Origin of the sequence: Neorhizobium sp. 2083 (genome assembly GCF_031455615.1) — a bacterium.
GTDB lineage: Bacteria > Pseudomonadota > Alphaproteobacteria > Rhizobiales > Rhizobiaceae > Neorhizobium.
The window spans coordinates 115,344-173,014 of the sequence record NZ_JAVDTC010000006.1; the positions used below are offsets into that span (position 1 = coordinate 115,344).

Here is a 57,671-nt window from a genome sequence, read left to right on the forward strand (position 1 = left end):
TCTGGCGGGCGATGACGGCGAGCGGAATGGTCGCCAGCACGATCGAGGGCAATGCCAGATGGCTGATCGCCGAGGCAAAGGCGCCCTTCTGGCCTGACAGCAGCGAGTCGATCAGCATGAAGCCGGTGACCTGCGGGAAGAAGAACATCAGCGAGATGCGGCCCGAAACCGGGAACCATTGCAGGATGCCGGAGAAGAGGATGATCAGCAGCAGGCCCCACCAGAAGATCGGCATCGAATAACCGACGAGCGCGATGCCCATCAGGCCCTGGTCGAAGATCGAGCCGCGCTTGATGGCGGCGATCACGCCGGCCGGAATGCCGAGTGCGATGGCGATGACGATGGCGCAGAAGGACAGTTCGACGGTGGCCGGAAAGAGCGCCCAGAACTGGTCGAGGATCGGCTTCTTGGAGACGATCGAGGTGCCGAAATCGCCGGTCAGCACGCCGCCGAGATAATCGAAATACTGGATGGCCAGCGGCCGGTCGAAGCCGAGATCGTGGCTGATCTGGGCGTGGCGCTCCGGCGACATGACGCGTTCGCCCGAAAGAAGTGCGACCGGATCACCCGGCAGAAGTCGGATAAATGAAAATGCAATGATCGAGACCCCGATGAAAGTCGGGATCAGCACGGCTAGACGCCGCAAAAGGAAGCCAAACATTCGAAACCTTCAGTGGTTTTTGGTTCGTGGCCGGTTCGCAGCTTTGTCAAGCCATGAATGCGGCAATCTTGGCGTCTGCGCCAAATTTTGTCGTCTCATAAGAAAATGCCGCGGGAAACGCAACGCGTCCCGCGGCAAAATCGTCGTGGAGCGGCAATTACTGGGCGATATCGACAGCTTCGAAGGTGAAGTCGCCGAGCGGGCTCTGGGTAAAGCCGGTCACGCCCTTGCGCATCGGAACCACCGACAGGGAGTGGTCGATGGTTGCCCAGGGAGCGTCCTTCTTGAAGATCGCCTGAGCCTGTTCGTAGAGCTTGGTGCGCTCGCCCTGGTCGGACACGACCTTGGCCTTCTTCACCAGTTCGTCGAACTCCTTGTTGCACCACTGAGCGCGGTTGTTGCCGCCGACGGCGTCGCAGCCGAGCAGCGTGTCAAGGAAGTTGTCCGGATCGCCGTTGTCGCCGGTCCAGCCCATGATGGCGGCGCCGTCACGGTTCTTGTCCTTCGAACGCTGCAGGTATTCAGCCCATTCGAAGGAAACGATCTCGACCTTGACGCCGATCTTGGCGAAATCGTCCTGGATGATTTCGGCCGCGCGGCGGGCGTTCAGCATGTAGGGACGCGAAACCGGCATCGCCCAGACCTTCATGGAGAGGTCCTTGACGCCTGCGTCGGCGAGCATCTTCTTGGCCGCGTCGAGGTCGTAGGTGTCGTCCTGGGTGGCCTTGCTGTAGGACCACATGGTCGGCGGGATCGGGTTGACGGCCGGCGTCGCCATGCCCTGGAAGACGGCGTCGACGATCGCCTTCTTGTTGATCGCCTTGTTCAGCGCCTTGCGGACTTCCAGCTTGTCGAACGGAGCCTTGGTGGTGTTGTAGGCGAGGTAGGCGACGTTCAGGCCTTCCTGCTCCAGAACCTGGAGGTTCGGGTCAGCCTTCATGGCCTTCACGTCGGCGGCGTTCGGATAGGGCATCAGGTGGCATTCGCCGGCCTTGAGCTTCTGGTAACGAACGGCGGCGTCGGTGGTGATCGCGAAGACGAGGTCGTCGATCTTCGGAGCGGTGCCCCAGAAATCGGCGTTCTTCTTGTAGCGGATGACGGCGTCCTGCTGGTAACCGACGAAGGTGAACGGACCGGTGCCGACCGGCATCTGGTTCAGCTGTTCCTTCTTGCCGGCCTTGTCGAGGCTGTCGGCATATTCCTTCGAGACGATCGACGCGAAAGGCATCGCGATATTGGCGAGGAACGGTGCTTCCGGACGGTTGAGCGTGACCTTGACGGTCAGGTCATCGACCTTCTCGATCGACTTGATGAGCTTCGGAAAGCCCATGCCTTCCGCATATTCCCACGAAGCGCCGGAAATATACTTGTGCCAGGCGTTCTTCTCGTCGATCTGGCGGCCGATCGAGAAGACGACGTCGTCGGCGTTCAGGTTGCGGGTCGGCTTGAAGTAGTCGGTCGTCTGCCACTTGACGTTCGGGCGCAGCTTGAAGGTGTAGACCGTGCCGTCGGCGGAAATGTCCCAGCTCTGGGCAAGGGCTGCTTCCGGCTGGGTCGTGCCCGGCTTGAACTCGAGCAGGCGGTTGTAGATCGGATGCGCCGAAGCGTCGAAGGTCGTGCCGGCGGTATAGATGCCGGGATCGAAGCCTTCCGGAGAACCTTCCGAGCAATATACGAAGGTCTTGGCGCTGGCCGTGCTTGCAAAGAACGTTGCCGACAGCAGCGCTGCGGCAAGGGCGAGTTTGTATTTCATATGGATCTCCCAATGACCTGTGGCCGGCTTATGTGCCGTGCCCGGTTGATGTCTTCAGTTGGAATGGAACGCCTTGGCGCCCAACGACTGGTATTCCTGTGTCCACCTCCTGGCCGGCGATATTTCGCTGCGGCCGGCCTTCAAAATGCGTTTCTCCTGGCGGGTCCGCTCCGGCGATGAGCCGCGCATGTCCCTATTGTTGTTTGATTCCGATCACCGGCCTCCCGCCGTATCGGATTTCACGCCCGCTTTATTTCTTAGAAATTTTTCCACAAAATTGGCAAAATCCCGATGCGTTTTTATTGTTTTCGGCTCCTGCCTTAGATTTGCCTGCGGGCCGTGGTGCGCGAGCATAGCGATTATGATCCCGTTGTCGAGATGGTAACATTCGCGCTCTGGTCACATCCTCGTCCTTTTCGCCCAATCTCTCCGCAGTGCCGATTTCTGCGGCAATGCCGCATTGCCATCGGCTGAGAATTGGCTACGGTTCGCCCTTCCGACCAGCATAAATGTATCGAGGCAACGGTTTCATGACGACAGGCAACTCCAACCTCCCCCTCGTTTGGGATTTCATCGACCGCAAGAAAGAGGTCTTCACGGAACTCGCGGACCGCGTTTGGGAGACGCCGGAAACCTGCTACATGGAGACGCTTTCCGCCGCCGCCCATCGCGAAATGCTGGAGGCGCAGGGCTTCAGGATCACCGAAAACGTCGCCGGCATTCCGACCGCGCTGATCGGCGAGGCGGGCGAGGGCGGTCCGGTGATCGCCTTCCTCGGCGAATATGATGCGCTGGCGGGCCTCAGCCAGAAGGCCGGCCTCACCCAGCATGACCCGATGACACCCGGCGCCAACGGCCATGGCTGCGGCCACAATCTTCTCGGCTCGGCGTCGCTTCTGGCTGCCACGGCGCTGAAAGACTGGCTCGAAAAGACCGGCACGCCCGGCCGCGTGCGCTATTACGGCTGCCCGGCGGAAGAGGGTGGGGCCGCGAAGGCGTTCATGGTGCGGGCCGGCGCTTTCGAGGATGTCGACATCGCGATCAGCTGGCATCCGAGCAATTTCGCCGGCGTGCAGCGGGAGACTTCGCTTGCCAATTGCCGCATCGACTTCACCTTCACGGGCCGCGCCGCCCACGCCTCGGCGGTGCCGGAACTTGGCCGCAGCGCGCTCGATGCCGTCGAGCTGATGAGCGTCGGTGTCAATTACATGCGGGAGCACATGCCGTCCGAGAGCCGGATCCACTATGCGGTCCTGGATACGGGCGGCATCTCGCCGAACGTGGTGCAGGCGCATGCCAAGGTGCGCTATGTCGTCCGCTCCGCCGACCTGCCTGGACTTTTTGCCCTGATCGAACGGGTCAAGAAGGTTGCCGAAGGGGCTGCGCTGATGACCGAGACCAAGGTCGAAAGCACGATCCTGGCGGGCGTCTCCAATCTTGTCGTCAACACGCCGCTGATGGACGCAATGCAGGATGTCTGGGACAGCATGGGTCCGCCGCCCTTCGACGCGGCCGACATCGCTTTTGCGGAAAAGATCCGCGCCACGCTGACGCCGGAAGACATCGCGGCGAGCTGGAACCAGGAGCGGCTGGAACAGCGGGACGTCCCGCTTGCCGACTTCATCCTGCCGCCGCACACCGAAAACCGCCAGATGGGCGGTTCGACCGATGTCGGCGACGTGAGCTGGGTGGTGCCGACCGTGCAGGCCTATGGCGCGACGCTTGCCGTCGGCACCCAGCTTCACACCTGGCAGGTGGTGGCGCAGGGCAAGAGCCCGCTCGCCCACAAGGGCATGGTTTCCGCCGCCAAGGCGATGGCCGCGACCGGGCTTGCGGCGATGACAAGCGATCAGCTGCGCGAGGCGGCCTGGGCCGATCTCAAGAAGCGGCGCAGGGGGCAGGACTACAAGAGCCCCATTCCTGACGGCGCCGAACCTCCGGTGGCGGCGATGACGCTGAAATGACCAAATAAACTGATCGACGCGTCAACTATTTTGAACGGTTGATGCCGATGAAAACGGCGTTTTGGGGTGTCCAATATCGCCGTTTCCGCCTATGGAATTCATAGGCCGTTGCGTGTCTTACAGGAGATCCCTTCGTGACTATCCAGCCCAATTCCATCGAAGCCCGGGACAAGGCTTACCAGCTCCACTCCTACACCAATGCGCGCGCGCTGGAGCGCGACGGTTCGCTGGTGATCGATCGCGGCGAGGGCATCTATGTCTATGACGTGAACGGCAACAAATATATCGAAGGCATGGCCGGGCTCTGGAGCGTCGGCGTCGGGTTCGGCGAGAGCCGGCTCGTCGAGGCCGCCGCGAAGCAGATGGCGAAGCTCCCCTACTACCATACCTTTACCCTGCGCAGCCACGGCCCCTCGATCGATCTCGCCGAGAAGCTGATCCAGATGGCCCCGGTGCCGATGTCGAAGGCCTATTTCACCAATTCCGGTTCCGAGGCCAACGACACCGCCATCAAGATGGTCTGGTACCGTTCGAACGCGCTCGGCAAGCCGGAAAAGAAGAAGATCATTTCGCGCATCAAGGGCTATCACGGCGTGACGATCGCCAGCGCCAGCCTGACCGGCCTGCCGAACAACCACCGCTCCTTCGACCTGCCGCTGGCCGGCATCTTCCACACGACCTGCCCGCACTACCGCGCCTTCAAACAGGAAAACGAGACGGAGGCGGCGTTTGTCGAGCGCTGCGCCAGGGATCTCGAGGATCTGATCCTCAAGGAAGGCCCGGAAACGGTTGCCGCCTTCATCGGCGAGCCGGTCATGGGGGCGGGCGGCGTCATCGTGCCGCCTGCCGGTTATTGGGATGCTATCCAGAAGGTGCTCAGGAAATACGACATCCTGCTGATCGCCGACGAGGTGATCTGCGGTTTCGGGCGTACCGGCGAGATGTTCGGCACCACGACCTATTCGCTGCAGCCGGATATCATGACGCTGTCGAAGCAGATTTCGTCGTCCTACCAGCCGATCTCGGCGCTGCTGATCAACGACAACGTCTACGGCCCGCTTGCCGATGAATCGGCGAAGATCGGCACGTTCGGCCATGGCGTGACCGCTGCCGGTCATCCGGTCGCCGCAGCGGTGGCGCTGGAAAACCTGGCGATCATCGAAGAACGCGACCTCGTCGGTAACGTGCGGGCGCTGGCGCCGAAGTTCCAGAGCCGGCTGAAGGCGCTGGAAAGCCATCCGCTGGCGATCGAAGCGCGCGGAGTCGGGCTGATCGGCGCTCTGGAGCTCAAGCCGCGCGACGGTTTCGCGGCCGGCCAGCTCGGTCCCAAGCTGCTGGCGATCATGCTCGAAAAGGGCCTGATCTCGCGGGCGATCGGCGACTCGCTGGCGCTCTGCCCACCGATGATCATCAACGAGCAGCAGGTCGATACGATCTTCGACACGTTCGAAGCGTCGCTGGAAGCCTTCGGCAGGCAGCTCGCGGCCTGACCACTTCCGGAGCCGCGCTAACCTATTGGTGCGGCTCCCGATTGCGAACGGCGAGCGCGCGCCTATATTGCTCGCCATGCTGGATCTCATCGAACCCTATTGGCCGCATATCCTCTTCGTTTTGTCGGTCCTGATGGGGGCTGCCGCTGCGATCCACGCGGCCATGACCAAGGAAGAGGTCCGCTCCGCGATCGGCTGGGTGGGCGTCATCGTTCTGTCGCCGATCATCGGCGCGCTGCTTTACCTCGTGGCGGGGGTAAACCGCATCCGCCGCGCCGTCATCAGCGACCGGCGGGCGCTGCTGCAGGGAGAAATCCGTGCGCATGTCGTGTCCTACGATGCGACCAACGATCTGATCATCGAGGAATTCGGGCATCGCTTCCGGGCAATGAAGACGCTCGGCGACCGGGTGACGCGGCATCGGCTGACGACCGGCAATACGATCGTGGCGCTCGATACCGGCGACGAGGCCTATGGCGCGATGCTGAAGGCGATCGGAAAAGCCAAGCGCAGCATCATCCTTGAAACCTATATCTTCGATCGGGACCGGATCGGCATCCGGTTTGCGGATGCGCTGATCGCGGCGGTCAAGCGCGGTGTCGAAGTGCGCGTGCTGATCGATGCGGTCGGCGCCCGGTATTCGGTGCCGAGCGTACTGGGGATGCTCAGGGACGGCGGCGTCACGGTCGATGTCTTCAACGGCAACGTCATCATGGGCCTGCGCCTGCCTTACGCGAACCTGCGCACCCACCGGAAGATCCTGGTCATCGACGGCCGCGTCGCCTTCACCGGCGGCATGAATATCCGGGAAGGATTTTCGAGCGAGATCAGCGGCAGCAAATGTTCGTTCGATACCCACTTCAAGGTAACAGGCCCCGTCATCGCCGACCTGTTTGCAATTGCCGCTGCCGACTGGCGATACGCGGCCGACGAGGCGCTGGACGGCGAGGCCTGGGCGCTGCAGGCGCCGGAGACGGAGCCCGGATCGCCGGTCATCATTCGCGCCGTTTCTTCCGGCCCCGACCGCAGCGTCGAGACCAACCACAAGATGCTGATGGGCGCGTTTTCCGTGGCCCGGTCGTCTATCCGCATCGTCTCCCCCTACTTCCTGCCGGACCGCGAACTGATCACGGCACTCGTCACCGCCGCCCGGCGCGGAGTGGAGGTCGACATCGTCGTGCCGACCGCCAACAACCTGGTGCTGGTCGATGGGGCGATGACGGCGCAGTTCGACCAGATGCTGAAGAACTACTGCCGCATCTGGCGGGCGTCCGGTCCGTTCAACCATTCCAAGCTTCTGGTGATCGACGGGCGCTGGGCCTATGTCGGTTCCTCCAATCTCGACCCGCGTTCGCTGCGGCTGAATTTCGAGGTGGATCTCGAGGTTCTGGATTGCCCATTCGCGGAAGCTCTGGAACGGAGAATAGATCTGGCCATTTCCTCCGCAACCGAAGTGACGCTCGAGGGGTTGATGGCAAGGCCCTTTCTGGTGCGCCTCATCGAGCGCGTGCTTTGGCTGGGCTCGCCCTATCTCTAGTTTGTGGATAGACGGATGCGCTGCCCTATAATTTTGTCGATCGGCGAATAGTCAAAAGAACCATGCGGGAAAAACGCCCAAATCTTCCGAAAAGCATTCTCGCTTCGATCCGGGCTCGAAGGAACCGCGGCGCCGGAACGCATGAGGGGCGCGAACGTGGCGACGGGATGCTGATCGCCTCCTACAACGTGCACAAATGCGTCGGCATCGACGGCAAGTTCGATCCCGGCCGCACCAGCCACGTGATCCGCGAGATCGGCGCCGATGTCATCGCGCTGCAGGAGGCCGACACCCGCTTCGGAGAGCGGCGCGGTCTGCTCGACCTTGCCTGGATGGAAAGGGAGACGGGACTTTTCCCGGTGCCCGTGTCCGGTGTCGCCAGGGCGCATGGCTGGCACGGCAACGTGGTCTTTTTCCGCGAAGGCCTGGTGCGGGACGTCCATCAGGTCAAGCTGCCGGGGCTCGAACCGCGAGGCGCCTTGATCACCGAACTGGAACTCAAGGACGGCAGCGCCTTTCGCATCATCGCCGCCCATCTCGGCCTGCTCAACCGCTCGCGGCAGCAGCAGGCGCGGATGATCCTCGACATTCTGCGGTCGCGCGACGAGCAGCCGACCGTGCTGATGGGCGATCTCAACGAATGGCGGCTCGGCGACCGGTCTTCGCTGAACACGCTCGCGACCGTTTTCGGTCTGCCGGCGGCGGTGCCGAGTTTTCCGTCGCGGCTGCCTGTGCTCGCGCTCGACCGCATCATGGCGAACCGTCCCGGGCTGATCGACGCCGTGGAAACCCATGACAGCCCGCTTGCACGGCTCGCTTCCGACCATCTGCCGATCAAGGCTGTGGTGAAGCTCGGCTCGATGCCGATCCCTGAGAAGGCGGAAGCCGGCTGAGCCTGTCCTCTCCCGGCCTTTACCGGAGCGGAAAGCGTCGATAGGCTTGCGGCCTCGCCGCCTCGTCATTTCCGAATGGATCCCCCCGCATGACCGATATCGCCATGATCGAAGCCGCCCGTGACCGTCTTGCCGGCCACGTACGGCGCACCCCGCTTCTGTCCTCGCCTTTCCTCGACGACATCGCCGGGCGGCGCCTCTTCGTGAAGCCGGAATGCCTGCAGCATACGGGTTCCTTCAAGTTTCGCGGTGCCTGGTCGGCAATCTCGGCGCTGTCGCCCGAGGTCCGGGCCAAGGGCGTGATCGCTTTTTCCTCGGGCAACCACGCGCAAGGCGTGGCGCTGGCGGCGAAGATGCATGGCATTCCGAGCGTGATCATCATGCCGTCCGATGCGCCGCGCATCAAGATCGAGAACACCCGCGCCTATGGCGCCGAGGTCGTGCTTTACGACCGCCTCAAGGAGGATCGCGATGCGATCGGCGCGCGGCTATCCGGGGAGCGGGGGCTGACGCTGATCAAGCCGTTCGACGAACCGCTGGTGATCGCCGGCCAAGGCACGACCGGGCTCGAAATCGCCGAACAGGCGAGCGAAGAGGGCATCGAGAAGGCCGACGTGCTGGTGCCGACGGGTGGCGGCGGCTTCATTTCCGGCGTCGCGCTCGCCCTGAACGCCAGGGCGCCCGGTCTTGTCGTGCACCCTTGCGAGCCGCAGGGCTTCGACGACGTGACGCGTTCGCTGGCGTCGGGAAAGATCGAGCGCAATGCGACGCAGGGCGGTTCGCTCTGCGATGCGATCGTCACGCCGCAGCCCGGCAACATCACCTTCCCGATCATGTCGAAGCTCTGCGGCGCGGGTCTCGTGGTGACCGACGAAGAAGCGTTGCAGGCGGTGGCGCTCGCCTTCAGCCGGCTGAAGATCGTCGTCGAACCCGGCGGCGCGGTGGCATTGGCGGCCGCACTTTTCCATGGCGAAACGCTCGGCGAGACTGTGATTGCCGTCTGCTCGGGCGGCAATATCGACCCGGATATCTTCCGCCTGGCGCTGGACCGTTTTGGCGCTTGAGGCGCTCACAAGGCGCCTGAGCATAATAAACCGTTAATCGCGGCGATGGGTCATTAAGAAAAAAGGATTTTCTACGGAACGGGCAGGTGCTTGGAACATTATCTCTATCGGCTTGGTAGAGATAAGCTAGCATAAGGCCAACGCTCGAAAAGGGCGAAGGCAGAACCCGGGAGATATCCATGCGTCACATCGAGCATCAGACACGGTCTTTCCCAGCCCGCGGTGCCGCGGGCAAATGGCAATGGGCAGCCAATGCGGCCCTGGTAACGGCAGCCTTCATCTTCGTCGGCGCCGTGACGCTGGGCCTTTTCCCCTGAGGCCTTCAGGCTTCGTCTTTTCCGGTTCGGGCTTGGTCCTCCCAAGACCGAAGGCACCTCCCGCGCTTCGCCGCCCGGGAGGTGTTTTTCTTTGAGGACCTATCGTGTCGGGAGAAACGCTTCGGCGAGCTCCACCCAGAAGCTCGTTCCGATCGGCAGCGCGTCGTCGTTGAAGTCGAAACGGGGGTGGTGCAGCGGCGGGTCGTTGTCGGTGCGTTTGGTGCCGAGCAGGAAATAGGTGCCCGGCCGCTCCGCCAGCATGTAGGCAAAGTCCTCGGCGCCCATCGACGGGCGGGGCAGGTCGATGACCTTGTCCTCGCCGACGACGCGGCGGGCGAGATCGCGGACGAAATCCGTCTCGGCCTTGTGATTGATGGTCGCCTCGTAACCCCGCTTGTAGTCGAGCGTGACGCTCATGCCATAGCTCGCCGCCTGGCCCTCGGCGACCATCCGGATACGCCGCTCCAGCTCGTTGCGGACGTTCGGGTCGAAGGAGCGGATGGTGAGCAGCATTTCGGCGCGTTCGGGAATGACGTTGCTCGCCATGCCGGCATGGAAGGCGCCGACGGTGATGACCATCTGGTCGAGCGGGTGGATGTTGCGCGAGGCGATGGTCTGCAGCGCCATGATGATGCTCGCGCCGCAGACGATCGGGTCGGACGTATCCTGCGGTTCGGCGCCATGGCCGCCGCGGCCGTTGACCGTGATGCGGCATTCGTCGACGGCGGCCATCATCGGACCTTCCTTGACGCCGATCTGACCGAAGGGCAGGCCGGGGTCGTTGTGCAGGCCGAAGACGGCGCTGCACGGGAAGCGCTTGAAGAGGCCGTCCTCGATCATCAGCTTGGCGCCACCGAAATTCTCCTCCGCCGGCTGGAAGATCAGGTGGATCGTGCCGTCGAAATTTTTCCTCCGGGCCAGGATCCTGGCGGCGCCCAGCAGCATGGCGGTGTGGCCGTCATGGCCGCAGGCATGCATCAGCCCTTTGTTCCTGCTGGCGTATTCCGCGCCGGTTTCCTCCTCGATCGGCAGCGCGTCCATATCGGCCCGGATGCCGATCGAGCGGCTGCTGGTGCCGTTCTTCAGAGTGGCGACCACGCCGGTCTGGCCGAGGCCCCGGGTGACCTCGTATCCGAGGTCGGCAAGCTGCCTGGCGACGAAATCGGACGTGTTGAATTCCGAGAGGCCAAGCTCCGGATATTGATGCAGGTAGCGGCGGGTCGCCACTACTTCGGCCATGTCATTGGAAAACTGGATCGTCATCGCTCAAAACACCGAAAGTTCGATTGGATCGGTCGCGGGCAGGACGAGATCGGCCTCGCGTCTCCAATGAATAGCAGCGCGGCTTTGCGAAGGTAACCCTTGCCGATTAAATTTCGCCTCTCCGGGGCGCCCTGCGTTCCATCGCAGCCATTTCGCGCGTTCGAAAATCCGACGTATTTTCAACGGCCTGCTTCCGTTCAGGTTTTATTCAGGCTGGGCTCGCTAGAGCCGGAATACGTGTCAATCCGCAGGAAGTGAGCAATAGATTTTCCCCAGTCGTTTGCAATATCCGGACTGCCCTCTATTTCCCACCCTCGCAGGTTTGCATCCGGCCGGTCACCATAATCCAAATGATGACTGGCGCTTCCGATGCAGGCCGAGTAAGGCGAGGCCGACAAACCCTTAGAGTTTTCACCAGAAGCCCGTATCCATGTCATTTCACACTACGCCGTCAGCTTCCTCGCGCGAAACCGAAGCCAAGCAGATCGATCACAACGACTCGATCCGCTCGACCTATTTCAACATCGATGCATTGAGGGAATGCGGGGAAAAACTCGGCAGGGAAGGCGTGCCGAGCCTGCCGGGCGCCGTGGAATTCGAATTCTTCAAGCGCCATCAGGAGAACGAGAAGGAAATCCTTCGGGTCTACAGGGCGACGGCGACCGACGTCGATGCCGGCGCGTCGATCACGCCCGCCGCCGAATGGCTGCTCGACAATTACTACATCGTCGAAGAGGCGATCCAGGAGGTCCGCCGCGACTTCCCGAAGAAATTCTTCCGGCAGCTGCCGACGATGATGGTCGGCGGCCAGGAAATACCGCGCACGCTGGTGCTCGCCTGGCTCTATGTGGCCCATACGCACAGCAGCCTGAACCGCGAGGGCCTGGCCGCGATGGTCGAAGGGTTCCAGATCAAGGAGCCGCTGGAGATCGGCGAGCTCTGGGCGCTGCCCTCCTTCATCCGTTTCGTGCTGATCGAGAACCTGCGCCGTATCGCGACCCGCGTCGATCGTTCGCGCAACATGCGTCGCCGCGCCAATGAGACGGCCGACGAGATCATCCGCCTCAACAACGAGGAGGCGAGCGCCGATGTCCTGAAGGGCATAGAGAACCTCACGAGCGACAACACGTTCACGGCGCAGTTCCTGTATCGCCTCCGCAATGCCTCGCAGAGTTCGGGTTTTGCCGTCGCCTGGCTGGAGCAGCGTCTCGAACAGGCCGGCACCGATGTCGAAGAGGTGATGCTCGCCGAGCAGAACCGCCTTTCGTCCGGCAACGTGACGATGGGCAACATCATCAAGAGCCTGCGTGAGATCGACGATACGGAATGGAGCGTCTGGTTCGAGGACGTTTCGCAGATCGACAAGATCTTCCGCCAGCGCACCGATTACGAAGCGCTCGATTTCGGCTCACGCAACGCCTATCGCAACCGCATCGAGCAGATTGCCCGCCGCTCCCGCAGGAGCGAGTCCGAGGTTGCGGAAGCCGCCATCCAGCTCGCCGAAAAAGCCTCCGCCGAGGCGGGTTCCGATCCGCGCGAAACCAATGTCGGCGCCTTCGTCGTCGGTCGCCGCCGCCGTGAACTGGAAGCCGCGGTCGGTTACAACCTGCTGTTCGTCCAGAGGTTCGTGCGCCTCGTCCGGCGCCTCAACTGGTTCGCGATCGCCGGACCGGTCATCCTGATTACCGTGCTTGCCATGGCGGTTGCCGGCTGGTTCCTGGTGCAGGCGGGTATTTCCCTGCCGGTCGTCTTCTTCTTCCTGCTGATGTTTGCACTGCCGGCTTCCGAAGGCGCGACCGGCCTGTTCAATACGCTGGTGACCTATGTGGTGCGGCCGGCCCGGCTGGTCGGTTACGAATTCAAGGAAGGCATTCCGGAAGAGGCGAAGACACTCGTCGCCGTCCCCTGCCTGATCACCGACCGAGACACGGTGGACGAACTCGTCCGCAACCTCGAGGTCCATTATCTCGCCAACCCGCACGGCGAGATCTATTTCTCGCTGCTCAGCGACTGGCGCGACAGCAAGTTCGAGGAAAGCGATGCCGACCTCGAAATCCTCGATTATGCGAAGCGCGAGATCGCAGCGCTCAACGCCAAATACGACGAGGACGGCAAGGCGCGCTTCTACCTCTTGCATCGCCGCCGCCTGTTCAATCCGAACGAAGGCGTCTGGATGGGCTGGGAGCGCAAGCGCGGCAAGCTGCATGAGCTCAACATGCTGCTGCGCGGCGACCGCGACACCAGCTATCTTTCGGGTGCCAATATCGTTCCGCCTGATGTCCAGTACGTCATGACGCTCGATGCCGACACCCGCCTGATGCGCGACGCGGTGACCAAGCTGGTCGGCAAGATGCACCACCCGATCAACCGGCCGGTGCTCGACCCTAAGACCAATCGCGTCATCCATGGCTATGGCCTGATGCAGCCGCGCGTGACGCCGTCGCTGACGACCGGCAAGGAAGCCTCGGTCTTCCAGCGCGTCTTCTCCGTCGGCCGCGGCCTCGATCCTTACGTCTTCACCGTTTCCGACGTCTATCAGGACCTGACCGGCGAAGGCAGCTTCACCGGCAAGGGCCTCTATCACGTTGATGCCTTCGAGGCGTCGCTGAAAGGCCGGATCGAGGAGAATTCAGTTCTCTCGCACGATCTTCTCGAAGGTTCGTTCGCGCGCTGCGCTCTCGTCACCGATGTGGAGCTGGTCGAGGACTTTCCGGTCCGCTACGAGGTCGAAGTCTCCCGTCAGCATCGCTGGGCCCGCGGCGACTGGCAGCTCCTGCCCTACATCCTCGATCCGAAGCGGGGCGTGACCGCGCTCGGCCGCTGGAAGATGATCGACAACCTGCGCCGGTCACTGACCCCGATCGCCTGGTTCTTCGCTTCCGTGCTCGGCTGGTACTTCATGGACCCGCTCGGCGCTCTCGTCTGGCAGATCCTGCTGATCTTCTCGCTGTTCGTCGCCCCGACCCTCGGCCTGGTCACCGGCCTGCTGCCGGGTTCGACCGATATCGTGCCGGGCGCGCATTTCTATTCCGTCTGGTCGGACATGCGTTCCGCCAATGCCCAGGTCGCGCTGCGCGTCGTCTTCATCGCGGATTCCGCCTGCATCATGACCGATGCGATCGCCCGGTCCCTCTATCGCCTGTTCTTCAGCCGCAAGCTGATGCTGGAATGGCGAACCGCGGCTTCGATCCAGTCGAGTGCGCAGGGCAGCCCGCAGGATTATTACAGGACGATGTGGCATGCGCCGGCGATCGCCGTGCTCAGCATCATCCTGTCGGCGATGCCGGGCGACAATGCATTCCTGGTCGGCATTCCGTTCGCGGTGCTGTGGATCTTCTCGCCGCTCGTCGCCTGGTACGTCAGCCAGTCGGCCGAGACCGAAGACCGGCTGTTCGTACCGGAACCCGTTTCCGTCGAACTGCGCAAGATCGCCCGCCGCACCTGGCGGTATTTCGAGACCTTCGTGACCGCGGAACAGAACTACCTGCCGCCGGACAATTTCCAGGAGAAGCCGAACCCGGTCATCGCCAAGCGTACGTCGCCTACCAATATCGGCGTCTATCTCCTGTCGACGATCTCGGCGCGGCATTTCGGCTGGATCAGCTTCACCGACACGATCGAGCGTATCGAGCAGACGATTTCGACGGTTGAAAAAGCCGAGAAATTCCGCGGCCACATGTTCAACTGGTATCACACCGACACGATGAAGCCGCTGATGCCGCGCTACGTCTCGTCGGTCGACAGCGGCAACTTCGCCGGCCACCTCATCGCCATTTCCTCGGCGCTGCGCATCTGGGCCGAGGCTCCTTCCGCGCACCTTCAGGGCAATCTCGATGGCCTTGGCGACGTATCCGGCATTCTGGCCGAAACGCTGAAGGCACTGCCGGACGACCGCAAGACCGTTCGTCCGCTGCGTCACCGTCTCGAAGAACGTATCGTCGGTTTCGGCAACGCGCTTGCCGCGGTGAAGCGCGAGCATGAATTCGCGTCGATCCGGATCATCAACCTCGCCGTGCTTGCCCGCGACATCCAGAAGCTCGCGATCAACCTCGACCAGGAAGTCCGCTCGGCGCAGAGCGAGGAAGTGACCCGCTGGTCGGCGTCGCTCGTCACCGCCTGCGAGGCGCATATCGCCGACAGCGTCTTCGACAACGGCAATATCGAATCCCTGCGCGAGCGGCTTGCCGTGTTGCGCGACCGCACCCGCAACCTCGCCTTCGGAATGGATTTCAGCTTCCTGTTCCGCAAGGACCGCCGCCTTCTGTCGATCGGCTACCGGGTCGAAAGCAACGAGATCGACGAGGCCTGCTACGACCTTCTCGCGTCGGAAGCGCGCCTGACCAGCCTGTTCGGCATCGCCAAGGGCGACCTGCCGACCGAACACTGGTACAAGCTCGGCCGCCAGGTGGTGCCGATCGGGGCGCGCGGCGCCCTGGTCTCCTGGTCCGGTTCGATGTTCGAATACCTGATGCCGCCGCTCGTCATGCAGGAGCGCCAGGGCGGCATCCTCAACCAGACCAACAATCTGATCGTCAGGGAACAGATGAACCACGGCCGCCGGCTGGGCACGCCATGGGGCATTTCGGAAGCGGCATTCAACGCTCTCGACCATCAGATGAACTATCAGTACTCGAACTTCGGGGTGCCGACGCTCGGCCTCAAGCGCGGTCTCGGCCAGAACGCCGTCATCGCTCCCTATGCGTCGATCCTGGCCAGCCAGTACGACCCGATCGCCGCGCTGGAAAACCTGAGCGAGCTGCGTTCGCTCGGAGCGCTCGGCATGTTCGGCTTCCACGATGCGGTCGACTTCACGCCGACCCGCGTGCCGGAAGGCAAGCGCTGCGCGGTGGTATTCAACTACTATGCCCACCATCACGGCATGTCGATCGCCGCGGTCGCCAACGTCGTCATGAACGGCCTGCTGCGCGAGCTCTTCCACTCCGACCCGATCATCGAGGCAGCCGAGCTGCTGCTGCAGGAAAAGGCGCCGCGCGACATCCCGGTGATGAGCGCCAAGCACGAGGAGACCCCCGGCAAGGGCCAGGGCGAGTTGCTGCGGCCGGAAATCCGCACCGTCAACAACCCGGCCACCAAGGACCGCGAGCTGGTGCTGCTCTCCAACGGCCACTATTCGGTCATGCTGACCGCGACCGGCACGGGTTATTCCCGCTGGAACGGCCTGTCGGTCGCCCGCTGGAAGCCCGACCCGACGGAAGACCGCTGGGGCCAGTTCCTGTTCCTGCGCGATACCACGACCGGCGAATGGTGGTCCGCAACGGCCGAGCCGCGCCGCATCGAGGGTGAAAAGACCAAGGCGATCTTCTCCGACGAACGGGCGGAATTCCACAAGACGATCGGCGACCTCACGAGCACGGTGGAATGCATCGTCGCGACCGAGCACGATGCCGAAGGCCGTCGCCTGACGCTTCTCAACATGGGTACCGAGGACCGCTTCATCGAAGTGACCTCCTATATGGAACCCGTGCTCACCAACGAGGACGACGACAACGCCCATCCGGTCTTCCAGCGGATGTTCGTCCGCACGGAAATCGGGCGTCGCGGCGACGTCATCCGTGCATGGCGCAACAAGCGCACGCCGAACGAGCCGGACATGGTGATCGCCCATCTGGCGGCCGACAATGCCGGTTCGGCCCGCCCGACCGAGTTCGAGACCGACCGCCGCAAGTTCCTCGGCCGCGGCCGCACGCTTTCGGAAGCCGCCGCCTTCGATCCCGGCGCGACGCTGTCGGGCACGGACGGCTTCACCCTCGATCCGATCCTGTCGCTGCGCCGCGTCGTGCGCGTGCCGGCCGGCAAGAAGGTGAGCGTGATCTTCTGGACGATCGCAGCGCCCCGGCGTGAAGACCTCGACCAGGCAATCGAACGCTATCGTCACCCGGATGCCTTCCAGACCGAGCTCACCCAGGCCTGGACGCGCACGCAGGTGCAGATGCGCCATCTCGGCGTCTCGTCCCAGGATGCGGCGGCGTTCCAGCACCTGGCGCGCTACCTCATCTATCCCGACATGCAGTTGCGCGCCGACCAGGCGACCATCCATGCGGGCATGCAGCAGCAGTCGGCGCTCTGGCCGTCGTCGGTTTCCGGCGACTTCCCGATCTTCACGCTGCGCATCAACGACGACAACGACATGCCGGTCGCCAAGGAAGCGATGAGCGCCCAGGAATATCTGCGCTCGCGCGGCGTCATCACCGACCTCGTCATCTTCAACGAGCGGGCGGCTTCCTATGCGCAGGAAATGCAGCAGGCGCTGGAACATCTCTCCGAGAGCTCCCGCCGTCTCAGCCAGCAGGAAGGCCAGCGCCAGCATGTCTTCTCGCTGCGTCGCGACATCATGGACGACGAGGGTTCGGAAGGCCTGATCGCCGCCTCCCGCGTGGTTCTGCATGCCCGCAACGGCAAGATCAGCGACCAGCTCAACCGCACGGCGACGATCTTTGCGCCGCCGAAGGATCAGGAGATCGAGGTTGATCGTCGTCCGCTCTTGAACGGCGAGATCTTCCAGGCTCCGGCTCCGGTCGAGGCTCCGGCGGATCTCGACTTCTGGAACGGTTTCGGCGGTTTCACCAAGGACGGCAGCGAATATGTGGTGCGCCTGCACGGCGGCCAGTCGACGCCGCAGCCGTGGATCAACATCATCTCCAACGACAAGTTCGGCTTCCACATCGCGGCAGAAGGCGCAGGCTTCACCTGGGCCAAGAACTCCCGCGATTACCAGCTGACCGCCTGGACCAACGACATGGTCATCAACCGTCCGGGCGAGGCATTCTACGTCGCAGACCGGGACAGCGGTGCGGTCATGACGCCGTTCGCGGTCCTGTCGCGCAAGCCGGAGGTCAAGTTCGAAACCCGGCACGGGCTCGGCTACTCCGTCTTCTCGAGCGAAGAAGACGGCCTGAAGATCAGGCTTACCCAGACGGTCGACCGGGTGCGGGCTGCAAAGCTCTCGTCCATCCTGCTCCACAACGGTGGTTCGGAAACCCGCAAGCTGCGCATCTACGGTTATGTCGAATGGCTGCTCGGCGCCAATCCGGCCCGGTCCCTGCCGTTCATCCTCTCCACCCGCGACGAGGAAACCGGCACGCTCTTCGCCACCAACTCCTACAGCATCGACTACCGCCGCGTGGCCTTCATGGGCATGAAGGAGACGCCGGTCGGCTTCACGGCGAGCCGCCGCGAATTCATCGGCCGTTTCGGTTCGGTCCAGATGCCGGCGGCGGTGATGTCCGCTTCCGCGCTCAGCAACGCGCTCGATCTCGACGGCGACCCCTGCGCGGCGCTCGCCTATGACATCGAGCTTGCGCCGGGCGAAGAGAAAACGGTCACCTTCTATCTCGGCGATGCCGATACGAAGGAAGAGGCCCAGGCGCTGGTCGCCCAGCTGCGCGGCGAGGAGTTTTCTCCGATCCTTGAGGCGAACCAGGATTTCTGGACCGGCTTCACCGGCCGCCTGAAGATCTCGACGCCGGACAAGTCGCTCGACAACATGGTCAACCACTGGCTGCCCTATCAGGCGCTCGGCTGCCGCATCATGGCCCGCACCGCCTTCTACCAGGCATCCGGCGCCTTCGGCTTCCGTGACCAGCTGCAGGATACGCTGGCCTTCCTGGTGCACGAGCCGTCGCTCGCCCGCCGCCAGATCGTCAATGCCGCCTCGCGGCAGTTCAAGGAAGGCGACGTCCTGCATTGGTGGCTGCCCGGTTCCGGGGCCGGGGTGCGGACGATGATCTCCGACGACGTCGTCTGGCTCGCCTATGGTGTGCACCAGTATGTCTCGGTGACCGGCGATCAATCGCTGCTCGACGAGGAACTGGCGTTCATCGAGGGTCCGGTGCTCGAAAAGAGCAAACACGACGCCTTCATCCAGCCGACGATCTCGACCGAGACCGCATCCCTCTACGAGCATGCGGCAAGGGCGCTGGACCTGGCGATCACCCGCACCGGCGACAAGGGCCTGCCACTCATCCTCGGCGGCGACTGGAATGACGGCATGAACCGCGTCGGCGTCGGCGGCCGCGGCATGAGCGTCTGGCTCGGCTGGTTCCTGGCCGCCGCGCTGCGCAACTTCCTTCCCTATGCGGAAGCGCGCAAGGACAGGAAGCGCGTCCAGCGCTGGACCGACCATATCGAAACCCTCAAGCAGGCGCTCGAAAAGGCCGGCTGGGACGGCACCTATTATCGCCGTGGCTATTTCGACGATGGTTCCGCGCTCGGCTCGAGCACCAGCGACGAATGCCGCATCGACTCGCTCGCCCAGTCCTGGAGCGTGCTGTCGGGCGTCGGCGATCCGGACCGTGCCGCCCAGGCGATGGACGCGGTGCTCGAAAAGCTCGTCGACAGCGAGGCCGGCATCATCCGCCTGTTCACGCCGCCCTTCCAGGATACCCGCAGGGATCCGGGCTATATCAAGGCCTATCCGCCGGGTGTGCGCGAAAACGGCGGCCAGTATACCCATGCGGCGATCTGGGTCGTGCTGGCGCTGGCGGGTCTCAAGCGCGGCGACGATGCCTGGAAGTGCTTCCAGATGCTGAACCCGATCAACCACGCGCTCGATCGTGAAGCGGCCGAGACCTATCGCGTCGAGCCCTATGTGGTCGCGGCCGATGTCTATGGTCATGGCTCCTATACCGGCCGCGGCGGCTGGAGCTGGTACACGGGCTCGGCGGGCTGGCTCTATCGCGCCGCCACCGAAGGCATCCTCGGCATCCGTCGCCAGGGCGATCGGCTGTTCGTCAATCCGGTGCTGCCGAGCGACTGGAGCGGCTTTACCGCCGAGCTGACCGTGGGCGATACGGCGCACAAGATCGTCGTCGAAGGCGACACGGTCACGATCGACGGCCAGGTGGTCAATGAGGCGGAAGGTTTCCTTCTCGACGGAGAAGCCGTGAAGCGCCTGCCGGAACCGGCCAGCAGCTGAGATCCCGGCTCACCGGGAAGCTGACACAGAAAAACCCGCCGCCATGTAAATGGCGGCGGGTTTTTTATTGAGGTCCGGCTGATCAGGCGGGCTGTGCCACCGGCCCCGGATGGCCCGCCGCTTCGTCGTCCGTCAGGATGCCGCTTGCCTTCAGCAGCGAAGCGAAGCGGCCGCCGCTCTCGCTGAGTTCCTCATAGCTGCCCATCTCGGCCACCCGTCCGTTCTCGAGGAAGATCACCTTGTTCGCGTCGCGAATGGTCGAGAGCCGGTGGGCGATGATGAAGGTGGTGCGGTTCTCGCGAAGCCGGTCGATGGCCGTCTTCACGCGGGCCTCCGTCTCGACGTCGAGCGCGCTGGTCGCTTCGTCGAGGACAAGGATCGGGGCGTTCTTCAAGATGGCGCGGGCGATGGCGATACGCTGGCGTTCGCCGCCGGACAGGCGGTTGCCGCGCTCGCCCACCGGGGTCTCGTAGCCGTTCAGCCGGGTCTCGATGAACTCGGCGGCGGCGGCGGCTTCGGCCGCCTTGGCGATTTCCTCCTCGCTCGCGCCCTCTCGGCCGAGGCGGATGTTCTCGCTGATCGACCGGTTCAGGAGGCCGGCATCCTGGAAGACGGTGGCGATGGAATGGCGCAGCGATTTCCGCGTCACCTTGCCGATATCGACGCCGTCGATCAGGATCTTGCCTTCCTGCGGGTCGTAGACGCGCTGCAGAAGGTTGATGAGCGTCGTCTTGCCGGCGCCGGTCGGGCCGACGATGGCGACCGTCTCCCCGGCCTTGGCGGTGAAGGAGACGTTGTGGATGCCCTGGCTGGTGCTGGCAAAGCCGAAGGAGACATCGCGGAATTCCACCTCGCCGCGAACCTCGCCGAGGTCGGCGGCATCGGCCGGTTCGGCCCGCTCCTCGACGGAATCCTCGAGAATGAAGAAGTCCTCGAGCTTGGCGCGCGCTTCGAAAATCTGGGTTGCGAACTGGCGCAACAGATCGAGACGGCCGATCAGCAGGTTGGCGAAGCCGATGAAGGCCACGACATCGCCGACACGGATTTCGCCGCGCTGGACCAGAAGCGTGCCGATGACGAGGATGACGCCCATGGACACCGTCGAGGCGGTGCGATTGAGCGCACCCGCCAGGGCCCACCAGTCGAGCACCGGATACTGGGCGGCAAGCAGGTCCTTGGTATAGTCCTTCAGCGCCAGGGTCTCGGCCTCGATGCGGTTGTAGCTGTGCAGCACAGATACGTTGCTGATCGAGTCGCTCACATGCGAGAAGACCGTGTGGTAATGGTTCTCGACCGAGGCCTGTCCCTCCTTGGTGCGGTTCATCACCGTCACGCCGATGATCCAATAGAGGATGCTCAGCACCAGCAGTACGAGGCTGAGCCGCCAATCCATGGAGATCGCGGTCGGGATCAGCAGCACGAGCGCCACCGCGGTGGCAAGATGGGTGCGCATGAATTCGAGCCAGAGGCCGAACAGGCTTTCGGCCGCACGCAGCAGGGTGTGCAGCGCATTGGACGTGCCCCGGGTATGGTGCCAGGCAAGCGGCATGGAGATGATGCGCCCGAACGCTTCGGTCAGCAGCGAGGCGCGGCGGCCATGGGCGAGCCTGTCCGCCTCTCGGGAAACGAGCACATAGGCGACTGTGTTAAAGACGCCGAAACCGGCCCACAATAACAGGACCGGGGTAACGTTACCGCCGGACGAAATGGCATCGATGATCCGACCGAAGAGGATCGGCTCGGCAATGGTGATGACGGCAAGCACGATATTGGCGAGGACGACGGCGGTGACGCGCCATTTGTTCTTTGCCAGATATTTGAGGGCTCGTGCGTAAACCTGGAACAGCGTCAACTGCGCAACCTTTTTCATATGGAGCCGCCATCCCGGCGGCATCGGTAATCTAATGATCGGAAACGGCAATTCCGCGACGGACGCCGGAGATAATACTCTTCTGCCAGAAATGTTTCATAGAGGGCAAGGCTTCGCGCATTCGGTGTCTTGAACCAATCCACGGCGCCCCTCACAAAGCCGTCAAGGGCTAGATTTCGCGGTATACCTTCAAAGAATGATAACTATGCTAATCGATTGTGAAAGAGGGAAGTTACTGAAATTTAACGTAAAGAGAAAAAGCGCCCGGAAAGAGCGCGGCAGGGAGCAGGTCGTGAACATTCAGTTGGTCGTGCAACTCTTGATACTCGTCGGGGAAATCAAGACCGAGGCAGAACTGACGGCTCAGCTCGAATCCCTGCTGAAAGCCTATGGTTTTGAATATTATGGACTGGCTATCCAGCCGCGCTCCCTTCAGGATCAGGCCGGCCTGATCCTCGCCAGCCGCTGGCCGGAAGGCTGGCAGGAAGTCTATCTTGGCCGCAAATATCTGCTCGTCGATCCGACGGTGCGCATGCTCAGCATCGCGCAGAGGCCCTTTCGCTGGCGGGACGCGGTCCTGAGGCTCCGGAACGATCCGCATCGGCAGCGCATGCAGCGGATGATGCAGGAGGGAACCCGTTACGGCCTGCAGGACGGTTATATGTTTCCGGTTCATGGCCGCAACGGTCTGCTCGGCAATATGAGCCTCGGCGGTCGCCCGGTGGATCTCTCGCCCGCGGAAATGGCGCTTTTCGATGTCGCCGCCAAAAAGGTGTTCTGGCGCTTTCTGGACCTGCGCGGCCAGACGGAAGAGCTGGAAGCCGTCGCAAAGGTCGATACCCAGCTGACCCGCCGCGAGATGGAGGTGATCGTGCTGCTTGCCGACGGCCTGACCTCCAACGAGATCGCAAAGTCGCTCGATATTTCCAGCCATACGGTCGACTGGTACATCAACGGCCTTCAGGAGAAGCTGCGCGCCAAGAACCGCCAGCATGTGGTCGCTTCTGCGTTTCGCCTCGGTCTGGTTACCTAGAGTACCCCGGCGTCAGCCCGATTTCCTCACGACATAAATGTGTCATCCGGCCCTCCCGACAAATTGCGCTTGCTTGCATAAGACGATATTGGTTTCTTTGCAGTGCAGCATTTTTCTCGATGGCGTGTGGGGAGATTCGTCTTGTCGATTTCGAAGATTCTGGTTGCCAACCGCTCGGAGATCGCGATCCGCGTCTTCCGGGCTGCTAATGAGCTTGGCATCAAAACCGTGGCGATCTGGGCGGAGGAGGACAAGCTCTCGCTGCATCGCTTCAAGGCGGACGAGAGCTATCAGGTCGGCCGAGGCCCGCATCTGTCCAAGGACATGGGGCCGATCGAAAGCTATCTATCCATTCCCGAAGTCATCCGTGTCGCCAAGCTTTCCGGCGCCGATGCGATCCATCCGGGATACGGTCTTCTGTCGGAAAGCCCGGAGTTTGTGGAGGCCTGCAACGATGCAGGCATCATTTTCATCGGCCCACGGCCGGATACGATGCGTCAGCTCGGCAACAAGGTCGCCGCGCGCAACCTCGCCATTTCGGTCGGCGTGCCGGTCGTGCCGGCGACGGAGCCGCTGCCGGACGATATGGCGGAAGTCGCCAGGATGGCCGAGGAAATCGGCTATCCCGTCATGCTGAAAGCCTCCTGGGGCGGCGGCGGGCGCGGCATGCGCGCCATCCGCGACCCGAAGGACCTTGCCAAGGAGGTGACCGAAGCCAAGCGCGAGGCGATGGCCGCCTTCGGCAAGGACGAGGTCTATCTGGAAAAGCTCGTCGAGCGTGCCCGCCACGTGGAAAGCCAGATCCTCGGCGATACCCACGGCAATGTCGTGCATCTCTTCGAGCGCGACTGTTCGATCCAGCGGCGTAACCAGAAGGTCGTGGAACGTGCCCCGGCACCCTATCTGTCGGAGGCGCAGCGCCAGGAATTGGCGGCCTACTCGCTGAAGATCGCCGCGGCGACCAATTATGTCGGAGCCGGCACGGTCGAGTACCTGATGGATGCCGACAGCGGCAAATTCTACTTCATCGAGGTGAACCCGCGAATCCAGGTCGAGCACACGGTGACCGAAGTCGTCACCGGCATCGATATCGTCAAGGCACAGATCCATATCCTCGAAGGTTTTGCGATCGGCACGCCGGAATCGGGCGTTCCCGCCCAGGCCGACATTCGCCTGCACGGCCACGCATTGCAGTGCCGTATCACCACGGAAGACCCGGAGCATAATTTCATACCGGACTACGGCCGCATCACCGCCTATCGTTCGGCGGCCGGTTTCGGCATCCGTCTCGATGGCGGCACGGCCTATTCCGGCGCGGTGATCACCCGCTATTACGATCCGCTGCTGGTCAAGGTGACGGCCGCCGGCTCGACGCCGGCCGAAGCGATCAGCCGCATGGACCGGGCGCTGCGCGAATTCCGTATCCGCGGCGTCGCCACCAACCTGACCTTCCTCGAAGCGATCATCGGTCATCCGAAATTCCGCGACAATTCCTATACGACGCGGTTCATCGACACGACGCCGGAATTGTTCGAGCAGGTGAAGCGCCAGGACCGCGCCACCAAGCTGCTCACCTATCTCGCCGACGTGACCGTCAACGGCCATCCGGAAACCAAGGGGCGGCCCGCGCCTTCCGAACACGCGGCCAAGCCTATCCTGCCCTATATCAACGGCCCGATCCCGGACGGCACCAAGCAGCTCCTCGACAAGCTCGGCCCGAAAAAGTTCGGCGAATGGATGCGCAACGAAAAGCGCGTGCTGATGACCGATACGACGATGCGCGACGGGCACCAGTCGCTGCTCGCCACCCGCATGCGGACCTATGACATCGCCCGCGTGGCCGGCGTCTATGCGCGGGCGCTGCCGAACCTGTTCTCGCTGGAATGCTGGGGCGGTGCGACTTTCGACGTTTCCATGCGCTTCCTGACCGAAGACCCTTGGGAACGGCTCGCGATGATCCGCGAGGACGCGCCGAACCTGCTTCTGCAGATGCTGCTGCGCGGCGCCAACGGCGTCGGTTACAAGAACTACCCCGACAACGTGGTGAAGTACTTCGTCCGCCAGGCGGCGAAGGGCGGCATCGATCTCTTCCGTGTCTTCGACTGCCTCAACTGGGTCGAGAACATGCGCGTCTCGATGGATGCGATCCAGGAGGAGAACAAGCTCTGCGAGGCAGCGATCTGCTATACCGGCGATCTGCTCAACTCCGCCCGGCCGAAATACGACCTTAAATATTACGTCTCTCTCGCCGAAGAGCTGGAGAAGGCGGGTGCGCATATCATTGCGCTCAAGGATATGGCCGGCCTCCTGAAGCCGGCTGCGGCAAAGGTGCTGTTTACGGCGCTGCGCGAGGCGACCTCGCTGCCGATCCATTTCCACACCCATGACACGTCCGGCATTTCCGCGGCGACGGTGCTTGCCGCGGTAGACGCGGGCGTCGATGCGGTCGATGCGGCGATGGACGCGGTTTCCGGCAATACCTCGCAGCCCTGCCTCGGCTCGATCGTCGAAGCGCTGGCGGGCTCCGAGCGCGATCCCGGCCTCGATCCGGAATGGATCCGCCGCATCTCCTTCTACTGGGAAGCGGCGCGCGGCCAGTACGCGGCCTTCGAAAGCGACCTCAAGGGGCCGGCTTCGGAAGTCTATCTGCACGAAATGCCGGGCGGCCAGTTCACCAACCTCAAGGAACAGGCCCGCTCGCTCGGGCTTGAAACCCGCTGGCACAAGGTCGCCCAGACCTATGCCGACGTGAACCAGATGTTCGGCGATATCGTCAAGGTGACGCCGTCTTCCAAGGTGGTCGGCGACATGGCGCTGATGATGGTCTCCCAGGACCTGACCGTCGCCGACGTCGAGAACCCGGCAAGGGACATCGCGTTTCCGGATTCGGTCGTCTCGATGCTGAAGGGCGATCTCGGCCAGCCTCCGGGCGGATGGCCGGAAGCGTTGCAGAAGAAGGCGCTGAAGGGGGAGGCGCCCTATACCGCGGTGCCGGGTTCGCTGCTGGCGCCCGCGGATCTCGCGGCGGAGCGCAAAGTCATCGAAGACAAGCTGGAGCGCAAGGTCGACGACTTCGAGTTCGCCTCCTACTTGATGTATCCGAAGGTATTCACCGATTTCGCGCTGGCCTCCGACACCTATGGGCCGGTCTCCGTGCTGCCGACGCATGCCTATTTCTACGGGCTGAAGGACGGCGAGGAGCTGTTCGCCGATATCGAGCGAGGCAAGACGCTGGTCGTCGTCAACCAGGCGATGAGCGGAACGGATGCCCAGGGCATGGTCACCGTGTTCTTCGAACTCAACGGCCAGCCGCGCCGCATCAAGGTGCCGGACCGGGCGCACGGGGCTTCCGGCAGCGCGGTGCGCCGCAAGGCCGATATGGGCAATGCCGCCCATCTCGGGGCACCGATGCCCGGCGTCATCAGCCGCGTCTTCGCGACCACCGGTCAGGTCGTCAAGGCGGGTGACGTTCTGCTCTCGATCGAGGCGATGAAGATGGAAACCGCGCTCCATGCCGAAAAGGACGGGACGGTTGCCGAAGTCCTCGTCAAGGCGGGCGACCAGATCGACGCCAAGGATCTGCTGATCGTCTATGGCGGCTGACCTCAGCCGCCTTCTCCGGCGCCGATTTCCCGGCCGGATCTTTCGTCAAACATGATCATCGGCCGGCGCCATAGCGCCGGCCGTGACGTTGATGGCCGGCGGATTGCCCCAGGTCGGGAAGCCAAGCGCGAACGCTTGGGGCGGGCCGCATATGATGCGGTTTGTTGCCACCCAGACGCCGAAGTTTCGGCAAGGAGGGGAGCGCGGCGAACTTTTCTCTCGTTGTGGGTTTCGCCCGGATACAATTTGTGAGAGGGAAAGCCTCCTCGCCGCGTTGCAAATTCAATCGATTTAAATATGTTCGCCGCGATCGAAAAGGAACTTGTCCATGGATAGTCGCTCGCCCTCGAACGTTTCCGCCAGCTCACGAAACTTCATCACCCGCGAAAGGGTAGGCGTGTCGCTGCTCTTCCTGATGAACGGCTTCATGGTGGGTGCCTGGGCGCCGAAGATTCCGGAATTCGCAAGCCGCCTGGGCTTGAGCGAGAGCTCGCTCGGGTTGATGATCCTGACTTTCGGGCTCGGGTCGCTGGTGATGATGCCGATTGCCGGCAGCCAGATTGCCCGGTTCGGATCGAGCCAGGTTTCCAAATATATATCGGTGCTTCTGACGCCGACATTGCTGCTGCTCACCTGGGTCGGCAGCGTCTGGTCGGGTGCGGTCGCCATATTCCTGTTTGGTGGCCTGATCGGGGCGATGGACGTGGCGATGAATGCCAATGCGGTCTCGGTCGAGAAATACATGCGCCGGGCGATCATGTCGTCCTGCCATGCCTTCTGGAGCCTCGGAGGATTACTCGGCTCGTCGACGGGCGGCTTCCTGATCGAACATATCGGCGTTTCGGCACATGCCATCCTGGTGACAGTGCTTGCCGCGCTGATGATCGTTGCTGCCTGGCGGACCGTGCTGCACGATGCGCCGCATCCGGATGAGGCAAAACATGGCGGAAGCCGTCTGCCGCGTTCGCCGCTGCCCTGGCTGATCGGCATCATGGCGCTGTTCTGCATGATCCCGGAAGGTGCGATCCTCGATTGGGGCGCGCTTTACCTGCGCAACGAGCTTGCAGCCTCCGTCACCCTGTCCGGTTTCGCCTTCGCGGCATTTTCGCTCACCATGGCCACGATGCGCTTTGCCGGCGACCTGATCCGCGACCGTTTCGGCGCGGTCAGGACGCTGCGCGTCTGTGCCGTCATCTCGATCTTCGGCCTGCTGCTGATCGGCTTTGCCCAGAATGCGCCGATGGCGATCGCCGGTTTTGCGCTGACCGGCATCGGCATTTCCAACATCGTGCCGATCGCCTTTTCGGCCGCCGGCAACCTGCCGGGCATGGCGGCCGGCGTCGGCCTTTCGGTGGTCACGACCATGGGTTATTCCGGCATCCTGGTCGCGCCGTCCGCGATCGGCTTCATCGCCGAGCATACCGGCCTTGCGATCATCTTCGCCGGCCTCTCGGCGCTGATCGTCGTGGTGCTGGTGCTCTCGCCTTTGGCTCGACATGCGGATGCCGCGCATCACTAGGCGCGTCAGCCTGCCGGGCTGGAACGGGAAAGGCGGGTGCGATAAAGTGAGCGTCGCGGCGGTTGACAAGCCGCAAGCCATACGCCACCTGAAAGGCGCTTCATTCCCAAGGCGACGAGATTTCCGATGACCGCACCCATCGAATACGACCCGAAACCGCGCCGCGCCACGGTCGCCGTCGATGTGGGCGGCGTCATCGTCGGCGGAGGCGCGCCTGTCGTCGTGCAGTCGATGACCAATACGGATACCGCCGATATCGACGCAACGGTCGCGCAGGTCGCGGCCCTCTACAAGGCCGGTTCCGAGCTGGTTCGCATCACCGTCGATCGCGACGAAAGCGCCGCTGCCGTTCCAAAAATCCGCGAGCGGCTGCTGCGGCTCGGCATGGATGTGCCATTGGTCGGCGATTTTCACTATATCGGCCACAAGCTGCTCGCCGACCATCCGGCCTGCGCCGAGGCGCTGGCGAAATACCGCATCAATCCCGGCAATGTCGGCTTCAAGGACAAGAAGGACAAGCAGTTCGGCGATATCATCGAGATGGCGATCCGTTACGACAAGCCTGTTCGTATCGGCGTCAACTGGGGTTCGCTCGACCAGGATCTTTTGACCACGCTGATGGACCGCAATGCGGCGGAAGGTTCGCCGCTGTCGGCCCGCCAGGTCATGCACGAGGCGATCGTCCAGTCGGCGCTGATTTCCGCCGAGCTTGCCGAACAGATCGGCCTGCCGCGCAACCGCATCATCCTGTCGGCCAAGGTCAGCCAGGTGCAGGACCTGATTGCCGTCTATTCCATGCTTGCCGAGCGCTCCAACCATGCGCTGCATCTCGGTCTCACAGAGGCCGGCATGGGTTCCAAGGGCATTGTCGCTTCGTCGGCCGCCATGGGTTATGTGCTGCAGCACGGGATCGGCGATACGATCCGCGTTTCGTTGACGCCGGAGCCGAACGGCGACCGGACCCGCGAAGTGCAGGTGGCGCAGGAACTGCTGCAGGTCATGGGTTTCCGCCAGTTCGTGCCGGTCGTCGCCGCCTGTCCGGGCTGCGGGCGAACGACCTCGACGGTGTTCCAGGAGCTTGCCCAGAACATCCAGAACGATCTGCGCAAGAACATGCCGGTCTGGCGCGAGAAATATCCGGGCGTCGAGGCGCTCAACGTCGCGGTGATGGGCTGCATCGTCAATGGTCCCGGCGAAAGCAAGCATGCGGACATCGGCATTTCGCTGCCCGGTACCGGTGAGACGCCGGCTGCGCCGGTGTTTATCGACGGCCAGAAGGCGCTGACCCTGCGCGGCGTGAACATCGCCGCCGATTTCGAAAAGCTGGTGATCGAGTATATCGAAAATCGGTTTGGCCAACGCACGGCTGCCGAATAATCTCATGAGCCAATACTGGTCGCCGATCGTCAGTACGCTGAAGCCCTATGTCGCGGGTGAGCAGCCGCGTATCCAGAATCTGGTCAAGCTCAATACCAACGAGAACCCGTACGGGCCATCTCCGAAGGCGGTTGCCGCCATCCATGCGGCGGCGGACGATGCGCTGCGGCTTTACCCGGATCCGTCGGCCACGGCGTTGCGCGAAGCGATTGCCCTGCGTTTCGGCGTAGAGGCGGATGAAGTCTTTGTCGGCAACGGTTCGGACGAGGTACTGGCGCACACGTTCCAGGCGCTGCTGAAACACGACAAGCCGCTGCTTTATCCGGATATCACCTACAGTTTTTATCCGACCTATAGCCGGCTCTACGATATCGACGTCGTGGAGATCCCGCTTGATGAAGGCTTCCGGATCAGGCTTTCCGACTACGACCGCCCCTGCGGCGCGATCATCATACCGAACCCGAATGCGCCGACCGGCATCGGTCTGGCTCTCCCGGAGATCGAGGCGCTGGTTGCCGCGCATCCGGACGTACCGGTCGTGGTGGACGAGGCCTATATCGATTTCGGCGGCGAGACGGCCGCGAGCCTCATCGCCCGCTATCCGAACCTTCTCGTCATCCAGACACTGTCGAAATCACGCTCGCTTGCCGGCATGCGGGTCGGTTTTGCGCTCGGCCAGCGGCATCTGATCGATGCCTTGGAACGGGTGAAGGACAGTTTCAATTCCTATCCGCTGGACCGGCTGGCGCAGGTCGCCGCGACCGCCGCGATCGAGGATGTGGAGTGGTTTGAGGCCTGCCGGCAGAAGATCATCGCGACGCGCGACCGCGTCAGCGGTGAATTGCAGGCGATGGGTTTCGATGTCTTGCCGTCGCAGGCGAATTTCGTCTTCGCCCGGCATCCGGTCCTGTCGGGCGCCGAAGTCTATTCGGCCTTGCGGGCCGAGGGCGTGCTGGTCCGGCACTGGAACAAGCCGCGCATAGCCGACTATCTGCGCATCTCGATCGGCACGGATGCCGAATGCGACCGGCTGCTCGACGTTCTGAAAAGCCTGCCGGCGGCTCGCTGATCCGCCCGTTTTATCGCCGCATCGGGTCTCTTCACCCGGTGTCTGGACCGGGACGGGTTCGCCCTGCTGCCTGTCGATGACGAAGACCTACCGGTCTCCTCGCTATTGCCGCAATTCGTGGTAAATGAGGTATCACCACTGACGACGGGGATATCCATTTACATGCTCAAGAAAATCGCAATCGTCGCACTTTGCGCGACCTATCTTTCCGCCTGCACCACGACCGACCCCTATACGGGCGAGCAGAAGGTTTCCAACACCGCCGGCGGCGCCGCCATCGGCGCGGGCCTCGGCGCACTTGCCGGCGGCTTGACCGGTGGACGCCATGCCGGCCGCAATGCGCTGATCGGCGCCGGTATCGGCGCGCTCGCCGGTGGCGGGATCGGCGCCTACATGGACAACCAGGAAGCGGAACTGCGCGCCCAGTTGCAGGGCACCGGCGTTTCCGTGACCCGTGTCGGCGATCGGATCATTCTCAACATGCCGTCCAACATCACGTTTGCCACCGACCAGGACCAGGTGATCCCGCCCTTCTACCGGACGCTGGATTCCGTCGCGATCGTGCTGAACAAGTTCAACCGCACTCTGATCGACGTGAACGGCCATACGGACTCGACCGGCAGCCTGCAGCATAACCAGGCGCTCTCCGAACGCCGCGCCGCCTCTGTCGCGAATTATCTCGGCGGCCGCGGTGTGGACCAGCGCCGCATGTCGACCATGGGCTTCGGCCCGTCGCAGCCGGTTGCCACCAATGCGACCTCGGACGGCCGCGCGCAGAACCGCCGCGTCGAAGTGGCGATCGCGCCGATCACCCAGGGCTGATCAGAACAAGGTGGATGAGGAAGGCGGGCCGTTCAGATGCGGCTCGTCAGCAGCTTCAGGCCTGCGACGCTGTAGAACACAGCCATCGTGCCTTCGATCCAGCGCCGCGCGGCCTTGTAGCCGCGCAGTGCATGGGACGTCGAAAACACCATCGCATAGGTGGTGAAGATCAGCAGGCTCGAGCTCATGCAGACGCCGATGATCAGAAGGATCGCCGAGGTCGGCGCATTTTCCGGCAGGCCGAGCGAAATGATCGCCAGCCAGGCAAAGATCGCCTTCGGATTGGTGACGTGGACCGCGTAACCGCGCAGCCAGAGCTGGCGGGCGGTATAGTTCGTTTTCGCACTGCCGAGAGCGACCTTGGAATCCGGCAGGCGCGCGGACTTGTAGGCCTTCCAGGCGAGGTAGATCAGGTAGATCCCGCCGAGCACCTTCATGATCTCAAGCGCGATCGCATAGTTGCGGAGCAGCGCCGCGAGACCGAGGGCGGCGGCTGTCGCCCAGGTCAGCGAGCCGCTGGCAATGCCGAGCGCGGTGATCAGGCCGGCGCGGCGCCCTTGGGAGATCGAGGTGCCGATGATGGCGAAATTGGCCGGTCCGGGGCTCGCGACATTGATGACATAGGCCACATAGGCCGGCCACATGTAGGGCAGATAGCTCAGGACGTCCGGCATTCTCGTTTCCTATCCCTGTCTAGTTTTCCCGGCTGGCGACGAAGCGGGCCGTCTCCTGCAGAATGGACGCCTTTTCGCCGTAGGGCGCAAGCAGTTCGACGGCTTCGGCGGTCAAAGCGTCCAGCCGGTCTTCCGCCCAGGTTATGCCGTGCAGGGCGACAAGCGTGCCCTTGCCGCGTCCGGCGTCCTTGCCGGTTGCCTTGCCCATGGTGGCGGCATCCGAGGTCAGGTCCAGCAGATCGTCGGCGAGCTGGAAGGCAAGGCCGATCTTCTGGCCGAACAGCCGCAGTCGCTGGCGATGTTGCGGCTCTGAACCGGCGATGATCGCGCCTGCCTCACAGGCGAAACGCAGCAGCGCGCCGGTCTTCATCGCCTGCAGCGTGATGATGCCCGCCTCGTCCGGCGGCGATTTTTCGGCGGCGAGATCAAGCGCCTGGCCGCCTGCCATGCCGCCGGGACCGGCTGCGCGGGCAAGCGACAGGACGAGTTCGGTCTTCAGCCGGTCGGCAAGTGCCGTCTCGGGTGCGGCGATGATGTCGAAAGCGTAGGTCAGCAGGCTGTCGCCGGCGAGGATGGCGGTGGCCTCGTCGAAGGCCTTGTGCACGGTCGGCTGGCCGCGGCGCAGGTCGTCGTCGTCCATTGCCGGCAGGTCGTCGTGGACCAGCGAATAACAATGCAGGCATTCCAGCGCGACGCCGACCCGAAGTGCTGCATCCGCCGGCGCGCCGAGCAGCGCCGCACTTTCGCGGACGAGGAAGGGCCGCAGCCGTTTCCCGCCGTTCAGCGATCCGTGCCGCATCGCGGCCATCAGATGTGCGGGGCGTGTCGTCTCGTCGGAAAGAGGGGTATCGGACAGGAGAGACGAAAGCAGTGCTCCCGTCTCGGCGGCGCTCTGCCGCAGGCGTGTTTCGAATGCCGTCTTCGCGTCCGTCATGGCCGCTGTTTGGCATGCCGAGGGGTTGGCTGGCAACGGCTATCCACCGGGACAGGCGAAGTTTTCGGCGCCGGACTCGCCTTGGCCACGCTGAACGGTTATGAAACTTAAAACGAGGGACGCGTGGGATATTGGACTTCACACCCGAACAGCAGGTGCAGGAGGAGCAGCCCGTGAGGGCCGGCTGGAGACGGCGCCCGGTTCCGGGCAATCTGATCCGCCGGATCGTGATGATCGCGATCGCGCTGGTGGCCTTGCCCTATCTGCTGGTCTTCGTCTACGCGCTGCCGTTCACCCGGCCCGTCTCGACCCTGATGCTGTCGGAACTGGTATTGTTCCGCGGCTACGACCGGCGCTGGGTGAGCCTCGACCAGATCTCGCCCAATCTCGTCCGTTCGGTGATGATGTCCGAGGACGGCCAGTTCTGCTTCCATGGCGGCGTCGACTGGAACCAGATGCGCGGCGTGGTCGAGGATGCGCTCGACGGCGAAGCGACGCGGGGTGCAAGCACCATTCCGATGCAGACCGCCAAAAACCTCTTCCTCTGGAACGGCCGCTCCTTCATCCGCAAGGGGCTGGAACTGCCGCTGGCGCTCGGTGCGGACCTGGTCTGGTCGAAGCGGCGGATGATGGAGATCTATCTCAACATCGCCGAATGGGGGCCGGGCATCTATGGCGCCGAAGCGGCCGCACAATATCACTTCAAGGTCCCGGCATCGAAACTGAGCGCTCGGCAGGCAGCGCTCCTGGCCGTGGCGCTGCCCAACCCGATCACCCGCGTCGCCAGCAAACCAAGCCGCGGCGTGCAGCGGCTGGCAAGCGTGGTCGAGAGCCGGGCCCGCGGCTCCGGCGACTATATCAAATGCATTTATGATTGAGGTCTACCGATTTCATTGGTCGTCTCCGGCCGAGGCCAGTATAGGGCTGAACAACCAACCGGAGACGAAATATGGACAAGCTTACCCTTTATATCGGTAACAAGAACTATTCCTCCTGGTCCTTCCGCCCCTGGATCGCGCTGACGGCGGCGGGCATCGATTTCGAGGAAGTGCTGATCCCCTTCGATTTCCCCGCCGGCAATCCGAAATTCAAGCCGATCTCGCCGACCGGCAAGGTGCCGGTTCTGCATCAGGGCGATGTGCGCGTCTGGGAATCGCTTGCGATCATCGAATATGCAGCCGAGCTTTTCCCGGACAAGGGCATCTGGCCAAGGGCCGCCGCCGATCGTGCCGTTGCCCGCTCCGTCTCGACGGAGATGATTTCCGGCTTCCGGGCGTTGCGCAATGCCTGCCCGATGAACATGCGCCGGCCGAAGGCGAGGATCGCGCTGCCGGACGGCGTGATGGACGACGTGGCGCGCATCGAGACGATCTGGCGCGAGCTCAGGGCGAAATCCGGCGGGCCGTTCCTGTTCGGCGAATTTTCCGGAGCGGACGCGATGTTTGCGCCTGTCGTCAACCGTTTCGACGTCTATGACCTGACGACGGATGCCGGGACGCTTGCCTATATGGCAGCGATGAAATCCCACCCGGCCTGGCTCAAGTGGCAGGAGGCGGCGCTTGCCGAAACCTGGATCGTGCCGGAGGACGAGGCTTAGAGCGTTTCCTTGCTGGATTGAAGCATTCTGCCGGAGCAGGTTTTCGTCAGGGCAAAGGCGATTGGCGAAGGGCATACCACAGCGTACGTCCGAGCCGATCGCCTTTGCCCTGGCGGAAAGATGCCCGGCCCTTCGGGTTGGCTGAAACGGGCCGCCTGATCGTCCGGCCGGCTTGGCCGTAGGACGGAGCTACGACCTGCGCCGGCCGGACGACCATTCGACTCCGTTTGAGCCAACAGAATGCTTCAATCCAGCAAGGAAACGCTCTAAGTCGCATATTTGTCAAAAAATCCCGGCAGGGACTGGTCAAAGCCCGGCAGGGCATGTATAAGCCGCCCAAATTTCCGAGATCGAGACATGTCCAATCGGCCTCAGTTCCGGCCGGGGATTATGTTTTGCACGCAAGTGGAGTAACGAAAATGGCTGTACCGAAGAGAAAAACGAGCCCGTCGAAGCGCGGTATGCGCCGCTCCGCAGACGCACTCAAGGCTCCGACCTATGTCGAAGACAAGAATTCCGGCGAACTGCGCCGTCCGCACCATGTCGATCTGAAGACCGGCATGTATCGCGGCCGTCAGGTCCTGACGCCGAAGGAAAACGCATAAGCGTTTTCTGGTTTTATTGCATCAAAGGCCGGCTTTGCCGGCCTTTTTTTTGTTGCGCAAGGACTTGTTTTGTTGCGCGAAGACTTGCGAAAGCAGGGCAAGCACGTAGAGTCCGGCTCACGCCGATTGGAGCCTCGAGACCATGCTTGCCGCATTGCCGCTGATGATCATCCCGTTCATTCTCTACAATCTCGCCATGCTCGGCATCCTGGGCGGCGGCGGGATCGGATCGCTCGGCACCGTCATCAGTTCGCTCCAGATGCTGTCTGGTGCCGTCTGGACCATGACGCTCGGCGACGTGATCATCGTCGTTGCGCTGGTCTTCCTGTTCGTGGAAATCCTGAAAGCCAGCCGCAACGGCCGCGGCTCGCTGATCAACCACATGCTGTCGATGCTGGTGTTCATCGCCTATCTGGTCGAATTCCTGCTGGTGCGGGATGCCGCGACGCAGATCTTCTTCATCCTGATGACGATCACCTTCGTCGACGTGATCGGCGGCTTTGCGGTTGCGATCCGCTCGGCCGGCCGTGACGTGTCGATCGGGCTCTGACGAGAACCGCCGGTTTCAGAGGTTATCGAGACGGCTCTGCAGGTTGCGGAGCTGTTCCTTCAGCTCGTCGATATCCTTGGCATCGGTCTTCTTGGCGGCGGGTGCCTGGGGCTGGGCCGTAAACGGCGTGAACATCTGCATGGCCTGGCGGAACATGTCCGTGTTGCGGCGCACCTGTTCTTCCATCATCTGGATCGGCATCTGCAGGTTCTTGCTGAGCGGCGTATCGCCGAAGGCGCGCGTCATCTGCTCGCGCATCTGAACCTGCTGGTCGGTAAAGGCTTTCATCGAGTGTTCGAGAAAGGTCGGCACGACCATCTGCATCTGGTCGCCGTAATAGGAAATCAGCTGTCGCAGGAAGGAAATCGGCAAAAGCGTGTTTCCGGTCTTGGATTCCTGCTCGAAGATGATCTGCGTCAGAACCGAATGGGTGATGTCCTCGCCGCTCTTGGCGTCCTGGACGGTGAATTCCTCGCCCTTCTTCACCATCTTCGCCAGGTCTTCCAGCGTCACATAGGTGCTGGTGCCCGTGTTGTAGAGGCGCCTGTTGGCATATTTCTTGATTATGATTTCGCCTTCGGTCTTCGCCATGATTGCCTCCTGCTCCCGTCAATATGGTTTGGTCATTATCGATAGGTCTGCTTCTCCCGACAGGAATGTAAGCCTAAATGACGAGGACTTACAAACGATTTGTGCGGCGCGGCGACCGCTTTGTTGCGCAGCAAACCCGCGGAATCTAATGGGCATTTTCAAAAGATCCGGCCGCCTCGTCCCGGTATCGGACTGGCGTTTGACTCTGAGCCCAAGCTTTGCCAGTCTCGCAGGCAAACATCGGATAAGAGGAAACGTCCATGACCAACCCATCCATCGTGATCGCAGCCGCCGGCCGTACCGCGGTCGGTTCCTTCAATGGCGCCTTTGCCAATGTCCCGGCGCATGAGCTGGGCGCTGCGGCGGTCAAGGGTGTGCTCGCGCGCGCCGGCGTCGAGGCGGCGGAAGTGGACGAGGTGATCCTCGGCCAGGTCCTGCCGGCCGGCGAGGGCCAGAACCCCGCCCGCCAGGCCGCGATGAAGGCCGGCGTTCCGAAGGAGGCGACTGCCTGGGGCGTCAACCAGCTCTGCGGATCGGGCCTGCGCGCCGTCGCACTCGGCATGCAGCAGATCGCGCTTGGCGACGCCAAGATCATCGTTGCCGGCGGTCAGGAATCGATGTCCATGGCGCCGCATTGCGCGCACCTGCGCGGCGGCGTGAAGATGGGCGACTTCAAGATGATCGACACGATGATCAAGGACGGCCTGACCGACGCGTTCTACGGCTATCACATGGGTATCACGGCGGAAAACATCGCCCGCCAGTGGCAGCTTTCCCGCGAGGAGCAGGACCAGTTCGCCGTGTCCTCCCAGAACAAGGCGGAGGCCGCGCAGGCCGCAGGTCGCTTCAGGGACGAGATCATTCCCTACATCATCCAGACGCGGAAGGGCGACGTGACCGTCGAGAACGACGAATATATCCGTGCCGGCGCGACGCTCGATTCGATGGCCAAGCTCCGCCCCGCCTTCGACAAGGAAGGCACCGTCACCGCCGGCAACGCGTCGGGTCTCAACGACGGCGCGGCCGCTGCGGTGCTGATGACGGAAGCGGAAGCCGCCCGCCGCGGCATCACGCCGATGGTCCGCATCGTCTCCTGGGCGACGGCCGGCGTCGATCCGCAGATCATGGGCACCGGCCCGATCCCGGCTTCCCGCAAGGCGCTCGAAAAGGCGGGCTGGAAGGTCGGCGATCTCGATCTCATCGAGGCAAACGAAGCCTTCGCCGCGCAATCCTGCGCCGTCGTCAAGGATCTCGGTTTCGATTCGTCGATCGTCAACGTCAACGGAGGCGCGATCGCCATCGGCCATCCGATCGGCGCATCGGGCGCCCGCATCCTCAACACGCTCGTCTTCGAGATGAAGCGCCGCAGCGCCAAGAAGGGTCTTGCGACGCTGTGCATCGGCGGCGGCATGGGCATTGCCATGTGCCTCGAAGCCATGTGATATTTTAGAAGGATGTGGATAATCCCGCCGACGTTGCAAAACTTCGCGGCGGGACTATCTCCCCGCTAAAAGCATGTCAAACTGGGTAAGTATTCGGTCACACAGAAGGATCGGATCCGAGCGAAGAGGGGAAAATCGCATGAGCAGGGTTGCATTGGTTTCGGGGGGAACGCGTGGGATCGGAGCAGCCATCTCCATCGCGTTGAAGGCGGCAGGTTATCGTGTCGCCGCAAATTTCGCGGGCAATGAGGAAAAGGCGAAGGCTTTCCATGACGAGACCGGCATTCCGGTCTTCAAATGGGATGTCTCCAGCTATCAGGCCTGCGTCGACGGCGTCGCCAAGGTTGAGGCGGAACTCGGCCCCATCGAGGTGCTCGTCAACAATGCCGGCATCACCCGTGACGGCATGTTCCACAAGATGACGCCCGAACAGTGGAACGAGGTGATCGGTACCAACCTCACCGGCCTCTTCAACATGACGCATCCGGTCTGGACCGGCATGCGCGACCGCAGTTTCGGCCGGATCATCAACATTTCCTCCATCAACGGCCAGAAGGGCCAGATGGGTCAGGTGAACTATTCGGCGGCCAAGGCCGGCGATCTCGGCTTCACCAAGGCGCTGGCGCAGGAAGGCGCTGCCAAGAACATCACCGTCAACGCCATCTGCCCGGGTTACATCGCCACCGAAATGGTGCGCGCGGTGCCGGAAAAGGTGCTGAACGAGCGGATCATTCCGCTGATCCCGGTCGGACGCCTCGGCGAGCCGGAAGAGATTGCCCGCTGCGTCGTGTTCCTGGCATCGGATGACGCCGGCTTCATCACCGGTTCGACGCTGTCGGCGAATGGCGGCCAGTTCTTCGCGAGCTGATTCCCGGCGTTAACCTTTGGATGGTTTTCGGCGCATGCTGATGCGCTGAAACGACCCGTTCATATGGTTAACAAATTGTTTTTACACGATATATGGCGGTGAACAAAGCGGGAAACCGGCGATGTCGCCGATTCGTCGGCGATTCGTTCCGGCTTTGGCCAAAGGTTAATGGCGGCCTTCTTCCAGCCAAAACAAAACCGGCGCCGATTGCTCGGGCGCCGGTCCTGAGGGATTGGATAACTCTGCGCGCTTAGCGGCAACGGGCCTCATAGCGGCGGCCGTAACGGTCGCGATAGATGCAATAGCCGCGGCGTTCGCTGGAATGGCCGATTGCAGCGCCGACAAGGCCGCCGGCAACTGCGCCGACTGCCGCGCCGCCCCAGCTATTGGTCACGGCGCCACCGATAATGGCACCCGAGCCGGCACCGATGGCGGTACCCCGTTCGGTTGCGGTACAGGATGCGAGCGTGCCGATCATGCAGGCTGCAATCAGAATCTTCTTCATCATGTTATTTTCCCTTCCCTTTGGTACACACGGCTGCGCCGCTTTTAAATCCTGCCCATCAGCAGCAGGATAATGATGATAAGGACAACCAGGCCCAATCCGCCCGACGGACCATAGCCCCAGCCTCGGCTATAGCCCCAATTCGGCAAAGCGCCAATGAGTAGCAGAATGAGGATGACGAGCAACACGGTTCCGAGCATGATTTTCTACTCCGCTGAACAATCCGATATGGATTTGGCGAGGAAACGTAGCGCCGCGATTTTTGTTCCATCGCCTTGCAAGCGTGTGCTCTCACGTGTGGTTAAAGTGCGTTAGCCAACGTTAATGGCACCTGAACGATTTGCTTCCGAGGCCGCTTTCCGCGGCCATTTTCTTGCGGCTGGGTCCCGCGGAGACCTACCATATCTTGTGGGAAACAAAACGCGAAAACGCGGATGTCTGTGATTCGTCAGCGATTCGTTCCGCCTTTGGCCCGAATCTTAATTCCGGGTTCGAATGGTGCGTCAACTGCCTGAATCGGTTGACGAAACATTAACCATATCAACGGATTGACTCTTTCGATTCTTCATGAACGTGCAGCTCTTGGATGAATCTCCAGGTTGTGCGCACTCAAATCAGGCACAGATTCAGGATGTCGTGTAGAAATCCGGAGTCGCATCAATATATAGCGGTGAACAAAAGCTGAATCCGCCGGAGTCTGCGATTCGTCTCCGATTCGTTCGCGTCTGTTCCTTCACCGGTAAAATTCGAATCGCCTTCTCCTCCTTCGCGGCCCTCAGGCGATATTCTTCGGCAGCAAAACCATTCTTCAGGCTTGCGTTTGCCAGCCGAGATCGCCATGTGTTGCGAGGCTTGGAGTTTCGGGCGACAACGCGGGACCCAGGCCTTATGTGACGCGCGGAACCAGGCATTGAATTTCCAGCCCATGATGCTCAGCGGGCGCGGCGTCACCGCCGTGCTCGGACCCACCAATACCGGCAAGACCCACTATGCCATCGAGCGAATGGTGGCGCATGGCACCGGTGTGATCGGCCTGCCGCTTCGGCTGCTGGCGCGTGAGGTCTATACGCGTCTTGTCGAAAAGGTCGGGGCCTCCCAGGTCGCGCTCATCACCGGCGAGGAAAAGATCACCCCGCCGAATGCCCGCTTTTCCGTCTGCACCGTGGAAGCGATGCCGCGCGAGACGAAAGCCGCGTTCGTGGCGATCGATGAGGTGCAGCTCGCCGGCGATCTCGAACGCGGCCACATCTTCACCGACCGCATCCTGCATCTGCGCGGCCGCGACGAAACGCTGCTGCTGGGCGCCGCAACCATGCGGCCGATCCTTGAAAGGCTGTTGCCGGGAATAACCGTCGTCGAGCGGCCGCGCCTCTCGCAGCTGTTCTATGCCGGCCAGAAGAAGATCACCCGCCTGCCGCAGCGTTCCGCGATCGTGGCGTTTTCGGCCGACGAGGTCTATGCGATCGCCGAGCTCATTCGCCGCCAGCGCGGCGGCGCCGCGGTGGTCCTCGGTGCGCTCAGCCCGCGCACCCGCAATGCGCAGGTCGGCCTCTACCAGTCCGGCGATGTCGAATATCTCGTCGCGACGGATGCGATCGGCATGGGGCTCAATCTCGATGTCGATCACGTGGCCTTCGCGCAGGACCGGAAGTTCGACGGCTATCAGTTCCGCAACCTCAACCCGGCTGAACTGGCGCAGATCGCGGGCCGTGCCGGGCGGCATGTGCGGGACGGTACATTTGGCGTGACCGGACAGGTCGCGCCTTTCGAAGACGAATTGGTCGAGCGAATCGAAAGCCACCAGTTCGATCAGGTCAAAGTGCTGCAGTGGCGGTCGAAGCAGCTCGATTTTTCGTCGCTCCGGGCTCTGAGGGAAAGCCTGGACGCTGCGCCCGCCCTTGCGGGCTTGACGCGCGCGCTTCCCGCGACCGACAGCCAAGCCTTTGATTATCTTTCACGTTATCCCGAAATTAAGGATATCGCGACGACGCCGCAGCGGGTCGAGAAACTGTGGGAAGCCTGTGCGCTGCCGGATTACCGGCGTATTGCGCCGGCGCAGCACGCGGACCTTATTTCGACTCTTTTCTCCGATCTTGTGCGCTTCGGGACGGTGAACGAGGAATTCATGGCGGAACAGGTCCGCCGCGCCGACCGCACCGATGGTGAAATCGACACACTGTCGGCCCGCATAGCGCAGATCCGGACCTGGACCTACGTCTCTAATCGCCCTGGTTGGCTTGCCGATCCGACACACTGGCAAGAAAAGACACGGGAAATAGAGGATAGGTTATCGGACGCGCTACATGAAAGGTTGACGAAACGCTTTGTTGATCGCAGGACATCTGTGCTCATGAAGCGCCTGAGAGAGAATGCGATGCTGGAAGCTGAAATCAGTGTGAATGGCGATGTCTTTGTGGAAGGACATCACGTCGGGCAATTGGCCGGTTTCCGGTTCACGCCCGTTTCGGGAACCGAGGGGCCCGACGCCAAGGCGGTGCAGGGTGCCGCCCAGAAAGCGCTGGCGCTCGAATTCGAGGCGCGGGCGGCACGGCTTTACGCATCGGGCAACAGCGACCTTGCGGTCGGCTCCGATGGTTTCGTGCGCTGGCTCGGCGAGCCCATTGCCCGCCTTTCGGCGAGCGACCATGTCATGCGTCCGCGCGTCATCCTGCTTGCCGACGAGCAGCTGACCGGCAACGCCCGCGAGCATGTGCTTGCCCGCATCGAGCGCTTCGTCAATCATCATATCGCCACCGTGCTGAAGCCGCTCGACGACCTGTCGCGCGCCGAAGACCTTCAGGGACTTGCCAAGGGGCTGGCCTTCCAGCTCGTCGAGAACCTCGGCGTGCTGTTCAGGCGGGATGTCACCGACGATGTGAAGTCGCTCGATCAGGATGCGCGCGCCTCGATGCGCCGCTACGGCATCCGTTTCGGCGCCTACCACGTCTTCATGCCGATGCTCCTGAAGCCGGCACCGGCCGAACTCATCACGCTTCTCTGGGCGCTGAGGAACGACGGTCTCGACAAGCCCGGCTACGGGGATCTGATCCCGGCGCTTGCTGCCGGACGCACCTCGGTTGTTGCCGATCCGGCTTTCGAGCGGATGTTCTACAAGCTTGCGGGCTTCCGTTTCCTCGGCAAGCGCGCCGTGCGTATCGATATCCTGGAGCGCCTTGCGGATCTCATCCGTCCGCTGCTGCAGTGGAAGCCCGGCGCGACGCCGCGTCCGGAAGGGGCCTATGACGGGCGCCGCTTCACGGCCACGACCGCCATGCTCTCCATTCTGGGCGCGACGCCGGACGACATGGAAGAAATCCTGAAAGGTCTCGGATACCGTGCCGATGCCGTGAAGGCGGAAGAGGCGCAGGCGTTCCTGGCAGGCCAGGATGCAAGTTCGGCGGGCGCTGCGGCGGCTGCCGCACCGGTTCCGGCGGTCGAAACGCCGGAAGCCTCCGAAACCGATGACGCAGATGCAACCGAGGCTCCGGCCGAGGCTGCGGCGGAAACCGCCCCTGCCGAGGTTGCGGTAGAAGCCGCAGAAGCCGCTCCGGCTACGACCGCGACGGAGGCAGCTCCGGCCGAAGCTTCGGCAACCGAGGCGGTTGCTTCCGAAGAGGCTCCGGCAGCGGCCGGCGAACCGGGCGACGAGGCAAAAGCTGCCGAGGCTGGGGAGCCGAAGCCGGTACTGCTCTGGCGTCCGGGCGGTGGCCGTGAAAACAACCAGCGTGGCGGACGTGCGCAGCACGGCGATCGCCGTGGCCATGGCGGCCCGCGCAACAATGCCGGCGGCGAAGCAGGCCAGCCGGCCCAGGGGCGCCGCGACGACCGTCGCGATGGCGGCCAGCGCCGCGATGCGCGTCCGAACGGCGAGCGCGGTGGCGAACGCAATGGCGGCGGCGAGCGCAGGGACGGCGGCAAGCCCAACCGCGACAACAACCGCCGGCCGGACAACAACAATAACAACCGCGGGGGCGATCGCCCGAACCGCGGCGAGCGTCACGAAGGCGGCCCGCGCCCCGACCGCAATGACCGCGGCAAAGGGCCGCAGCCCGCTCGCTTCGAGGCAAAGCCGCCACGCAAGGAAAAGCCGATCGATCCGGATTCGCCCTTTGCAAAACTTGCAGCTCTCAAGGAGCAGATGAAGAAGTAGGCCATGACGGAAAAACAGCCACAATCCGGTTCGCGCCAGCGCATCGACAAGTGGCTGTTTTTTGCCCGCATGGCAAAGTCGCGGTCGATCGCCCAGGACCTGATCCGCTCCAACCATGTGCGGGTGAACGGCGATCTGGTTTCACAGCCGAGCGCCCAGGTGAAGCCGGGCGACCGCATCGATCTGACGCTCGAGCGTCGCGATCTCGTGCTGGTGGTCAAGGCCGGCGGGGAAAGGCGGGGCCCCTTCGAGGAGGCCCGGCTGCTTTACGAGGAACTCAGTCCGCCTCCGGACGAAACAAAAAGGCTGACGCTGTTCGAGCAGGCGCAACGCGTGCAGGGAAGCGGGCGGCCGACCAAGAAGGAGCGCCGAGAGACAGATCGGCTGTTTCCCGGCATAGACGCGGACCTTGATTAGAAAAAACCACCCGTTCGGCGCCGGTTTTCAGCACGGATATCCTTGCTAAGCAAAGCCAAAGGCTTTACCTGACTGTCGAAAAGCCGGATCCGCCTACCTCCTGTCAGTTTCGCAGTTGGGTTTTCGCCTCTCCCGGCTTTCCGGTGTGCCGGCGCTTTCCATCCGTCGACGTGCCGCTGATCCGCGATAGTCCTGGAGTGCCGCATGACGTATGTCGTGACCGACAATTGTATCCGCTGCAAGTATACCGACTGCGTCGAGGTCTGCCCGGTCGACTGTTTTTATGAAGGCGAAAACTTCCTCGCCATTCATCCCGACGAGTGCATCGATTGCGGCGTCTGCGAGCCGGAATGTCCCGCCGAGGCGATCAAGCCGGATACCGAGCCGGGCCTCGACAAATGGCTCAAGATCAATGCGGAATTCGCCCAGATCTGGCCCAACATCACCGTCAAGCGCGACGCCCTGCCCGAGGCCAAGGAGATGGACGGCGTCGCCAACAAATACGAGCAGTATTTCTCCGCCGAACCGGGCAAGGGCGACTGAGATTTGCCGCGCCGGCATGGCTCGGTAGCGGTTTCGAATCACTTTGCCTTTTTGTTGGGCAGAGTGCGGGTGTGGCGCTCTGTGCACGTGCAAAAGCAAATTATTGATTTCCGCACTTTTTTGTGGTAGACAATAAGGACTGTTCCACAAGGCGGCACGTGCGTGCCCAAAAAACATCACGAAAGCAACAGACCACCCAACGCGCGGTTTCCGTGACATTGCAACGCTTGAATGTTGTCGGTCGCAGTTCGCGATGGGGTGTTTTTCGCTCGCGTTGGCCGGATCAGTATGGAGTGACCCGACGGTTTCCCCCGTCTCATCCGGGCCTGACAGACCCGGTTCCCCCGACCCGGCAACGGGTGAGTAACAGGGAGTTTGTGAAACGAATGACGACAACTCAGCAGAAAAAGACTTCTCCCGCACGCCAGGGCTTCAAGACTGGTGAATCGATTGTTTATCCCGCTCATGGTGTAGGCACTATCTCTGCTATCGAAGAGCAGGAAGTCGCCGGCATGAAGCTCGAGCTTTTCGTAATCGATTTCGAAAAAGACAAGATGCGCCTCAAGGTGCCGGTCGCAAAGGCCGTCAGCATCGGCATGCGCAAGCTTTCCGAAACGGATTTTGTCGAGCGTGCTCTCAAGGTCGTTCAGGGCAAGGCTCGTGTGAAGCGCACCATGTGGTCGCGCCGCGCGCAGGAATATGATGCCAAGATCAATTCCGGCGACCTGATTTCGATCGCGGAAGTGGTTCGTGACCTCTATCGCGCCGAAAATCAGCCGGAACAGTCCTATTCCGAGCGCCAGCTTTATGAAGCTGCCCTTGACCGCATGGCTCGTGAAATCGCCGCCGTGAACAAGATGTCCGAAACCGAAGCCGTCCGCCTTGTCGAGGTCAACCTCGCCAAGGGTCCCAAGCGCGGCAAAAATATCGAGGAAGACGAGGCGCAGGAAGAAGCAGCCTGATCCTCCAAAACCACGGTTCTCTCAAAAACCCGGCCTTCGAGCCGGGTTTTTTATTGGAACTTTTTGCCTGCCTCCGCGTTAACCCGCCGGAACGGCGAACTGATGTGTGATCGGTTTGCGTTCGGGACAGCTTAAGTGCGGGGCGGAAGATCGGTCTGTCGAACCGATGTGGATCCCCCGCTGAACTCAAGACGAGGGGAGCAAGAGCGGCAGGAAAACAAGCAGTCATCGTTCGGGCTTGTCGCACGGTGTTTCTAGTTTGTGACCCGCTGTTTTTGTCGGATCAGACCGTTCACGGAGAACACGATGACAGCCATGTCCGCAGACCGCACCATGATCAAGATTGCAATGTCGGCTCCGTATCTCGCCCGGGAGGAGGAGCGCGATCTGGCGGTCCGATGGAAGGACGATCAGGACCAGGATGCCCGCAACCAGATTGCCCTTGCGCATATGCGTCTTGTGATCGCCATGGCATCGAAGTTCCGCGGCTTCGGTCTGCCGATGAGCGACCTGGTACAAGAAGGCTATGTAGGGCTGCTTGAAGCGGCGGCAAGGTTTGAGCCGGCGCGGGACGTACGTTTTTCCACTTATGCCAGCTGGTGGATCCGCGCTTCGATGCAGGATTATATTCTCCGGAACTGGTCCATCGTCCGTGGCGGCACCAGTTCCGCGCAGAAGGCTTTGTTCTTCAACCTTCGCCGGCTGCGCGCCAAGCTCGCGCGGGGCGATTCCAATCTCACCGCCCGGGCCATTCACGAGGAGATCGCGGTCGCGCTCGGCGTCAGTGTCGCCGACGTCCAGACCATGGATGCCCGCCTCTCCGGCAATGATTCCTCGCTGCAGGCGCCATCGATCGCCGGCGATGCAGATAGCGGCGAGCGCCTCGACATGCTGGCCAGCGCCGAGCCGCTGCCGGACGAGCAGGTTTCCGGCATGATCGACGGAGAGCGGCGCCTCAAATGGCTGCAGGGCGCGCTCACCAAGCTCAACGACCGGGAAAAGAAGATCATTCGCGCCCGCCGTCTGACCGACGACGGCGCGACGCTCGAAGCGCTGGGTGCCGAACTCGGCATTTCCAAGGAACGGGTGCGGCAGATCGAAAGCCGGGCGATCGAAAAGCTCAAGTCGGCGCTGGTCTCCGCCAATCCGCAGATGGCAGCCGCCGCCTGCTGAGGCGGCTCTGCGACGTCATTCAGAGATGATCTTGAACTTCTGGCCCGGCGATATCGTCGCGGCCACCGGCAATGCATTGATCAGCTTGAAGAGATCGAGCTTGCGATCGGTACCCATCATGCGCGCCGAGAGCGAGGCGACCGTGTCGTCCTTGGTGGCGGTGACGATGCGGACCCTGAGCGGCTTGAGCGACGCTATTTCCTGAGGGGTCATCCGGCGGAAGGTCGTGCGCAATGTATCGGCGGTCGTCTGAAGCGCCGGGCTTCCCTTCGGCACGGCCGTCAGGAAGCGGAAAATCTGATTGTCGACGCGGATGACGGTGACGTCGAAGTCCCAGCGTTCGGCGGAGGCGCGCGCGGTCGCGGCAGGCATGCCGTTCACCTGGATCTCCCGCACCGTTTCCGGCTGCAGGCCGGCGACCCAGCCGCTCGTCAGGTAGTTGGACAGGTTGTCGTTGTCGCCCGCGGCGACGCCGTCGAAACGGATCGCAGTCTCGCCGGGACCGGTCGCCAGGACCGCTTCCACCTTGTTGTCTATCCGGAAATCCGGGGGCACGTCGAAACGGATGCCGAGGCTGCCGTGCATGAAAGTCTGGCCGCGGACATAGCCTTCCTGCGGGCTGTCGCCGTAAAGCAGGCCGTCGATGCCGGCGATATAATAATCGCGGCCCTTGTCGCCGACGGTGCCTTCCTGGCCGAAATTGCGGGCGTGGCGGCGGGCGAGATCGACGCGCTGGGCGGAATTCGGGTGGCTCGACAGGAAGTCGAGGCTCTGGTCATTGTCCGGATCGACCGCGGAATAACGGGCATAGGCCGCCATGGAATCCAGGAACCGTGCCGCGGCATAGGGGTCGTAACCCGCTTCGCCCAGCATCCGCACGCCGATCACGTCGGCCTGCAGCTCCTGCTGGCGCGAGAAGGCGGCGAGCCTCAGCTTGCCGCGGGCCAGCGCCTGCTTGCCGGCGAGATCGCTGGAGAGAACTTCGGCGACGACGCGGCTCGCAATCACTTCCGCCTCTTCGCGGCGCTGGCGTTCGATACCGTGGTTGGCGGTCACATGGCCCATTTCATGCGAAAGCACGGCCGCGACTTCCGATGCGTCATTGGCGAGCGCCAGAAGCCCGCGCGTCACATAGAGATAACCCCCCGGCAGCGCGAAAGCGTTGATCGCCGGCGAATTCAGGATGGTGATGCGGAACGACTGGTTGGGATTTTCCGAAACCGCCGTCAGGGCGCCGGCGATGCGGGCGACCAGACGCTCGGTCTTGGCGTCGCGATATTCCCCGCCGTAGCTTGCGACGATGCGTGGATGCTCGCGTGCGCCCATCTGCGCCCGCGGATCGTTCTTCTGCACCTCGTCGACGATCTGCGGCGAGTCGGACGGGGAGACATTCGGCGTATAGGCCTGATCGAAGATCGACTGGCAGCCGGAAAGGACCGCGCTGCCCAGCAGCAGGGCGCTCAAAACCCGCCAGCCGGGCAGGGCGCGGACAATCGTCCCGACAGCCGGGATCGCCTCGCGCCTCATCGTCCTCGTCTTCCGCACCATCATTCCCAAGGTCCGCCATCCAGCTTGGCAGAGGTCTCTCGATCCAAGCCGGCTCCTTACTCTATGTCGCTTAGCGATTTTCGCGTCGCATGCACAGATGCTCTTATTGAAATATGTCTTGCTGGCGCGTTTGCAATGAAAATCCCCGCTGCCTTTCCGCGATGCCATCGCGGAAAGTCCAAATTGTGGCGAGCTTTCTAACGGTCCAACAGCCTTCGTCGCGAAACGTGATCGCGGAAATAGTTACTTGCTAATTGAAAGTAACTATGCCACAAGGCTTGCGATCACCTGGAGCAAGCCATGAAACGAACTGGTCCCACCGATAGCGGCTGTCCGGTGCTGCGCAGTCTCAGGCATGTCGGCGATGCCTGGAGCTTCCTGATCCTGCGCGATGCGCTGGCGGGGGCGACGCGGTTCGATGAATTCCAACGCAACCTCGAGATCGCCCCGAACATCCTGACGAACCGGCTGGCCTCTTTGGTTGAATCCGGTCTTCTGGAACGGCGGCGCTACTGCGACCGGCCCCCGCGCGACGAATACCATCTCACGCAGCGGGGCCGCGATTTCCGGCCCGTATTGCAGGCGTTGCTTGTCTGGGGCAATCAGCATCTGGCGCCGGAAGGCGAGAGCGTGGTCATCGTCAACCGGGAGACCGGCGAACAGGCCGAACCGGTGATGGTCGACCGGCTCAGCGGCAGGCCGCTCAGCGATCCGGTCTTCACCAACGCCTCCGGCCCAGCCGCCGGCGACCGCATCCGCCGTCGCTACCCATCCATGGACCAGTTCCCGCAGCACGAAGAGGCTGACCGATGAGCGCCGTTACCACCGAAGCCTTCGCAGCGACGCCTGCCTTCGAAGCCGTCAACGCGGCGCCGATCAATCCGCGGACTCGCCAACTGCTGCAGGATCCTATCCTGCCGATGCTGATCCGGCTCGCATGGCCGAATATCCTGATCATGCTGGCCCAGGCCTCGACCGGGCTGATCGAAACCTGGTGGGTTTCGCACATGGGTACCGCCGCGCTTGCCGGCATGGCGCTGGTCTTTCCGGCCGTGATGCTGATGCAGATGATGTCCGCCGGTGGATTCGGCGGAGCGATCTCGTCGGCCATCGCCCGCGCGCTCGGCAGTGGCCGGCGTGACGATGCCGATCTCCTCGCCTGGCATGCCGTGGTGGTCAATGTCGCGCTCGGGCTATTGTTCTCGGCGATCATGCTCACCTTCGGTCGGCCGATCTATCAGGCGCTCGGGGGCGAAGGGCAGGAACTCGAGGCCGCGCTTACCTATTCGAACGTCGTCTTCGGCGGCATGATCTTCGTCTGGCTGATGAACGGTCTGGCAAGCGTCGTGCGCGGCACCGGCAACATGCTGTTCCCGGCGCTCGTCACCTGCGTGGGGGCCGCGCTGCTGGTGCCCGTGTCACCCCTGCTGATCTTCGGCTTCGGCCCGTTTCAGGGACTCGGCATTGCCGGCGGCGGTCTGGCGCTGGTGCTCTACAGTTTCGGCGGCACCGCGGTTCTTAGCTGGTACATCCTTTCCGGTCGCAATCTGGTGCGCTTCGGGGCGGGGCCGCTTCGCTGGACGATGTTCCGGGATATTGTACGCCTGGGGGCGGCGGCTGCGATCAATTCCGTCCTCACCAACGTGACCATCGGCATTGCCACGGCACTGGTGGCGACCAAGGCGGGGGTCTCGGCAGTCGCCGGCTTCGGCACCGGTGCGCGGCTCGAATATCTGCTGATCCCGGTGATCTTCGGCATCGGTGCGCCGATGGTGGCAATGGTCGGCACCAATATGGGCGCCGGCCAGAAAGATCGCGCCATCCGCATCGCCTTCACCGGCGCGGCCATTGCCTTCGCCATCACCGAGGCGATCGGCCTGATCGCGGCGATCTTTCCCGTCGCCTGGATTTCGCTGTTCAGCGAGGAGCACGGTGCGATCGATGCCGGCGTCGCCTATCTGCAGATCGTCGGACCGGTCTATGGTTTCTTCGGCGGAGGGCTGGCGCTGTATTTTGCCTCGCAGGGTGCGGGCCAGCTTCTCTGGCCGCTTGCCTGCGGTTTCCTGAGGCTGGCGATCGCCGGCCTCGGGGGCTGGCTGGCGCTGGAACTCACCGGGTCGCTGAACGGTTTGTTCTTCGCGCTGGCGGCCGGGCTGGTCGCTTACGGCGGGATCCTGTTCCTCGCCATCCGCTCGGGCGCCTGGTTCCGCCGAAAGGCGGCCTGATCAGCCGGAGAGGAATTCGGCAAGCGGCGGAATATCGCGCCGGGTCAGGAATTCCTCGGTCGGTGCCTGCAGCAGGACGTGGCCGTGGTCGATGAAGACGGCATGGTCGGCAAGCCGGCCGACTTCGTCCGGATCGTGGGTGACGACCAGCACGGTATTGCCCGTCTCGCGGTGCAGGTCGGCGAGCAGGTTGGCCATCGAGAGCCGGAGGCCGGGATCGAGCGCCGCAAACGGCTCGTCCATCAGCAGGACCGGTTTCCGGCGCACCAGAGCCCGGGCGAAGGCGGCACGCTGTCTTTCGCCGCCGGAAAGCGTTCCCGGCATGCGCCTTTCAAAATCACCGAGGCCGACGCGTTCCAGCGCCTGCGAGATTGCCGTGCGGTCGCTGCCGGACAATTTGAGCGACGGACTGATGCCGAGTCCGATATTGGTGGCGAGGTCCAGATGGGCGAAGAGATTGTTGTCCTGGAAGATCAGGGAGACGGGACGCTCCGAAGGATGTTTCTCCGTCACATCCTCGCCGGCGATCAGGATCCGGCCTTGATCGGGCGTCTCAAAACCGGCAACGAGGTTGAGGAGGGTCGATTTGCCGGAGCCGGATGGGCCGGTGACCGCCGTCACGGCGCCGGCCGGGAGCCGGCAATCGAAGCGGAATTCCTTCGTGCCGAGCTTCAGCTCCACCTTGTCCAGCGCGACCGCATCAGCCACGTTTCGCCTCCCTTTGACCGCTGGTGCCGATCATCGTCAGCCCCAGGCAGATGATGCCGAGGATGAGCGCCAGCCCGTCGGCATCATTGGTGCGATAGCTGGATAGCCGGCTATAGACAAGCCAGGGCAGGGTGGTGAGGTCGCTGGAGCCGAACAGCGCCACGGCTCCCAGATCGCCGAGCGACAGCGCCATGGCGAAGGAGAGCGCGGTGAACAGCGGTTTTGCGAGAACCGGAAAATCTATCCGCCAAACCCGCGAAAAGCCCGAGACGCCGAGACTGGCCGCCAGCCTGCCTGTCCGTTTGCGATGTGTCTCGACGGCGGGTGCCAGGACGCGCATCACGAAAGGTAGCGCCATCAGCATATTGATGATTGCGACGAGCGCTGGGGCAAAACGCGCGACATCGCCGAAAGGCCGCAGCATCAGGAACCAGCCGGTACCGAGCACGACCGGCGGCACGAGCAGGACCAGCGAGGACATGGTCCCGAGGGAGAGGGAAAATGCCCTGGCAGTTCCGCCGGGCTGCTTCATGTCGGTTACCGCCTCGCGCGCGGCGATGATCGCGAGCGACGTCAGGACTGCCAATAGCCCGGCGGAAAGGGCGATTGCAAAACTCGTCCAGGCCGCGCGCAGGAAGGCGGCGCTGGTGACGAGGCTCCAGAGATTGGCCCGAGCGCCAGCGGCAACGATCGATGCCAGCGGCAGGATCAGGAAGGCGGTGGCAAGCAGGATGGCGAACGTGTCCCAGAGCCAAGCCGGCACCGTTCGGCCATCGAAGCGGCGCATGGCCCGGCCTGCCGTGATGCCGGTGTCATCAGGTGCCGGGAAAAGCGAAATCGCGATCAGGACCAGCGCCGTGATGCCAATCTGCAGCAGCGACAGCGCGATGGCGCGGGGTGGGTCGAAATCGAAGCGCAGCGACTGGTAGATCGCCACTTCGAGCGTCGTCGCGGCCGGTCCGCCGCCGAGCACCAGGACCAGTGTGAAACTGGTGGCGCAGAGCATGAAGATCAGTCCGGTTATGCCGGGGATGACGCGCCGCGCCGCGGGCCATTCGATGAAACGGAAGACGGAAAAGGGTTTCATTCCAAGGCTGGAGGAGAGCAGCCAATATTCCGCCGGCAGACGCTCCAGTGCCGCGAGCAGCAGCCTTGCCGCGAGCGGCAGGTTGAAGAACACATGCGCGAGCAGGATGCCGGATAACCCGTAAATGCTGACCGGCTGCTCAAGACCGAGCTTCAACAGTAGGCTGTTCATCACTCCTTGCCGGCCCCAGATGCCGATCAGGCCGAGCGCGCCGATCAACACCGGCAGGCCCATGGGCAGCGCCATCAACCGGATGATCCAGATGCGGCCCGGAAAGCGTGGGCGGCGTGCGAGCGCCAGGGCGACGGGGAGCGCGAAGACGACCGAAAGCAAAGTCGAGAGAGCCGCCTGGAGCAGCGTGAAACGCAGGATTCGCCAGGTATAGGCGGTAAACAGCCGGCTTTGGGTATTGCCCGCGTCCCAGGAGAGAAGGGCGGCGACAGCGATGCCGACGAAGAGGGCGATGCCGACGAGGCTGAGGAGCCCCCAGCCTATCCCCCGTCTCCGTTCAGCGCGTGTCAGCATGGGATCAGTTCATGCCCATTTTAGTTCATGCTCATGGCGGTCAGCCATTCGTCGATCCAGGTCTGGCGATTCCTGGCGACCTCGTCGGACCCCATGAGGAAAGTCTTGCCCGGCTGCACCAGCTTGTTGAAGGCGTCCGGAAGCGGTGTGGAGGTTTTTGCGACCGGCATCATCCAGTTGGTGGTCGGGATGACATCCTGGAAAGCCGGCGACACCATGAATTTCAGGAACTGTTTCGCCAGATCCTTGTCGCCCGCGCCCTTTAGCAGGCCGGCAACCTCGATCTGGATGTAGTGACCTTCGGAGAAGGACGCGGCCTGATAGCGGTCGGTCTTTTCCTCGACCATGTGATAGGCGGGCGAGGTCGTGTAGGAAAACACCATCGGCACCTCGCCCTTGGTGAACAGGCCGTAGGCCTCCGACCAGCCGGGCGTGACGGTCAGCACGCGTTTCCTGAGTTTTGCCCACGCCTCGGGCGCCTTGTCGCCATAGACCGATTTCACCCAGAGCAGCAGGCCGAGGCCCGGTGTCGAGGTGCGCGGGTCCTCGATGGCGATCTTCTGCGCTGGATCGCCGTCTACCAGTTCCTTGAGGCTCTTGGGCGGGTTCTTCATCGCCTGGGTATCGTAGACGACGGCGAAATGGCCGTAATCGTAGGGAATGAACGTGTCGTCGCTGTAATTGCCCGGCACCTTGGCGGCGGAGGCGTCGAGCCCGTGCGGCTCGAAAAGACCGGTCGCCTTGGCCTCGGAGATCAGGTTGGTGTCGAGGCCGAGCGCGATATCGGCATCGGTGCCCTGGCCTTCGAGCTTCAGGCGGGTGAGAAGCGCCACGCCATCGGCGACGCCGACGAAATTCAGCTTGCAGGCGCAGGTCTTCTCGAACGCCTCCTTCACCTTGGGGCCTGGACCCCAGTCGGAAATGAAGCTCTCGTAGGTATAGACGGTCAGCGTCTTTTCCTCAGCCTCGGCCGGCGCGGAGAAGGAAAGAGCGGCTGCGGCCGTCAATATCGAAAGAATGGTTCTGCGCATCAGCGCCTCCTCTGCTTGCGTTACAAGGGGAATAGGCGCTGATGAAGAGCCGTCTAATCCCTCCGCCGGTGTTAACCGGATCAGGTTCCGCGGGTTGGCCTCAAGGCCTCTCAGCCGCGCGAAAACGCGCGGCACCCCGTTAGAGCGAGACCAGATCTAGCGGCGGCGGGATTGACTGGCAAGAGGCCGGGCGGGATCAGGCGGCGGCGCCCATATCCATGTACATGATTTCCCAGACATGGCCGTCCGGATCCTGGAAGCTGCAGCCGTACATCGGACCCATTTCAAGGTTCGGCCTCCATTCGCCGCCACCGGCGCCGAGTGCCCTGGCCTTGAAGTCGTCGACCTCGGCGCGGCTGCCGGCGGAGAGGCAGTTCAGCACTTCCTTGGATGTCCGGGCGTCGGAAATGTCGCCGTTGATGAAGCCCCTGAATTTTTCGTGGGTGAGCAGCATCACGTGGATATGCTCGCTGACGACCATGCAGCTTGCCGTTTCGTCGGAGAAATTGGGGTTCCTGGTAAAGCCGAGCGCGGTATAAAAATCCGTCGCAACCGTGATGTCGACGACCGGCAGGTTCACAAAAATCATTCTCATCGGGTAATATCCTCTCCGTTTTTCCCGGCACATCCGCGTGCCTCACCCAAGGACGAAGAATAGGAGACAATCCCGACATCGATGTTAAATTTTCTCAGTGGTTCTGCGGAAACACCTTCAGCTCGCGCGGCACGATCGCCATGCCGCCGAGCCGGTTGGCGATGGCGTAGTCGATCGTCTTCTCGACGACGTCGGGCATGACGGGCTTGGTGAGGACACCGAGCGAGCCTTTGACGCCACCTTCCACATCGTCCGGATTGGCCGTCATGAAGACGACGGTGATGCCGTATTGCTCGGCAAGTTCACGGCCGATCTCCGGGCCGGTCCGGCCATCGGAAAGATTGACATCGACCAGGGCGATATCGGCGTAGGCCGCGAGCGCCAAGGCGTGTTTGCGGGCGTTCGCAAAACCGGCCACTTTCAGGCCCATGGATTCCACGGTTTCGGCCACATCGAGCGCGATCAGAAACTCGTCCTCGACGATCATCACTCGTTGATTCATCGCTTCCGCGGCCAGCCGACGACGCGTAACATTTGTCAGCATTGGAGTCCCCATTCGGTTGATCGGTTCCTTCGCTGGCCGATGAGTCCCAAGGACACCCCGACCGTTATTGACCCATCGAACGTCTCGGGAAGCTACATGTTCCGGTCCGCGACAAATATTTTTTTAGCTAACTATCTGTTAAGCATAACAAATCGTAAAACTAACCTTCGATTTCCTCACGCAGCATTTCGAGCTCCAGCCATTCTTCTTCCATTTTGCCGATGCTTTGGCGGAGTTTTTCCATCTCCGCGGCCAGCTTGTTGAAGGCGGCGGGATCCTTGGTGAAGAGATTGGGATCGGCCATCTTCTTTTCGCGGGCGGCGATCTCGGCCTCGGCCTTCGCCATTTCCTTCGGCAGGTTTTCGAGCGCGAATTTCTGCTTGTAGGAAAGCTTGCCCTTGGCCTTGGGTGCTTCGGCGGCCGGAGCGGCGGTATCGGTCTTCGCCTTGTCGGCCTTTTCCGCGCGGCGTTTTTCCTCCTGGGCGCCCTTCCGTTGCGCCAGCATGTCGGTATAGCCGCCGGCATATTCGATCCAGCGGCCATCCGGTGCATCCGGATTGGCGGGGGCGATGGTGGAGGTGACGGTGCGGTCGAGGAAGTCGCGGTCATGGCTGACGAGGATGACGGTGCCGGTATAGCCGGCGACGATTTCCTGCAGCAGGTCCAGCGTCTCGATGTCGAGGTCGTTGGTCGGTTCGTCCAATATCAGCAGGTTCGAAGGCCGCGCCATGATGCGGGCAAGCATCAGACGGGCGCGCTCGCCGCCCGACAGGTTCTTGATCGGTGTCCTGATCTGCTCCGGCTGGAACAGGAAGTCCTTCATGTAGCCCGCGACATGCCGCTGTTCGCCGTTGACCAGCAGCGTCTCGCCGCGGCCATCCGTCAGATAGTGGGACAGGGTGTCCTCGGGGTTCAGGTCCTCGCGCTTCTGGTCGAGCGTGGCGATTTCGAGGTTGGTGCCGAGCTTGACGGTTCCGGTGTCGGGGGTGAGCTGGCCGGTCAGCATCTTCAGAAGCGTCGTCTTGCCGGCGCCGTTCGGGCCGACGAGACCGATGCAGTCGCCGCGATGCACGCGGATCGAGAAGGGTGCGACGATCGGCCGGTCGTAGGTCTTGGTGATGTTTTCGGCCTCGATGACCAGCTTGCCGGATTCGCGGCCTTCGCTGACGGTCGCCTGCACCGTGCCCTGCGGTCCCTTGTGGCCGCGATAGTTCGAACGCATCGTCTGCAGCTCGCCGAGGCGGCGCATGTTGCGCTTGCGCCGTGCGGTGACGCCGTAACGCAGCCAGTGTTCCTCGCGCTCGATTGCCTTGCCGAGCTTGTGCTGTTCCAGCTCTTCGGCCTCCAGCACCTCGTCGCGCCAGGCTTCGAACTCGCCGAAACCGCGGTTGAGACGCCGCGACGTGCCGCGGTCGAGCCAGACGGTGGCGTTCGACACCTTTTCGAGGAAACGGCGGTCATGCGAGATCACCACCAGCGCGCTTCTCGTCTTGCGCAGCTCGTCTTCCAGCCATTCGATGGTCGGCAGGTCGAGATGGTTGGTCGGCTCGTCGAGCATCAGGATGTCGGGCTCCGGCGCCATGACGCGGGCAAGTGCCGCGCGGCGTGACTCGCCGCCGGAAAGCGTGTTCGGATCTTCCTGGCCGGTGAGGCCGAGATGTTCGAGCAGGTAGGTGACGCGATAGGGATCGTCGCCCGGACCGAGGCCCGCTTCGGCATAGGCCTGCACGGTCGAATAACCGGCGAAATCCGGTGCCTGTTCGAGATAGCGGATGGTCGAGGACGGATGGCGGAACACTTCGCCCGATTGCGGCTCAACCATGCCGGCAGCGATCTTCATCAGGGTGGATTTGCCGGAACCGTTGCGGCCGACGAGGCAGATGCGGTCGCCCGGCTCCACCTGCATGCCGGCGCCGGCCAGCAGCGGCGCACCGCCGAAGCTCAGGAAGATATCGTCAAGTTTCAGGATAGGGGGGGCCAAAAGCTCAGGCTCCTGTCATGTCGTAGGGGCGGGCAAGGATCATCGCCCTGCCGCTCTTTAGATGGAATTCCACCGGGCCTTCCGCAACGTTCGAGACGGTGCGCGAGGAGCCGAAGGGAAGCGAAAAGTCGTCGAGCGGATACCGTGCACCGATGATATCGAGCCCTTCCAGGTCCGAGAAGCCGATCACGGAAAACAGGGAGCCCTTGGGCAGGCCGAGCGTCTTTGCGCCCGGCAGCAGCGGCATGGCTTCCTCGTCGCCGGAGGTCAGCAGGATGTCGAGGCCGCGTTCGGCAAGGCTCATGGCGTGAAAGAAGTGCTGGAGCGCGTGGTCGCTGCGCTCGCCGCCGAGCGCGCCGACGAAGATCAGCCTTGCTGCGCCCCTTTCGATGGCCCCGGTCGTCGCGATCTCGCCGTCTGTCTCGTTCTTGGCCGGCGGAAAGGCCTGCCGCTCGACGCCCGGGAACTGCGCGATCAGCGCGGCATCGGAAGAGTCGAAATCGCCCACCCAGAGTTCCGGCGTCACGCCCAGCGCCGCCGCATGGCGCATGCCGCTGTCGGCCGCGATGAAGCGGCTGCCGGCAACTGCGTCCCGCAGGCGGTCGGTGACGGTGAGATTGCCGCCGAGCAGAATGGTGAAGGTCGAATGGCTCATGCGCATTGCCCATAGCGCAAAGCCGGCCGAAAGGGAAAGCTGTTGCACCGCCGGGGATGAGCTTTTAGTTTGCGGCGCGTTGATCGATCAGGATGCCGAGATGCAGTTTCAGGGTACAGCGGACTATATTGCCGACAAGGATCTGATGGTGGCGGTCAACGCCGCGATCCGGCTCGAACGTCCGTTGCTGGTGAAAGGCGAGCCCGGCACCGGCAAGACGGAGCTGGCGCGGCAGGTGGCTGCGGCGCTGGGCCTCGACCTGATCGAATGGAACATCAAGTCCACCACCAAGGCGCAGCAAGGGCTCTACGAGTATGACGCCGTCTCGCGGCTGCGTGACAGCCAGCTCGGTGACGAGCGCGTCCACGACGTCGCCAACTATATCCGCCGTGGCAAGCTGTGGCAGGCATTCGCGTCGGAGCAGAAGCTGGTGCTGTTGATCGACGAGATCGACAAGGCGGATATCGAATTCCCGAACGACCTGCTGCAGGAACTCGACCGCATGGAATTCCATGTCTACGAGACCGGCGAGATGGTGAAGGCCAGGGTCCGGCCGATCGTGATCATCACCTCCAACAACGAGAAGGAACT

At 62.7% G+C, this 57,671-nt stretch carries 44 protein-coding genes and 1 riboswitch (2 of these 45 cut by a window edge); of the genes, 27 read left to right on the forward strand and 17 right to left on the reverse strand.

What is annotated here, in order from left to right; translation table 11 throughout:
- On the reverse strand, positions 1-661 hold the 5' portion of the coding sequence (locus J2X76_RS22390) for an ABC transporter permease subunit (RefSeq protein WP_113285132.1). The gene continues 344 nt to the left of window position 1, outside the view; only the first 661 of its 1,005 coding nucleotides appear in the window; its start codon is at positions 659-661; its stop codon lies off the left edge, out of view.
- 157 nt (positions 662-818) lie between these two features.
- The gene (locus J2X76_RS22395; protein ID WP_310219511.1) at positions 819-2,414 is read right to left on the reverse strand and encodes an ABC transporter substrate-binding protein; all 1,596 of its coding nucleotides are present in this window, start codon (positions 2,412-2,414) and stop codon (positions 819-821) included.
- 530 nt (positions 2,415-2,944) lie between these two features.
- On the opposite strand from J2X76_RS22395, the gene J2X76_RS22400 reads away from it, so the two are divergent.
- From J2X76_RS22400 to J2X76_RS22425, 6 genes are all read left to right on the forward strand, one after another.
- Complete coding sequence (locus J2X76_RS22400) at positions 2,945-4,378, forward strand: M20 family metallopeptidase (protein WP_113285183.1); 1,434 nt, start codon at positions 2,945-2,947, stop codon at positions 4,376-4,378.
- Positions 4,379-4,512: 134 nt separating this feature from the next.
- Positions 4,513-5,868 (forward strand): aspartate aminotransferase family protein, encoded by a 1,356-nt coding sequence (locus J2X76_RS22405; protein ID WP_310219512.1) that lies wholly within the window; start codon positions 4,513-4,515, stop codon positions 5,866-5,868.
- A 76-nt stretch (positions 5,869-5,944) separates the two neighbouring features.
- The gene (gene cls, locus J2X76_RS22410) at positions 5,945-7,405 is read left to right on the forward strand and encodes a cardiolipin synthase (protein ID WP_113126854.1); all 1,461 of its coding nucleotides are present in this window, start codon (positions 5,945-5,947) and stop codon (positions 7,403-7,405) included.
- A gap of 62 nt (positions 7,406-7,467) precedes the next feature.
- Complete coding sequence (locus tag J2X76_RS22415) at positions 7,468-8,298, forward strand: endonuclease/exonuclease/phosphatase family protein (RefSeq protein ID WP_310219513.1); 831 nt, start codon at positions 7,468-7,470, stop codon at positions 8,296-8,298.
- Positions 8,299-8,387: 89 nt separating this feature from the next.
- Positions 8,388-9,362: a threonine/serine dehydratase gene (locus tag J2X76_RS22420; RefSeq protein WP_310219515.1), complete on the forward strand. Its 975-nt coding sequence runs from the start codon at positions 8,388-8,390 to the stop codon at positions 9,360-9,362.
- 179 nt (positions 9,363-9,541) lie between these two features.
- Positions 9,542-9,679 (forward strand): hypothetical protein, encoded by a 138-nt coding sequence (locus tag J2X76_RS22425; protein WP_162732154.1) that lies wholly within the window; start codon positions 9,542-9,544, stop codon positions 9,677-9,679.
- 99 nt (positions 9,680-9,778) lie between these two features.
- Here J2X76_RS22425 and J2X76_RS22430 read toward each other — a convergent pair whose 3' ends face one another.
- Positions 9,779-10,942: a M20 aminoacylase family protein gene (locus tag J2X76_RS22430; RefSeq protein WP_310219517.1), complete on the reverse strand. Its 1,164-nt coding sequence runs from the start codon at positions 10,940-10,942 to the stop codon at positions 9,779-9,781.
- A gap of 430 nt (positions 10,943-11,372) precedes the next feature.
- On the opposite strand from J2X76_RS22430, the gene J2X76_RS22435 reads away from it, so the two are divergent.
- Positions 11,373-19,877, forward strand: coding sequence for a GH36-type glycosyl hydrolase domain-containing protein (locus J2X76_RS22435; protein WP_310219518.1), 8,505 nt, complete (start codon positions 11,373-11,375; stop codon positions 19,875-19,877).
- Positions 19,878-19,959: 82 nt separating this feature from the next.
- On the opposite strand, the gene J2X76_RS22440 is transcribed toward J2X76_RS22435, so the two are convergent.
- Positions 19,960-21,729, reverse strand: coding sequence for a glucan ABC transporter ATP-binding protein/ permease (locus J2X76_RS22440; protein WP_310219891.1), 1,770 nt, complete (start codon positions 21,727-21,729; stop codon positions 19,960-19,962).
- A gap of 310 nt (positions 21,730-22,039) precedes the next feature.
- On the opposite strand from J2X76_RS22440, the gene J2X76_RS22445 reads away from it, so the two are divergent.
- The 6 genes from J2X76_RS22445 to J2X76_RS22470 all read left to right on the forward strand — a co-directional run bounded on the left by J2X76_RS22445 (position 22,040) and on the right by J2X76_RS22470 (position 31,170).
- Positions 22,040-22,780, forward strand: a complete 741-nt coding sequence (locus tag J2X76_RS22445; protein WP_113126776.1) for a LuxR family transcriptional regulator — start codon at positions 22,040-22,042, stop codon at positions 22,778-22,780.
- A 141-nt stretch (positions 22,781-22,921) separates the two neighbouring features.
- On the forward strand, positions 22,922-26,383 hold the full coding sequence (gene pyc, locus J2X76_RS22450) for a pyruvate carboxylase (RefSeq protein ID WP_310219521.1): 3,462 nt from the start codon (positions 22,922-22,924) through the stop codon (positions 26,381-26,383).
- A gap of 328 nt (positions 26,384-26,711) precedes the next feature.
- A complete protein-coding gene (locus J2X76_RS22455) occupies positions 26,712-27,902 on the forward strand; it encodes an MFS transporter (protein ID WP_310219523.1) in 1,191 nt (396 codons plus the stop codon).
- A 126-nt stretch (positions 27,903-28,028) separates the two neighbouring features.
- Complete coding sequence (ispG, locus tag J2X76_RS22460) at positions 28,029-29,279, forward strand: flavodoxin-dependent (E)-4-hydroxy-3-methylbut-2-enyl-diphosphate synthase (RefSeq protein ID WP_113126779.1); 1,251 nt, start codon at positions 28,029-28,031, stop codon at positions 29,277-29,279.
- A gap of 4 nt (positions 29,280-29,283) precedes the next feature.
- The gene (gene hisC / locus J2X76_RS22465) at positions 29,284-30,348 is read left to right on the forward strand and encodes a histidinol-phosphate transaminase (protein WP_310219525.1); all 1,065 of its coding nucleotides are present in this window, start codon (positions 29,284-29,286) and stop codon (positions 30,346-30,348) included.
- A gap of 162 nt (positions 30,349-30,510) precedes the next feature.
- A complete protein-coding gene (locus tag J2X76_RS22470) occupies positions 30,511-31,170 on the forward strand; it encodes an OmpA family protein (protein WP_310219526.1) in 660 nt (219 codons plus the stop codon).
- 32 nt (positions 31,171-31,202) lie between these two features.
- Here J2X76_RS22470 and J2X76_RS22475 read toward each other — a convergent pair whose 3' ends face one another.
- On the reverse strand, positions 31,203-31,844 hold the full coding sequence (locus tag J2X76_RS22475; protein WP_310219528.1) for a LysE family translocator: 642 nt from the start codon (positions 31,842-31,844) through the stop codon (positions 31,203-31,205).
- Positions 31,845-31,863: 19 nt separating this feature from the next.
- Positions 31,864-32,778, reverse strand: coding sequence for a farnesyl diphosphate synthase (locus J2X76_RS22480; RefSeq protein ID WP_310219530.1), 915 nt, complete (start codon positions 32,776-32,778; stop codon positions 31,864-31,866).
- 230 nt (positions 32,779-33,008) lie between these two features.
- Between J2X76_RS22480 and mtgA the strand changes: the two genes are divergently transcribed.
- The 4 genes from mtgA to J2X76_RS22500 all read left to right on the forward strand — a co-directional run bounded on the left by mtgA (position 33,009) and on the right by J2X76_RS22500 (position 35,530).
- On the forward strand, positions 33,009-33,656 hold the full coding sequence (gene mtgA / locus J2X76_RS22485) for a monofunctional biosynthetic peptidoglycan transglycosylase (protein WP_310219892.1): 648 nt from the start codon (positions 33,009-33,011) through the stop codon (positions 33,654-33,656).
- Positions 33,657-33,727: 71 nt separating this feature from the next.
- Positions 33,728-34,375 carry a glutathione S-transferase family protein gene (locus J2X76_RS22490; RefSeq protein ID WP_310219532.1) on the forward strand — a complete coding sequence of 216 codons (648 nt, stop codon included), beginning with the start codon at positions 33,728-33,730 and terminating at the stop codon, positions 34,373-34,375.
- A 419-nt stretch (positions 34,376-34,794) separates the two neighbouring features.
- Entirely contained in the window at positions 34,795-34,980 is a 186-nt protein-coding gene (gene rpmF / locus J2X76_RS22495; protein WP_037081346.1) for a 50S ribosomal protein L32, read from the forward strand.
- Positions 34,981-35,122: 142 nt separating this feature from the next.
- Positions 35,123-35,530: a hypothetical protein gene (locus tag J2X76_RS22500; RefSeq protein ID WP_113126785.1), complete on the forward strand. Its 408-nt coding sequence runs from the start codon at positions 35,123-35,125 to the stop codon at positions 35,528-35,530.
- 15 nt (positions 35,531-35,545) lie between these two features.
- Here the strand turns inward: J2X76_RS22500 and phaR are convergent, their stop codons facing one another.
- A complete protein-coding gene (gene phaR, locus J2X76_RS22505) occupies positions 35,546-36,121 on the reverse strand; it encodes a polyhydroxyalkanoate synthesis repressor PhaR (protein ID WP_113285143.1) in 576 nt (191 codons plus the stop codon).
- 260 nt (positions 36,122-36,381) lie between these two features.
- On the opposite strand from phaR, the gene J2X76_RS22510 reads away from it, so the two are divergent.
- On the forward strand, positions 36,382-37,563 hold the full coding sequence (locus J2X76_RS22510) for an acetyl-CoA C-acetyltransferase (protein ID WP_310219535.1): 1,182 nt from the start codon (positions 36,382-36,384) through the stop codon (positions 37,561-37,563).
- A gap of 139 nt (positions 37,564-37,702) precedes the next feature.
- Complete coding sequence (locus J2X76_RS22515) at positions 37,703-38,431, forward strand: beta-ketoacyl-ACP reductase (protein ID WP_113285144.1); 729 nt, start codon at positions 37,703-37,705, stop codon at positions 38,429-38,431.
- A 250-nt stretch (positions 38,432-38,681) separates the two neighbouring features.
- Here the strand turns inward: J2X76_RS22515 and J2X76_RS22520 are convergent, their stop codons facing one another.
- Positions 38,682-38,939 carry a YMGG-like glycine zipper-containing protein gene (locus tag J2X76_RS22520; RefSeq protein WP_113126789.1) on the reverse strand — a complete coding sequence of 86 codons (258 nt, stop codon included), beginning with the start codon at positions 38,937-38,939 and terminating at the stop codon, positions 38,682-38,684.
- A 41-nt stretch (positions 38,940-38,980) separates the two neighbouring features.
- Complete coding sequence (locus J2X76_RS22525; protein ID WP_007775119.1) at positions 38,981-39,136, reverse strand: DUF3309 family protein; 156 nt, start codon at positions 39,134-39,136, stop codon at positions 38,981-38,983.
- A 725-nt stretch (positions 39,137-39,861) separates the two neighbouring features.
- On the opposite strand from J2X76_RS22525, the gene J2X76_RS22530 reads away from it, so the two are divergent.
- From J2X76_RS22530 to J2X76_RS22550, 5 genes are all read left to right on the forward strand, one after another.
- Entirely contained in the window at positions 39,862-43,086 is a 3,225-nt protein-coding gene (locus J2X76_RS22530) for a helicase-related protein (protein ID WP_310219893.1), read from the forward strand.
- Between the two features lie 3 nt (positions 43,087-43,089).
- The gene (locus J2X76_RS22535; RefSeq protein WP_310219542.1) at positions 43,090-43,503 is read left to right on the forward strand and encodes an RNA-binding S4 domain-containing protein; all 414 of its coding nucleotides are present in this window, start codon (positions 43,090-43,092) and stop codon (positions 43,501-43,503) included.
- 204 nt (positions 43,504-43,707) lie between these two features.
- The gene (fdxA, locus tag J2X76_RS22540) at positions 43,708-44,046 is read left to right on the forward strand and encodes a ferredoxin FdxA (protein ID WP_113126792.1); all 339 of its coding nucleotides are present in this window, start codon (positions 43,708-43,710) and stop codon (positions 44,044-44,046) included.
- Between the two features lie 386 nt (positions 44,047-44,432).
- On the forward strand, positions 44,433-45,008 hold the full coding sequence (locus J2X76_RS22545) for a CarD family transcriptional regulator (RefSeq protein ID WP_113126793.1): 576 nt from the start codon (positions 44,433-44,435) through the stop codon (positions 45,006-45,008).
- Between the two features lie 306 nt (positions 45,009-45,314).
- A complete protein-coding gene (locus tag J2X76_RS22550; protein WP_007771992.1) occupies positions 45,315-46,181 on the forward strand; it encodes an RNA polymerase factor sigma-32 in 867 nt (288 codons plus the stop codon).
- Positions 46,182-46,196: 15 nt separating this feature from the next.
- Here the strand turns inward: J2X76_RS22550 and J2X76_RS22555 are convergent, their stop codons facing one another.
- Positions 46,197-47,732 carry a M48 family metalloprotease gene (locus J2X76_RS22555; RefSeq protein WP_405030077.1) on the reverse strand — a complete coding sequence of 512 codons (1,536 nt, stop codon included), beginning with the start codon at positions 47,730-47,732 and terminating at the stop codon, positions 46,197-46,199.
- A gap of 297 nt (positions 47,733-48,029) precedes the next feature.
- Between J2X76_RS22555 and J2X76_RS22560 the strand changes: the two genes are divergently transcribed.
- Both J2X76_RS22560 and J2X76_RS22565 read left to right on the forward strand, forming a co-directional pair.
- On the forward strand, positions 48,030-48,542 hold the full coding sequence (locus J2X76_RS22560) for a helix-turn-helix domain-containing protein (RefSeq protein WP_113285147.1): 513 nt from the start codon (positions 48,030-48,032) through the stop codon (positions 48,540-48,542).
- Positions 48,539-49,954: an MATE family efflux transporter gene (locus tag J2X76_RS22565; protein ID WP_310219546.1), complete on the forward strand. Its 1,416-nt coding sequence runs from the start codon at positions 48,539-48,541 to the stop codon at positions 49,952-49,954. The genes J2X76_RS22560 and J2X76_RS22565 overlap by 4 nt, the downstream gene beginning before the upstream one ends.
- Here J2X76_RS22565 and J2X76_RS22570 read toward each other — a convergent pair whose 3' ends face one another.
- The 7 genes from J2X76_RS22570 to J2X76_RS22600 all read right to left on the reverse strand — a co-directional run bounded on the left by J2X76_RS22570 (position 49,955) and on the right by J2X76_RS22600 (position 57,086).
- Entirely contained in the window at positions 49,955-50,662 is a 708-nt protein-coding gene (locus tag J2X76_RS22570; RefSeq protein WP_310219548.1) for an ATP-binding cassette domain-containing protein, read from the reverse strand.
- A complete protein-coding gene (gene thiP, locus J2X76_RS22575; RefSeq protein WP_310219550.1) occupies positions 50,655-52,274 on the reverse strand; it encodes a thiamine/thiamine pyrophosphate ABC transporter permease ThiP in 1,620 nt (539 codons plus the stop codon). Before thiP ends, J2X76_RS22570 begins: the two co-directional genes overlap by 8 nt.
- A gap of 20 nt (positions 52,275-52,294) precedes the next feature.
- Positions 52,295-53,305, reverse strand: a complete 1,011-nt coding sequence (gene thiB, locus J2X76_RS22580) for a thiamine ABC transporter substrate binding subunit (protein ID WP_310219552.1) — start codon at positions 53,303-53,305, stop codon at positions 52,295-52,297.
- 40 nt (positions 53,306-53,345) lie between these two features.
- Positions 53,346-53,454: riboswitch (TPP riboswitch) on the reverse strand.
- 47 nt (positions 53,455-53,501) lie between these two features.
- Positions 53,502-53,900, reverse strand: a complete 399-nt coding sequence (locus J2X76_RS22585) for a VOC family protein (RefSeq protein WP_310219554.1) — start codon at positions 53,898-53,900, stop codon at positions 53,502-53,504.
- 94 nt (positions 53,901-53,994) lie between these two features.
- Positions 53,995-54,444, reverse strand: a complete 450-nt coding sequence (locus J2X76_RS22590; RefSeq protein ID WP_310219555.1) for a response regulator — start codon at positions 54,442-54,444, stop codon at positions 53,995-53,997.
- A gap of 160 nt (positions 54,445-54,604) precedes the next feature.
- Complete coding sequence (locus J2X76_RS22595) at positions 54,605-56,425, reverse strand: ABC-F family ATP-binding cassette domain-containing protein (protein WP_310219557.1); 1,821 nt, start codon at positions 56,423-56,425, stop codon at positions 54,605-54,607.
- 4 nt (positions 56,426-56,429) lie between these two features.
- On the reverse strand, positions 56,430-57,086 hold the full coding sequence (locus tag J2X76_RS22600; protein WP_310219895.1) for a thiamine diphosphokinase: 657 nt from the start codon (positions 57,084-57,086) through the stop codon (positions 56,430-56,432).
- A 94-nt stretch (positions 57,087-57,180) separates the two neighbouring features.
- On the opposite strand from J2X76_RS22600, the gene J2X76_RS22605 reads away from it, so the two are divergent.
- Positions 57,181-57,671, forward strand: partial view of a MoxR family ATPase gene (locus J2X76_RS22605; protein ID WP_310219558.1) — the 5' portion only. The gene runs 349 nt beyond the window's last position; 491 of the gene's 840 nt are visible here — the first part of the coding sequence; its start codon is at positions 57,181-57,183; its stop codon lies off the right edge, out of view.

Excerpts from the sequence above, each read along its gene's own strand:
- J2X76_RS22455 (WP_310219523.1), top strand. The coding sequence starts at position 26,712 with ATGGATAGTCGCTCGCCCTCGAACGTTTCCGCCAGCTCACGAAACTTC.
- J2X76_RS22535 (WP_310219542.1), top strand. The coding sequence starts at position 43,090 with ATGACGGAAAAACAGCCACAATCCGGTTCGCGCCAGCGCATCGACAAG.
- J2X76_RS22600 (WP_310219895.1), bottom strand. The coding sequence starts at position 57,086 with ATGCGCATGAGCCATTCGACCTTCACCATTCTGCTCGGCGGCAATCTC.
- J2X76_RS22470 (WP_310219526.1), top strand. The coding sequence starts at position 30,511 with ATGCTCAAGAAAATCGCAATCGTCGCACTTTGCGCGACCTATCTTTCC.
- cls (WP_113126854.1), top strand. The coding sequence starts at position 5,945 with ATGCTGGATCTCATCGAACCCTATTGGCCGCATATCCTCTTCGTTTTG.
- J2X76_RS22545 (WP_113126793.1), top strand. The coding sequence starts at position 44,433 with ATGACGACAACTCAGCAGAAAAAGACTTCTCCCGCACGCCAGGGCTTC.
- rpmF (WP_037081346.1), top strand. The coding sequence starts at position 34,795 with ATGGCTGTACCGAAGAGAAAAACGAGCCCGTCGAAGCGCGGTATGCGC.
- J2X76_RS22500 (WP_113126785.1), top strand. The coding sequence starts at position 35,123 with ATGCTTGCCGCATTGCCGCTGATGATCATCCCGTTCATTCTCTACAAT.
- thiB (WP_310219552.1), bottom strand. The coding sequence starts at position 53,305 with ATGCGCAGAACCATTCTTTCGATATTGACGGCCGCAGCCGCTCTTTCC.
- J2X76_RS22430 (WP_310219517.1), bottom strand. The coding sequence starts at position 10,942 with ATGACGATCCAGTTTTCCAATGACATGGCCGAAGTAGTGGCGACCCGC.
- J2X76_RS22530 (WP_310219893.1), top strand. The coding sequence starts at position 39,862 with ATGATGCTCAGCGGGCGCGGCGTCACCGCCGTGCTCGGACCCACCAAT.
- J2X76_RS22395 (WP_310219511.1), bottom strand. The coding sequence starts at position 2,414 with ATGAAATACAAACTCGCCCTTGCCGCAGCGCTGCTGTCGGCAACGTTC.
- J2X76_RS22400 (WP_113285183.1), top strand. The coding sequence starts at position 2,945 with ATGACGACAGGCAACTCCAACCTCCCCCTCGTTTGGGATTTCATCGAC.
- J2X76_RS22435 (WP_310219518.1), top strand. The coding sequence starts at position 11,373 with ATGTCATTTCACACTACGCCGTCAGCTTCCTCGCGCGAAACCGAAGCC.
- J2X76_RS22560 (WP_113285147.1), top strand. The coding sequence starts at position 48,030 with ATGAAACGAACTGGTCCCACCGATAGCGGCTGTCCGGTGCTGCGCAGT.
- fdxA (WP_113126792.1), top strand. The coding sequence starts at position 43,708 with ATGACGTATGTCGTGACCGACAATTGTATCCGCTGCAAGTATACCGAC.
- J2X76_RS22585 (WP_310219554.1), bottom strand. The coding sequence starts at position 53,900 with ATGAGAATGATTTTTGTGAACCTGCCGGTCGTCGACATCACGGTTGCG.
- J2X76_RS22490 (WP_310219532.1), top strand. The coding sequence starts at position 33,728 with ATGGACAAGCTTACCCTTTATATCGGTAACAAGAACTATTCCTCCTGG.
- J2X76_RS22510 (WP_310219535.1), top strand. The coding sequence starts at position 36,382 with ATGACCAACCCATCCATCGTGATCGCAGCCGCCGGCCGTACCGCGGTC.
- hisC (WP_310219525.1), top strand. The coding sequence starts at position 29,284 with ATGAGCCAATACTGGTCGCCGATCGTCAGTACGCTGAAGCCCTATGTC.
- J2X76_RS22520 (WP_113126789.1), bottom strand. The coding sequence starts at position 38,939 with ATGATGAAGAAGATTCTGATTGCAGCCTGCATGATCGGCACGCTCGCA.
- J2X76_RS22525 (WP_007775119.1), bottom strand. The coding sequence starts at position 39,136 with ATGCTCGGAACCGTGTTGCTCGTCATCCTCATTCTGCTACTCATTGGC.
- mtgA (WP_310219892.1), top strand. The coding sequence starts at position 33,009 with ATGATCGCGATCGCGCTGGTGGCCTTGCCCTATCTGCTGGTCTTCGTC.
- J2X76_RS22550 (WP_007771992.1), top strand. The coding sequence starts at position 45,315 with ATGACAGCCATGTCCGCAGACCGCACCATGATCAAGATTGCAATGTCG.
- J2X76_RS22425 (WP_162732154.1), top strand. The coding sequence starts at position 9,542 with ATGCGTCACATCGAGCATCAGACACGGTCTTTCCCAGCCCGCGGTGCC.
- J2X76_RS22590 (WP_310219555.1), bottom strand. The coding sequence starts at position 54,444 with ATGCTGACAAATGTTACGCGTCGTCGGCTGGCCGCGGAAGCGATGAAT.
- J2X76_RS22420 (WP_310219515.1), top strand. The coding sequence starts at position 8,388 with ATGACCGATATCGCCATGATCGAAGCCGCCCGTGACCGTCTTGCCGGC.
- J2X76_RS22565 (WP_310219546.1), top strand. The coding sequence starts at position 48,539 with ATGAGCGCCGTTACCACCGAAGCCTTCGCAGCGACGCCTGCCTTCGAA.
- phaR (WP_113285143.1), bottom strand. The coding sequence starts at position 36,121 with ATGGCGAAGACCGAAGGCGAAATCATAATCAAGAAATATGCCAACAGG.
- J2X76_RS22415 (WP_310219513.1), top strand. The coding sequence starts at position 7,468 with ATGCGGGAAAAACGCCCAAATCTTCCGAAAAGCATTCTCGCTTCGATC.
- thiP (WP_310219550.1), bottom strand. The coding sequence starts at position 52,274 with ATGCTGACACGCGCTGAACGGAGACGGGGGATAGGCTGGGGGCTCCTC.
- ispG (WP_113126779.1), top strand. The coding sequence starts at position 28,029 with ATGACCGCACCCATCGAATACGACCCGAAACCGCGCCGCGCCACGGTC.
- J2X76_RS22555 (WP_405030077.1), bottom strand. The coding sequence starts at position 47,732 with ATGATGGTGCGGAAGACGAGGACGATGAGGCGCGAGGCGATCCCGGCT.
- J2X76_RS22475 (WP_310219528.1), bottom strand. The coding sequence starts at position 31,844 with ATGCCGGACGTCCTGAGCTATCTGCCCTACATGTGGCCGGCCTATGTG.
- J2X76_RS22515 (WP_113285144.1), top strand. The coding sequence starts at position 37,703 with ATGAGCAGGGTTGCATTGGTTTCGGGGGGAACGCGTGGGATCGGAGCA.
- J2X76_RS22480 (WP_310219530.1), bottom strand. The coding sequence starts at position 32,778 with ATGACGGACGCGAAGACGGCATTCGAAACACGCCTGCGGCAGAGCGCC.